At 69.7% G+C, this 54297-nt stretch carries 59 protein-coding genes and 1 tRNA gene (2 of these 60 only partly in view); 28 read left to right on the forward strand and 32 right to left on the reverse strand.

Annotation, left to right across the window (positions count from 1 at the left end; translation table 11 throughout):
- From H8F25_RS00710 to H8F25_RS00720, 3 genes are all read right to left on the reverse strand, one after another.
- A protein-coding gene (locus tag H8F25_RS00710; protein WP_197211622.1) for a Sua5/YciO/YrdC/YwlC family protein crosses the window boundary here: on the reverse strand, window positions 1-2313 show its 5' portion. It extends 450 nt beyond the left edge of the window; 2313 of the gene's 2763 nt are visible here — the first part of the coding sequence; its start codon is at window positions 2311-2313; its stop codon lies off the left edge, out of view.
- Window positions 2314-2339: 26 nt separating this feature from the next.
- A complete protein-coding gene (gene hypB / locus H8F25_RS00715) occupies window positions 2340-3029 on the reverse strand; it encodes a hydrogenase nickel incorporation protein HypB (RefSeq protein WP_231596963.1) in 690 nt (229 codons plus the stop codon).
- 281 nt (window positions 3030-3310) lie between these two features.
- Complete coding sequence (locus H8F25_RS00720) at window positions 3311-4369, reverse strand: fatty acid desaturase (protein WP_231596964.1); 1059 nt, start codon at window positions 4367-4369, stop codon at window positions 3311-3313.
- Window positions 4370-4604: 235 nt separating this feature from the next.
- On the opposite strand from H8F25_RS00720, the gene H8F25_RS00725 reads away from it, so the two are divergent.
- Entirely contained in the window at window positions 4605-5669 is a 1065-nt protein-coding gene (locus tag H8F25_RS00725) for an alkene reductase (RefSeq protein WP_197211625.1), read from the forward strand.
- A 56-nt stretch (window positions 5670-5725) separates the two neighbouring features.
- Window positions 5726-7405 carry a family 10 glycosylhydrolase gene (locus tag H8F25_RS00730; RefSeq protein ID WP_197211626.1) on the forward strand — a complete coding sequence of 560 codons (1680 nt, stop codon included), beginning with the start codon at window positions 5726-5728 and terminating at the stop codon, window positions 7403-7405.
- A gap of 61 nt (window positions 7406-7466) precedes the next feature.
- Here the strand turns inward: H8F25_RS00730 and H8F25_RS00735 are convergent, their stop codons facing one another.
- From H8F25_RS00735 to H8F25_RS00775, 9 genes are all read right to left on the reverse strand, one after another.
- Window positions 7467-8384 carry a hypothetical protein gene (locus tag H8F25_RS00735; protein ID WP_197211627.1) on the reverse strand — a complete coding sequence of 306 codons (918 nt, stop codon included), beginning with the start codon at window positions 8382-8384 and terminating at the stop codon, window positions 7467-7469.
- A 78-nt stretch (window positions 8385-8462) separates the two neighbouring features.
- Entirely contained in the window at window positions 8463-8804 is a 342-nt protein-coding gene (hypA, locus tag H8F25_RS00740; RefSeq protein ID WP_197211628.1) for a hydrogenase maturation nickel metallochaperone HypA, read from the reverse strand.
- A 6-nt stretch (window positions 8805-8810) separates the two neighbouring features.
- Window positions 8811-9428, reverse strand: a complete 618-nt coding sequence (locus H8F25_RS00745; protein WP_197211629.1) for a hypothetical protein — start codon at window positions 9426-9428, stop codon at window positions 8811-8813.
- Window positions 9421-10887, reverse strand: coding sequence for a Ni/Fe hydrogenase subunit alpha (locus H8F25_RS00750; protein ID WP_197211630.1), 1467 nt, complete (start codon window positions 10885-10887; stop codon window positions 9421-9423). Before H8F25_RS00750 ends, H8F25_RS00745 begins: the two co-directional genes overlap by 8 nt.
- Window positions 10888-10891: 4 nt before the next feature.
- A complete protein-coding gene (locus H8F25_RS00755) occupies window positions 10892-11401 on the reverse strand; it encodes an oxidoreductase (protein ID WP_197211631.1) in 510 nt (169 codons plus the stop codon).
- Between the two features lie 146 nt (window positions 11402-11547).
- Complete coding sequence (gene hoxU, locus H8F25_RS00760) at window positions 11548-12267, reverse strand: bidirectional hydrogenase complex protein HoxU (RefSeq protein ID WP_197211632.1); 720 nt, start codon at window positions 12265-12267, stop codon at window positions 11548-11550.
- Entirely contained in the window at window positions 12264-13994 is a 1731-nt protein-coding gene (locus H8F25_RS00765; RefSeq protein ID WP_304623264.1) for a NuoF family protein, read from the reverse strand. Before H8F25_RS00765 ends, hoxU begins: the two co-directional genes overlap by 4 nt.
- Window positions 13991-14545, reverse strand: coding sequence for an NAD(P)H-dependent oxidoreductase subunit E (locus H8F25_RS00770; protein ID WP_197211633.1), 555 nt, complete (start codon window positions 14543-14545; stop codon window positions 13991-13993). Before H8F25_RS00770 ends, H8F25_RS00765 begins: the two co-directional genes overlap by 4 nt.
- Window positions 14546-14803: 258 nt before the next feature.
- Window positions 14804-14887, reverse strand: a tRNA-Leu gene (locus tag H8F25_RS00775).
- Between the two features lie 45 nt (window positions 14888-14932).
- Here H8F25_RS00775 and ndhL point away from each other — a divergent pair.
- From ndhL to trpA, 3 genes are read left to right on the forward strand one after another with little or no spacing between them, the layout of a single operon-like run.
- Window positions 14933-15235 carry an NAD(P)H-quinone oxidoreductase subunit L gene (ndhL, locus tag H8F25_RS00780; protein ID WP_197211634.1) on the forward strand — a complete coding sequence of 101 codons (303 nt, stop codon included), beginning with the start codon at window positions 14933-14935 and terminating at the stop codon, window positions 15233-15235.
- On the forward strand, window positions 15232-15618 hold the full coding sequence (locus H8F25_RS00785) for a DUF3007 family protein (protein ID WP_197211635.1): 387 nt from the start codon (window positions 15232-15234) through the stop codon (window positions 15616-15618). The genes ndhL and H8F25_RS00785 overlap by 4 nt, the downstream gene beginning before the upstream one ends.
- A 30-nt stretch (window positions 15619-15648) precedes the next feature.
- Window positions 15649-16485: a tryptophan synthase subunit alpha gene (gene trpA / locus H8F25_RS00790; RefSeq protein ID WP_197211636.1), complete on the forward strand. Its 837-nt coding sequence runs from the start codon at window positions 15649-15651 to the stop codon at window positions 16483-16485.
- Window positions 16486-16640: 155 nt separating this feature from the next.
- On the opposite strand, the gene H8F25_RS00795 is transcribed toward trpA, so the two are convergent.
- Complete coding sequence (locus H8F25_RS00795; RefSeq protein WP_197211637.1) at window positions 16641-17408, reverse strand: hypothetical protein; 768 nt, start codon at window positions 17406-17408, stop codon at window positions 16641-16643.
- Between the two features lie 89 nt (window positions 17409-17497).
- Here H8F25_RS00795 and H8F25_RS00800 point away from each other — a divergent pair, with 89 nt between their 5' ends.
- Window positions 17498-17764 (forward strand): Nif11-like leader peptide family natural product precursor, encoded by a 267-nt coding sequence (locus H8F25_RS00800; RefSeq protein ID WP_197211638.1) that lies wholly within the window; start codon window positions 17498-17500, stop codon window positions 17762-17764.
- A 5-nt stretch (window positions 17765-17769) separates the two neighbouring features.
- Window positions 17770-18036: a YciI family protein gene (locus H8F25_RS00805; protein WP_197211639.1), complete on the forward strand. Its 267-nt coding sequence runs from the start codon at window positions 17770-17772 to the stop codon at window positions 18034-18036.
- A 129-nt stretch (window positions 18037-18165) separates the two neighbouring features.
- Here the strand turns inward: H8F25_RS00805 and H8F25_RS00810 are convergent, their stop codons facing one another.
- From H8F25_RS00810 to H8F25_RS00820, 3 genes are all read right to left on the reverse strand, one after another.
- The gene (locus H8F25_RS00810) at window positions 18166-18735 is read right to left on the reverse strand and encodes an outer membrane protein (protein WP_370525780.1); all 570 of its coding nucleotides are present in this window, start codon (window positions 18733-18735) and stop codon (window positions 18166-18168) included.
- Between the two features lie 189 nt (window positions 18736-18924).
- Entirely contained in the window at window positions 18925-19092 is a 168-nt protein-coding gene (locus tag H8F25_RS00815; RefSeq protein WP_197211640.1) for a hypothetical protein, read from the reverse strand.
- Between the two features lie 121 nt (window positions 19093-19213).
- Window positions 19214-19591: a c-type cytochrome gene (locus H8F25_RS00820; protein ID WP_197213288.1), complete on the reverse strand. Its 378-nt coding sequence runs from the start codon at window positions 19589-19591 to the stop codon at window positions 19214-19216.
- Between the two features lie 234 nt (window positions 19592-19825).
- On the opposite strand from H8F25_RS00820, the gene H8F25_RS00825 reads away from it, so the two are divergent.
- Both H8F25_RS00825 and H8F25_RS00830 read left to right on the forward strand, forming a co-directional pair.
- Complete coding sequence (locus H8F25_RS00825) at window positions 19826-20311, forward strand: GNAT family N-acetyltransferase (RefSeq protein WP_197211641.1); 486 nt, start codon at window positions 19826-19828, stop codon at window positions 20309-20311.
- Window positions 20312-20328: 17 nt separating this feature from the next.
- A complete protein-coding gene (locus H8F25_RS00830; protein ID WP_197211642.1) occupies window positions 20329-20955 on the forward strand; it encodes a Nif11 family protein in 627 nt (208 codons plus the stop codon).
- Here the strand turns inward: H8F25_RS00830 and H8F25_RS00835 are convergent.
- The 5 genes from H8F25_RS00835 to H8F25_RS00855 all read right to left on the reverse strand — a co-directional run bounded on the left by H8F25_RS00835 (window position 20870) and on the right by H8F25_RS00855 (window position 23694).
- Window positions 20870-21418 (reverse strand): phosphate-starvation-inducible PsiE family protein, encoded by a 549-nt coding sequence (locus tag H8F25_RS00835; RefSeq protein WP_197211643.1) that lies wholly within the window; start codon window positions 21416-21418, stop codon window positions 20870-20872. The genes H8F25_RS00830 and H8F25_RS00835 overlap by 86 nt on opposite strands.
- Complete coding sequence (locus tag H8F25_RS00840) at window positions 21418-21657, reverse strand: hypothetical protein (RefSeq protein WP_197214072.1); 240 nt, start codon at window positions 21655-21657, stop codon at window positions 21418-21420. Before H8F25_RS00840 ends, H8F25_RS00835 begins: the two co-directional genes overlap by 1 nt.
- A gap of 187 nt (window positions 21658-21844) precedes the next feature.
- Window positions 21845-22168, reverse strand: coding sequence for a hypothetical protein (locus H8F25_RS00845; protein WP_197211644.1), 324 nt, complete (start codon window positions 22166-22168; stop codon window positions 21845-21847).
- Between the two features lie 22 nt (window positions 22169-22190).
- The gene (locus tag H8F25_RS00850) at window positions 22191-22607 is read right to left on the reverse strand and encodes a DUF1232 domain-containing protein (protein ID WP_197211645.1); all 417 of its coding nucleotides are present in this window, start codon (window positions 22605-22607) and stop codon (window positions 22191-22193) included.
- A gap of 166 nt (window positions 22608-22773) precedes the next feature.
- The gene (locus tag H8F25_RS00855) at window positions 22774-23694 is read right to left on the reverse strand and encodes a sigma-70 family RNA polymerase sigma factor (protein WP_197211646.1); all 921 of its coding nucleotides are present in this window, start codon (window positions 23692-23694) and stop codon (window positions 22774-22776) included.
- A gap of 288 nt (window positions 23695-23982) precedes the next feature.
- On the opposite strand from H8F25_RS00855, the gene H8F25_RS00860 reads away from it, so the two are divergent.
- Both H8F25_RS00860 and H8F25_RS00865 read left to right on the forward strand, forming a co-directional pair.
- A complete protein-coding gene (locus H8F25_RS00860) occupies window positions 23983-24489 on the forward strand; it encodes a DUF2214 family protein (protein WP_197211647.1) in 507 nt (168 codons plus the stop codon).
- Between the two features lie 82 nt (window positions 24490-24571).
- The gene (locus tag H8F25_RS00865; protein ID WP_231596965.1) at window positions 24572-25366 is read left to right on the forward strand and encodes a peptidase; all 795 of its coding nucleotides are present in this window, start codon (window positions 24572-24574) and stop codon (window positions 25364-25366) included.
- 31 nt (window positions 25367-25397) lie between these two features.
- Here the strand turns inward: H8F25_RS00865 and H8F25_RS00870 are convergent, their stop codons facing one another.
- Window positions 25398-26234 carry a metal ABC transporter permease gene (locus H8F25_RS00870; RefSeq protein ID WP_197211648.1) on the reverse strand — a complete coding sequence of 279 codons (837 nt, stop codon included), beginning with the start codon at window positions 26232-26234 and terminating at the stop codon, window positions 25398-25400.
- Window positions 26234-27046: a metal ABC transporter ATP-binding protein gene (locus H8F25_RS00875; RefSeq protein WP_197211649.1), complete on the reverse strand. Its 813-nt coding sequence runs from the start codon at window positions 27044-27046 to the stop codon at window positions 26234-26236. Before H8F25_RS00875 ends, H8F25_RS00870 begins: the two co-directional genes overlap by 1 nt.
- 94 nt (window positions 27047-27140) lie before the next feature.
- Here H8F25_RS00875 and H8F25_RS00880 point away from each other — a divergent pair, with 94 nt between their 5' ends.
- Window positions 27141-28097 (forward strand): DUF1460 domain-containing protein, encoded by a 957-nt coding sequence (locus tag H8F25_RS00880; RefSeq protein WP_197211650.1) that lies wholly within the window; start codon window positions 27141-27143, stop codon window positions 28095-28097.
- Window positions 28098-28136: 39 nt separating this feature from the next.
- On the opposite strand, the gene H8F25_RS00885 is transcribed toward H8F25_RS00880, so the two are convergent.
- Together H8F25_RS00885 and hisIE are read right to left on the reverse strand one after the other, a co-directional pair.
- Entirely contained in the window at window positions 28137-28325 is a 189-nt protein-coding gene (locus tag H8F25_RS00885; protein WP_197211651.1) for a hypothetical protein, read from the reverse strand.
- Window positions 28326-28526: 201 nt separating this feature from the next.
- Window positions 28527-29195, reverse strand: a complete 669-nt coding sequence (gene hisIE, locus H8F25_RS00890) for a bifunctional phosphoribosyl-AMP cyclohydrolase/phosphoribosyl-ATP diphosphatase HisIE (protein WP_231596966.1) — start codon at window positions 29193-29195, stop codon at window positions 28527-28529.
- Window positions 29196-29484: 289 nt separating this feature from the next.
- Here hisIE and H8F25_RS00895 point away from each other — a divergent pair, with 289 nt between their 5' ends.
- Entirely contained in the window at window positions 29485-30033 is a 549-nt protein-coding gene (locus tag H8F25_RS00895; RefSeq protein ID WP_197211653.1) for a 6-carboxytetrahydropterin synthase, read from the forward strand.
- Between the two features lie 74 nt (window positions 30034-30107).
- On the opposite strand, the gene H8F25_RS00900 is transcribed toward H8F25_RS00895, so the two are convergent.
- Entirely contained in the window at window positions 30108-30320 is a 213-nt protein-coding gene (locus tag H8F25_RS00900; protein ID WP_197211654.1) for a hypothetical protein, read from the reverse strand.
- Between the two features lie 264 nt (window positions 30321-30584).
- On the opposite strand from H8F25_RS00900, the gene H8F25_RS00905 reads away from it, so the two are divergent.
- The 5 genes from H8F25_RS00905 to H8F25_RS00925 all read left to right on the forward strand — a co-directional run bounded on the left by H8F25_RS00905 (window position 30585) and on the right by H8F25_RS00925 (window position 35873).
- Window positions 30585-31796: a GTP-binding protein gene (locus H8F25_RS00905; RefSeq protein WP_197211655.1), complete on the forward strand. Its 1212-nt coding sequence runs from the start codon at window positions 30585-30587 to the stop codon at window positions 31794-31796.
- A gap of 156 nt (window positions 31797-31952) precedes the next feature.
- Entirely contained in the window at window positions 31953-32537 is a 585-nt protein-coding gene (locus H8F25_RS00910; protein WP_197211656.1) for a HupE/UreJ family protein, read from the forward strand.
- Between the two features lie 186 nt (window positions 32538-32723).
- Window positions 32724-32864 (forward strand): hypothetical protein, encoded by a 141-nt coding sequence (locus tag H8F25_RS00915; protein ID WP_197211657.1) that lies wholly within the window; start codon window positions 32724-32726, stop codon window positions 32862-32864.
- Window positions 32865-33251: 387 nt separating this feature from the next.
- Window positions 33252-34256, forward strand: coding sequence for an extracellular solute-binding protein (locus tag H8F25_RS00920; protein WP_231596967.1), 1005 nt, complete (start codon window positions 33252-33254; stop codon window positions 34254-34256).
- 36 nt (window positions 34257-34292) lie between these two features.
- Window positions 34293-35873: an iron ABC transporter permease gene (locus H8F25_RS00925; protein WP_231596968.1), complete on the forward strand. Its 1581-nt coding sequence runs from the start codon at window positions 34293-34295 to the stop codon at window positions 35871-35873.
- Here the strand turns inward: H8F25_RS00925 and H8F25_RS00930 are convergent.
- The 3 genes from H8F25_RS00930 to H8F25_RS00940 form a co-directional block, all read right to left on the reverse strand.
- A complete protein-coding gene (locus H8F25_RS00930) occupies window positions 35816-36409 on the reverse strand; it encodes a helix-turn-helix domain-containing protein (protein ID WP_197211659.1) in 594 nt (197 codons plus the stop codon). The genes H8F25_RS00925 and H8F25_RS00930 overlap by 58 nt on opposite strands.
- Before the next feature lie 340 nt (window positions 36410-36749).
- The gene (locus H8F25_RS00935) at window positions 36750-37163 is read right to left on the reverse strand and encodes a CrcB family protein (protein ID WP_231596969.1); all 414 of its coding nucleotides are present in this window, start codon (window positions 37161-37163) and stop codon (window positions 36750-36752) included.
- Window positions 37163-37567 carry a CrcB family protein gene (locus H8F25_RS00940; RefSeq protein WP_197211660.1) on the reverse strand — a complete coding sequence of 135 codons (405 nt, stop codon included), beginning with the start codon at window positions 37565-37567 and terminating at the stop codon, window positions 37163-37165. The genes H8F25_RS00935 and H8F25_RS00940 overlap by 1 nt, the downstream gene beginning before the upstream one ends.
- 96 nt (window positions 37568-37663) lie before the next feature.
- On the opposite strand from H8F25_RS00940, the gene H8F25_RS17475 reads away from it, so the two are divergent.
- The 6 genes from H8F25_RS17475 (at window position 37664) to H8F25_RS00980 (ending at window position 47361) form a co-directional block, all read left to right on the forward strand.
- Window positions 37664-39745 carry an ATP-dependent DNA ligase gene (locus H8F25_RS17475; protein ID WP_231596970.1) on the forward strand — a complete coding sequence of 694 codons (2082 nt, stop codon included), beginning with the start codon at window positions 37664-37666 and terminating at the stop codon, window positions 39743-39745.
- Window positions 39742-40632 (forward strand): LysR substrate-binding domain-containing protein, encoded by an 891-nt coding sequence (locus H8F25_RS00960; RefSeq protein ID WP_197211661.1) that lies wholly within the window; start codon window positions 39742-39744, stop codon window positions 40630-40632. The genes H8F25_RS17475 and H8F25_RS00960 overlap by 4 nt, the downstream gene beginning before the upstream one ends.
- Before the next feature lie 59 nt (window positions 40633-40691).
- Window positions 40692-43340: a ligase-associated DNA damage response DEXH box helicase gene (locus H8F25_RS00965; RefSeq protein WP_197213297.1), complete on the forward strand. Its 2649-nt coding sequence runs from the start codon at window positions 40692-40694 to the stop codon at window positions 43338-43340.
- Between the two features lie 192 nt (window positions 43341-43532).
- Entirely contained in the window at window positions 43533-44153 is a 621-nt protein-coding gene (locus H8F25_RS00970) for a response regulator transcription factor (RefSeq protein ID WP_197211662.1), read from the forward strand.
- A gap of 240 nt (window positions 44154-44393) precedes the next feature.
- Window positions 44394-46517, forward strand: a complete 2124-nt coding sequence (locus tag H8F25_RS00975) for a CHASE domain-containing protein (RefSeq protein ID WP_231596972.1) — start codon at window positions 44394-44396, stop codon at window positions 46515-46517.
- 208 nt (window positions 46518-46725) lie between these two features.
- Entirely contained in the window at window positions 46726-47361 is a 636-nt protein-coding gene (locus H8F25_RS00980; protein WP_197211663.1) for a gamma-glutamylcyclotransferase, read from the forward strand.
- An 88-nt stretch (window positions 47362-47449) separates the two neighbouring features.
- On the opposite strand, the gene H8F25_RS00985 is transcribed toward H8F25_RS00980, so the two are convergent.
- The gene (locus tag H8F25_RS00985) at window positions 47450-49594 is read right to left on the reverse strand and encodes a 4Fe-4S binding protein (protein ID WP_231596973.1); all 2145 of its coding nucleotides are present in this window, start codon (window positions 49592-49594) and stop codon (window positions 47450-47452) included.
- A gap of 95 nt (window positions 49595-49689) precedes the next feature.
- Here H8F25_RS00985 and H8F25_RS00990 point away from each other — a divergent pair, with 95 nt between their 5' ends.
- Together H8F25_RS00990 and pdeM are read left to right on the forward strand one after the other, a co-directional pair.
- The gene (locus H8F25_RS00990; RefSeq protein WP_197211665.1) at window positions 49690-50310 is read left to right on the forward strand and encodes a glutathione S-transferase family protein; all 621 of its coding nucleotides are present in this window, start codon (window positions 49690-49692) and stop codon (window positions 50308-50310) included.
- Between the two features lie 50 nt (window positions 50311-50360).
- The gene (gene pdeM, locus H8F25_RS00995) at window positions 50361-51032 is read left to right on the forward strand and encodes a ligase-associated DNA damage response endonuclease PdeM (RefSeq protein ID WP_197211666.1); all 672 of its coding nucleotides are present in this window, start codon (window positions 50361-50363) and stop codon (window positions 51030-51032) included.
- Here pdeM and H8F25_RS01000 read toward each other — a convergent pair.
- Entirely contained in the window at window positions 50989-51426 is a 438-nt protein-coding gene (locus tag H8F25_RS01000; RefSeq protein ID WP_197213300.1) for a CBS domain-containing protein, read from the reverse strand. The two genes, pdeM and H8F25_RS01000, sit on opposite strands and share 44 nt — an antisense overlap.
- A 262-nt stretch (window positions 51427-51688) precedes the next feature.
- Between H8F25_RS01000 and H8F25_RS01005 the strand changes: the two genes are divergently transcribed.
- Both H8F25_RS01005 and H8F25_RS01010 read left to right on the forward strand, forming a co-directional pair.
- Window positions 51689-52933, forward strand: a complete 1245-nt coding sequence (locus tag H8F25_RS01005; RefSeq protein WP_197211667.1) for a PucC family protein — start codon at window positions 51689-51691, stop codon at window positions 52931-52933.
- A gap of 67 nt (window positions 52934-53000) precedes the next feature.
- A complete protein-coding gene (locus tag H8F25_RS01010; protein WP_197211668.1) occupies window positions 53001-53576 on the forward strand; it encodes a CDP-alcohol phosphatidyltransferase family protein in 576 nt (191 codons plus the stop codon).
- 16 nt (window positions 53577-53592) lie between these two features.
- Here H8F25_RS01010 and H8F25_RS01015 read toward each other — a convergent pair whose 3' ends face one another.
- On the reverse strand, window positions 53593-54297 hold the 3' portion of the coding sequence (locus H8F25_RS01015; RefSeq protein WP_197211669.1) for an NAD-dependent epimerase/dehydratase family protein. Its footprint extends 213 nt past the window's final position; only the last 705 of its 918 coding nucleotides appear in the window; its start codon lies beyond the right edge, outside the window; it ends in the stop codon at window positions 53593-53595.

The following is a 54297-nucleotide window of genomic DNA, read 5'->3' on the forward strand; positions in this document are numbered from 1 at the left end:
CTCGGAGGTCAGGGGCGCCATCGGGGTGAGCCAGGCCATTGGGTAGGCGCCGGCCGTTGCGGGTGCCCGGGCGGCGCCGGCCTGCAGCAGCAGGCCCGCATGGGCGTCGTGGCTGGCGACCTGCACCAGATCCAGCAGTGAAGCCACCGCATCGAACAGGCGGCCGGCGCTCGAGCACCAGGGTGTGTTGCAGCGGCCGGCCATCGCCTGCAGCAGCAGAGGGATCTCCCCGGGCTGGAAGGCCGCGTGCACCGCCGCGGCGCCGGCGTGATCCACCACACCGGCGGCCCACAGCAGTCCCAGGGCGCTGCGGCGTGGTTCGCGCACGGCGCGCTCGCCCCCCGGCAGCGGGAACGGCCGCAGTGAGGCCAGTCGGCGACCGCCACGGCGGTCCAGCCACAGCAGCTCACAACCCCAGAGCGGCGCGGCCCCGCCGCCGTAGCCGAGTCCGTCGAGCACCAGGGCCGGCAGCGGCAGCGGCAGGCCGTGCTCGGCCGCCACCGCCAGGGCATGGGCCTGGTGATGCTGCACCTCCTGCAGGGGCGTGATCGCCCTCCCCGCCAGCAGCGGTGGCGCCAGCTGCCGGCTGAGGTACTGCGGATGGGCATCCATCGCCGCGGCGAGCCTGTGCGGAGACTGCCGCTCCAGAACGTCGGCAAGGCCGCTGCGCCAGCGCTCCAGGCAGCGGCTGTCGGCCAGATCACCGAGATGGGGCGCGAGCCAGAGCTGATCGCCGATCGCCAGGGCCGGCGCGCTCTTCAGATCGGAGCCCAGTGCCAGCAGAGTCGCCGGGCGATCGCCCCCCTTGGCCAGTCCCGGGGGGGTGCCGACGCCCTGGGCGCTTCCGGCTGTCGGGGCTCCGCTGCTCCGTGGCCGCGCCGGATCCCAGGGGGCGGTCGCACGCCCGAGGGCCGCCGCTCTCGGCGCGGCCCCTGGATCCGGCAGGGTCAGGGCCTGGGGGGCATGGCCGCGGGCCCGGCGCAGCAGGGCCGGACGCCCATCGATCAGCTGCAGCAGGGAATCATCCAGCGGCCGGGCGATCGGCCGGTCATGCACCAGAAAGGCATCGGCGATGCCGGCCAGACGCTCCATCGCCTCGGCCGGATCGGTGCACAGGGGCTCGCCGCTGCTGTTGCCGCTGGTGGCGACCAGCGGCCCGGCGAAGGCTTCGGCCAGCAGCAGATGCAGGGGCGAGGACGGCAGCATCACCCCCAGCCCCGGCGCGCCCGGCGCCACGCCGGCCAGCACCGTCTCGTGGGCGTCGTCAGGGCAGGGGAGCAGCACGATCGGCGCTGCCGGATCCTCCAGAGCAGCCCGTTCCTCCAGGGTGGGATGCACCAGCTCCGCCAGCCGCTCGAGGCGATCGACCAGCAGGGCGAAGGGTTTGTGCGGCCGCCGCTTGCGCTCTCTCAGGCGGGCGACTGCGCCTGCATCGCGCGCGTCCACCAGCAGCTGGAAGCCGCCCACCCCCTGCAGCGCCAGGATCCGCCCCGAACGCAGCAGGGCCACGGCGGCTTCCAGGGCGGCAGCTGAGCTCCCAGGATTCGCCCCGATCCCTGGCTTGGTTCGGGTCGGTGGATCAGCGGCTCCTGCAGCACTGGCTGGATGGCGTGCCGCGTCGGATCGGACCCGGCCGGCGCTCCCATGGCCAGGCAAGGCGCCGGCCAGAGGCCTGCCGCCGGCATCGAGCAGTCGCAGCGTCGGCCCGCAGGCCGGGCAGCCGATCGTTTCGGCGTGGAAGCGCCGATCGGCCCGATCCTCGAACTCGGCCTGGCAGGCGGGGCAGAGCGCAAAGGCCGCCAAGGTGGTGTGGGCGCGGGCGAAGGGCGCGGCGGTGGCGATCGAGTAGCGCGGCCCGCAGCTGCAGCAACTGATGAAGGGATAGCGGAAGCGGCGGTCGTGGGGATCGCGCAGCTCGCGGCGGCAGGCGGGGCACAGGGCCTGATCCGCCACCAGAGACGGTGCCACCAGGCCGATCCCCAGGGGCTGCGGTGCCTCTGCGCTGATGCGCAGTCCTGATCCCGCGGCCAGCCCGGGGGGCAGGGGCGGCTGGAGCCAGGCGATCTGCAGCGCCTCCAGCCGTGCCGCCGCCGGCAGGGCCTCCGGCAGCAGCGCGACAAAGCGCTTCAGGGCAGGGCGGGTGCCGGCCAGCTCCACCTGAACGGCGCCGGTGATGTTGCTCAACCGGCCATCGAGGCCGAGCGCGCCGGCCAGCCGGCCCACCGCGGGGCGGAACCCCACCCCCTGGACCACGCCCCGGCAGATCAGCCGCAGCCCCTGGCGAGCCTCCTTCTCCCCGGGAGTGGCCGCCATGGCGGGACTGCCGGGGAGAACGCCCGTCACCGCCCGGCGAGTGTGGTCACCGGAGCGGCGAGCAGCAGCGCCGCCAGCGCCGCCAGTCCCTCGCCCGTGCGGGCCGACACCTCCAGCAGCCGGGCCCGGGGCGCCACCCGGGCGATGGCGGCCCGGGCGGTGGTGCGATCGAAGTCCACCGCCGCCGCCAGGTCCATCTTGCTGATCAGCACCAGGTCGGCGCCATGGAACATCGGCGCATATTTGAGCGGCTTGTCCTCGCCCTCGGTGGTCGACACCAGCACCACCCGCAGGCTCTCGCCCAGGTCGTAGGCGGCGGGGCACACCAGGTTGCCGACGTTCTCGATCCACAGCAGATCCAGCTGCGCCAGCGGTGTCTGCTCCGCCTCGAGCCGATCGAGGGCGCGGCCCACCTGGGCGGCCTCCAGGTGGCAGCCCTGGCCGGTGTTGATCTGGAGTGCCGGCAGGCCGGCGGCCTGCAGGCGGCGGGCGTCGTTGTCGGTGGCCAGATCGCCCACCAGCGCCGCCTGGCGCAGGGGCCTTTCACCGCCGGGGCCCTGCAGCGCCGCAGCGGCCAGGGCCTCCAGCAGCGCCGTCTTGCCGGAGCCCGGAGAGGAGAGCAGGTTGACCACCCGCACGCCGGCCTCCTGAAAGCGCCTGCGGTTGGCGTCGGCGTGCTGGTCGTTGTGCGCCAGCAGCTGCTGCTCCAGCGTCACGCGCCGGGCCCTTGATCCCGCTGGTGGCGGCACCCTGGCGGGAGGGTCAAGGGGCGAGGTGTCCTGAGCGGCCTGAACCGGCGACGATCCGTCCTGTCGGGCCGTGCTGGTGTCATCCGATGGGGCCGGCGAGCAGCCGCAGGTGCCGCACATGTGCACATCTCCCGCCGGCTACGAAGCGGCGTCTGCTCGCAACGCTAGGCACGCCGTTCAGCGGCGGCCCCTCGCCCCCTCGTCGCGGTCTCGGGCCAGCTGGTGGCTGTTTCGCTCAGACCTCTCCCTCAGGCCTGTCCGCTCTGGGCCGCGATCGTCGTCAGCCGGGCGGCCTCGGGATCCCAGAGGATGAAGCTGAAGCAGCCGCGGATGTCCGCCAGGGAGAGCCGTGTCACCCCCTGCAGCAGGGCGGCATTGCGCTCCTGGCAGGCCCGCAGGCGGTAGTTGGGGATCGCCTCGCAGAGGTGGTGGATGGCATGGCAGCCGATGTCGGCGGTGAACCAGTTGAGCAGGGGGGGCAGCTCCAAATTGCTGGTGCCTTCGAGCACCCCGGCCATCGGGCTCCACCCCTCGCTGCGGTGGGCGTAGGCATCGGGGAAGTTGTGCTGGATGAAGAACACGCAGATGAACACCGCAGCCCCGCAGGTCATCAGCGGTGCATACAGGCTCCAGAAGCGGCCGTGGCCGAGCTGCGATCCCATCAGCAGCCAGAAGGAGAGGACCGCGACGTTGTTCCAGAACAGATCGATCCCTTCAGCCGGGCTGTGCCAGTGGCGACTCCTGTGGGATGCATACAGCGTGCCCAGGTCGGCCCGGGGCGTGCGCTGCAGCTGGCCGATCAACCAGGGCATCAGATCGCGCAGCCCGAGCAGCAGCGCCAGCCTCGGCTTGATCACCAGATAGAAGAAGCCCCCGGGAAACAGCATCAGCGGATGGCGCAGCCAGCGGTAGAACCGCTTGCCGCCCGGGCTGAGCTCGGCGAAGGCGTGGGTGCTGATCAGGGCTGAGGGGCCCTGATACTTCTGCCAGTCGCCATTGTGGCGGTGGTGGAAGGCGTGGCCCCGCGACCAGGGCAGCTGGGGAATGCCGGCCACCATCCCGAGCAGGAATCCCACCCAGCGGTTGGCCCGGCGGCTGCGGAACAGGCTCTCGTGACCGCAGTCGTGCATCAGCGAGAAACAGCGGGCCAGGAACAGCACCTGCAGGGCCAGCACCGGCAGCAGCAGCACCGGCTGATGCTCCAGGCACCACAAGGCCGCCGCCCACAACAGGCTGAAGGGCACCAGGGTGTTCAGCACCTGCCAGGTGCCGATCGCATCGGAGCGCTCCAGGTAGGGGCGAAGCACGAAATCAGCCCGGCGAACGGCTGCGGTCGCCTGCGTCACGTCCTCCGGGGAGGTCGCCTGCAGGGTTGGAGAGAGGGTCAGAACAGGGGTCGCGTGGGGGCCACTCAGAACGGGCGGGCCCGACCGGCGTGGCGTCAACCCTAGGAGCGAAAACGCTGCATGACGCGCCGTGGCCTGGCTGGCCATCGCGGTGGCGGCTGCGCTTCAGTGCATCGATCGGCACCGTTCACGCCCCATGCCCGATCTGTTCACCCCCCTGCGACTCGGCCCGCTGGAGCTGCCGAACCGGGTGCTCGACGCGCCGCTGACCCGCTGCCGGGCGGATGCGGAGCATGTGCCGACGCCGCTGATGGCCGAGTACTACGCCCAGCGGGCCACGGCCGGCCTGCTGATCGCCGAGGCGACGATCGTGGCCGAGGGCCATGTCGCCTTCGGTGGTCGTGAGCCGGGCATCTACAACCAGGCCCAGATCGAGGGCTGGCGGCCGGTCACCGAGGCAGTGCATCGGGCCGGTGGTCGCATCGTGCTGCAGATCTGGCATGGGGGGCGCGCCTGCCATTCGCTGCTGGGCGGCCGGCAGCCGGTGGAGCCCAGTCCGATCGCGATCCAGGGCGATGAGATCCATACCCCCGAGGGCAAGAAGCCCTATGAGGTGCCCCGTGAACTGCGTGATGACGAGCTGCCGGGGATCGTGCAGGCCTTCGCCACGGCGGCGCGCCACGCCATGGCCGCCGGCTTCGATGGTGTCGAGATCCATGCCGCCAATGGCTATCTGCTCGATCAGTTCCTGCGCGATGGCACCAACCGGCGCGGTGGGCCCTACGGGGGGCCGATCGAGAACCGTGCCCGCCTGCTGCTGGAGGTGATCGAGGCGGTGACGGCGGAGACACCGCTGACGGGCGTCTGCCTGTCTCCGCTGAACAGCTACAACGACATCGCCGACAGCGATCCGGTCGCTCTGATCAGCTGGCTGGCCGAGCATCTGAACCATCGCGGGCTGGCGTACCTGCACCTGATGCGCGCGGATCTGCTCGGCAGGCAGCAGGGCGATGTGCTGACGCCGGTGCGTCAACGTTTCTCGGGGGTTCTGATCGGCAACATGGGCTACAGCCCCGAGGAGGCAGCCGAGGCGGTGGCCGGTGGAGCCGTTGATGCGGTGGCCTTCGGGCGGGCCTTCCTCGCCAACCCCGACCTGCCCCGCCGCATCGCCCTGGGGGCGCCGCTGCAGGAGCCTGATCCGGCCACCTTCTACAGCCAGGGGGCCGAGGGCTACACCGACTATCCGGCGCTGCCGGCCTGAACCTGAAGTCGGCAGGGGCCTCTTAGGGTCTGGCCCACCCAACCGGCACGGGCGCGATGGCACGGGGACAGCGCGGAACGCGATGGCGCCTGCGTCGCTGGGGCTCGGCGCTGCTGGCCCTGCTCCTGACGGTGGCTCTGCCGCTCAGCCGGACAGTCCGCTCCCAGTCCGCGGTGCCGCCGGCCCCACGGCCCTCCAACCGCCTGGGCGAGGAGATCCGGGCCGTCTGGTTCACCGCCAACGACATGGATGTGCTGCGCGATCGCACGCGCATGCGGGAGGCGGTGCGGCAGCTGGCGGCGCTGCACTTCAACACCATCTATCCGGTGGTCTGGAACAGCGGCTTCGCCTACTACCCCAGCGCGGTCAGCGAGCGGCTGGGCCTGCAGGATTTCCAGTACCGGGGCCTGCAGGGACAAGACATCCTGGCGGAACTGATCAGTGAAGCCCATCGCCAGGGACTGCTGGTGGTGCCGTGGTTCGAGTTCGGCTTCATGGTGCCGCCCGGCTCGGTGCTCACCCGCCGCCAGCCCGCCTGGCTCAGCCGCCGCCGCGATGGCAGCGTCACCTCGATCAGCGCCGCCGGAGAGGTGTCCTGGCTCAACCCGATGCATCCCCAGGTGCAGGCGATGCTCACCGAGCTGATCCTGGAGATCGCCACCAACTACGACTCCGATGGCATTCAGTTCGACGATCACACCAGCCTGCCCAGTGATTTCGGCTATGACGCGTTCACGGCGGCGCTCTACAAACGCAGCACCGGCCGCGAACCACCGGCCAATGCGGCGGATGGCGTCTGGCTGAAGTGGCGTGCCGACCGCATCAGCGCGTTCATGCAGCAACTGGCCACGCAGCTGCGCCAGAAGCGACCGGGTTTCCTGGTGTCGCTGTCACCGAATTACCACGATTTCGCCTACAAGCGGCAGCTGCAGGACTGGCTCACCTGGGTCCGGCAGGGAAGCGTCGATGAGGTGGTGGTGCAGCTCTATCGCCCTGATCTCGCCAGTTTCGAAGCGGAGCTGACCCGACCGGAGTTCGCCGTCAGCCGTCAGCGGGTTCCAACGGCGGTGGGCATCTTCACCGGACAGCGCACCCAGCCGGAGCCGATCGAACGGGTGGTCGCTCAGGCTGAAGCCTCCCGCCGCCGGGGCCTGGGAGCGGGATTCTTTTATTACGAGACGCTCTGGGAGGAGGCGCAGGAGCCGGCAGCCCTGCGCAAGGAGGCCCTCGACGCCCTGTATCGCCAGCCGGCGCCGCGCCGTCCCGTCGCTGCCGCCGCGCCGCGGCCATCGCCGGCGCTCACTCCGGCCGCCCCGGCTGCGCCGCGGCCGCTGCCCACCCCCTCACCCGCACCCGTCACCACTCCGGCGCCCCTGGCGCCTGGCTCCCCATCACCCGCCCAGCCCGGGGCGTCGGTCCCCAACGGCATGCCTGCCGAGCGCCCTCCTGCCTCCGGAGCACCCGCGCCTGAGAGCCCTGCTCCTGCGCAGGCCGCCCCGGTGGATCCGGCCCCGGTCGCTCCCGGCACGGCCCCGGCATCGTCACCAGGGGCGTCGGCGACGCCGTCTGTTCCCGTGCAGCCCTCTGTTCCCGCACCGCCCGTCTCCATGCCTGCCCCGGTCTCCGTGCCGCCCCCACCTCCCTTGCTGCCAGGCCCGCCCGAGTCGCCCGGCGCCCTCGATCCGTCCTGGGGCCCTTTCAACGGTGCGCCACCGGAACCGGTCCCTCCGCTGTGACGGCTGGCCTCCGCCTCCAGCCCGCAGGTCCTGACGGGCTGCCGCCAGGCCGGCTGTCGGATCAGGCGGCCGGCAGCGGTGGGCGATCGCTGGGGAAGAACTGCCAGTCGGGGCCGAGCTGCTCCAGGAAGGCCAGCGGATAGGTGAGTTCGAAGACGATCAGAGGTAGCAGCAGCACCGAGCCCACATAGGGAATCAGGGCAAGACAGCAGCTGAACACGATGGTGAGCAGGGTCAGCAGGCCAACGGCCATGCCGAGCACAGCCCGCATCAGAAGGTAGAGCGCCAGGCTGCCGAGATGCTCCTGCCACAGAGGGCGCAGCACCTGCTTCCAGGCCTTGAGCACCGGCAGGCGATGGAGCCACATCACGGGGGCCACGACATCGAGAAGCAGCACGCGGATCACCTCCATCACCAGGATCCAGATCAGCAGCAGCAGGGCAGCACTGAGTGCGGCGGCAATGGCGTGGGTGGCGAACACACCGGAGCGCCAATCCGGCAGGCTGATCAGCACGGCGAGCCCCAGGATCAACCCCACCACCACCAGGCTGATCAGACCCAGGGCGACGCGAAAGCGAAACAGGGAGTTGCCTTCGCGGCGAAAGGCATGCCAGGGCTCGACGATGCTGCCGCGATTGCGGATGACGCCATCGAGCAGCATGAAACGCCCCCGGCTGCTCAGCCAGGTGAACAGCACGACGAGAAGCGCCAGCAGCACCAGAACGCTGAGGGTCACCGTCAGGATGATGGCTCCATGCTCCTGGAACCAGGACATGGCTTCCTCAAGGTTGAAGTCACTGCCTGGGCCGGAGCTGGTTCCGGGGCCCCCTCCGCCGAAGACCCCTCCCGGACCAGCTCCCATCAGAAAGGCGCAGAACCCGAGCCGCAGCCATTTGCGCAGGTCAAAGGGGGCGAACAGCAGCCGTCGCGTGTGCTGGATCGCCACCGCAATCGGCTCGATCACGGACAGGGAGCTCAAGGCCTCTCTCCTGCTGGTGGAAACCCCATGATGCGTCCGGCTCCCGCAATCAGCCATCCAGGCTGAAGACGCCTCCGGTCAGCGCACCTCCAGGGCCACCAGCCGCAGCTCGCGGCCGCTGATCAGACGGCGGCTGATCGTGTCGCAGCGGGGGCACTCGCAGCAGCCATCCCGCGCCAGGAAGCTGTCGTTGCAGGCCGCGCAGTCGCACAGGGCCGCTTCCCGTTCGATCCGCAGCTCCGCCCCCTGGGCGATCGAGCCCTCGATCACCACCGGAAAGGCAAAGCGCAGGGCGTCCTCTTCCACCCCGGCGAGATCACCCACCCGCAGGGTGATCGCCTCGATGCAGGTGGCCCCTTCTGCTGCTGCCGCCGTCAGCGCCTGCCGCAGCACCTCCTCCATCAGGCTCAGTTCATGCATTGCAGTTCATGCATCGGTGGCAGGGGCTGCTGCGAGCCAGTGCCGCAGCTGCGCTTCCGCCGCAGGCAGCAGCTGTCGCAGCGGCAGCGACAAGCCCTGGCCATGGGGCATCGCAAAGGCAGGCACCAGCAGCTGCCACCCCTGTGGTGCCGCCCCGTAGAGCAGCGCCGTGATCGCCAGCAGCCGGGCCGGATCGAGGTGATGGCTGAAGGCCCCTTCCTCGTGGATGGCCGGGCGGTGCTCCGGGGTCAGGACGTCCAGGCGCTGCAGGTGCGGGGAGGGCCGGGGAGCGTGCCTGCCGTTGCTTGCCGTCACTGCCAGCGCGGCAACGCTGCCGCCGTCGCCGCCTGCCTCCAGCGCCTGTGGCCGTTCCGGGGCCTGGTGAATGCCTGTGCTCGGCCCCGGCGGCCACCAGGCATCGATGAACAGCACCCGCCGGACGTCCGTCAGTTCGGCTGCCAGCTCCGGGGTGAGCTGCTGCACGGTTCGCACGAGCAGCGGGCCTCTGGTGGGCGTCCCCGGCGGCAGTTGTTCGGCACGTTCCGCCAGCCACCAGCCCACGCCGTCGTCACCGCGCAGGGGGTTGCCGATGCCGATCACCAGGTCGGCGCCGCCCTCAGCCACGGCTGCGCTCCGCCAGCAACCGCCCGTCGGCGGCCCGAAGCTCCAGCCGCAGCGGCATCTGCCCGGCGGCGTGGGTGGAGCACGACAGGCACGGATCAAAGCAGCGGATGCCCGCCTCGATGCGGTTGAGCAGCGGCTCGGGGATCTCGGCGTCCGCGGGCACCGGATCGGGGATGAACTCCCGGGCGATCTGGGTGACGGTGCTGTTCATCGCCAGGTTGTTCTGGCCGGTGGCGATGATCAGGTTGACGCGGGTGATCAGGCCGTGGTCATCCACCCGGTAGTGGTGGAAGAGGGTGCCGCGTGGGGCCTCGCTGACGCCAACGGCTTCGTTGCGGTTGAGGCTGGCGCGGGCGCGGATGCGGCCGTGCATCAGCTCCTCGTCGCAGACGAGACGCTCGATCGCCTCCAGGCAGGCGACGATCTCCACCAGGCGGGCGTGGTGATAGGCGAACGACGAGGTGATCATCCGACCAGGGCCGACTCCGGAGCGCTGCCGCAGCTCCTCCAGCTCGGCATCGGCCCAGGGAGTACCCACCCGATCGCACACGTTCAGCCGCGCCAGCGGCCCGACGCGGTAGATCCCCTGCGGATAACCCAGCGGCTTGTAATAGGGAAACTTCAGATAGCTCCAGGGTTCCACCGCCTCCCCCAGAAAGGAGGCATAGTCGTCCTCGCTCAGTCGATCGGCGACGATCGATCCATCGCTGGCCCTGATCCGCAGCCCCCCCTGCGGTCCGCCTTCGATGTGCTCCCACTGGCCCTCGCCGTTCACCAGGCCCAGGAACAGGCTCTCGAAGTCGCCGAAGGTGCGCTGCTCCCGCTGCAGCGGCCCATCCAGCAGCTGCTTGTACAGCTCCAGCGCCGTCGTCACGGTGGCCTTCGCCTCCGGCAGGCGCCCCAGGATCCACTCGCGCGCCTCGGGGCTGAGGGGTGAGCGCACCCCACCGGGTACGGCCCAGGCGGCGTGGATTTTCCTTCCCCCCAGCAGCTCCAGGATCTGCTGGCCGAACTGGCGCAGGCGGATGCCGGATCGCGCCAGCTCCGGATCGGCGGCCATCAGGCCGAACACGTTGCGCTTCGCCGGATCGCATTCCCAGCCCAGCAGGAAATCGGGGCTGCTGAGGTGAAAGAACGACAGCGCGTGGCTCTGGGTGAGCTGGGCGAGGTTCAACAGGCGTCTGAGTTTTTCGGCCGCCGGCGGGATCGTCACCGCCAGCAGCTTGTCGCCCGTCTTGGCGGCGGCCAGCAGGTGGCTCACCGGGCAGATGCCGCAGATCCGCGCCGTGATGCCGGCCATCTCGGTGAACGGATGGCCCTCGCAGAAGCGCTCAAAGCCGCGGTACTCCACCACATGGAAGCGCGCGCCCTCCAGCCGACCGTCGGCGTCGAGCTGCAGGGTGATGCGGGCGTGTCCCTCGATGCGGGTGACCGGATCGATCGTGATCGTGCGGCTCATGGCGTCATCCGAAGCGCAGCATCTCCGGGCCCTCCAGCCGGGGCCTCTCGCCCCGCAGCATCGGCTCCAGGCAGGCGCGGATGCGCGCGGCCGAAGGCGGGCAGCCGGGCAGGTACACGTCCACCGGGATCACCTCGTGGAGGGGAAGCACCCGCGGCAGGAGCTCCGGCACCACCCCCGGGGCCACCGGGATCTGGGCCTGGCTGTCGGCCAGCTCCAGGTAGGAGCGCTGCAGGGCCGCCATGGCGCTGTCCCTGCCGCCGGGGGTGATCAGGTTGCGCAGGCCCGGCACGTTGGCGGTCACGGCGCAGTCCCCGAACGAGACCACCACGGCCGTGCGCCGGCGCACCTGCAGCGCCAGCTCCAGGTTGTCGGCATTGGCCACTGCCCCCTCCACCAGGCACAGATCCACGCCCTCGGGATAGGTCTTGATGTCGCTGGCCACCGGCGAGAAGACGATCTCCACCTGCTCGGCCAGATCGAACAGGAACTCATCGAGATCGAGGAACGACATGTGGCAGCCCGAGCAGCCCGCCAGCCAGACCGTCGCCAGGCGCAGCTTTCGCGAGGGGGACGGCGCGGCTCTCCCCGGCTGATCGGTGCCCGGCACTGCGGCGGGGGATCTGCTCGCCGGATCAGGAGCCATCGCCATGGGGTCGCTCATCGGTGCTGCCACTCGTGCTGGTCGCGGGCCCGGCGCAGATGCTGGGCGCGCTCGCGATCGGGGTGCTTCTCTGCCGTGCCGTCGGCCTTGTGAAACAGCGCCCCGGTGGGACAGACATCGACGCACTTGCCGCAGTGGGTGCAGGCGTCCACCTCGCCCCACGGCTGATCCAGTCCGGCGATGATGCGGCAGTGGGCGCCCCGCTCCGCCACGTCCCAGACGTGGGCGGCCTCGATCTCGTCGCACACCCGCACGCAGCGGGTGCAGAGGATGCAGCGGTTGTGGTCGAGGCTGAACAGCGGGTGCGACGCATCCACCGATCGGTTCGGCCAGCGGTAGGGGAAGCGGCTGTGGTCCATGCCCACCGTCACCGCCACGTCCTGCAGTTCGCAGTCGCCGTTGGCGACGCAGTAGGCGCATTCGTGGTTGCCCTCGGCGAAGAACAGTTCCACCGCCATGCGCCGGTATTCCCGGAGCTCCGGTGTATCGGTCTGCACCTGCAGGCCCTCGCTGGCCTCGCTGGCGCAGGCCGGCAGCAGCCGAGACACACCCTCCACCTGCACCAGGCAGAGCCGGCAGGCCCCCACCGGGCTGAGGCCATCGAGATGGCAGAGGGTCGGCAGCCTGATGCCTGCCGCGCGCACCGCCTGAAGCAGGCTCGATCCCGCCGGCACCGCCACCGGCTGGCCATCGATGGAGAGGGTGATGACGCTCATGGGCCTGCGATCCCCGACTCGTACTCGGCCCGGAACCAGCGCAGGGTGCTGAGCACCGGGCTGGGGGCCGCCTGACCCAGACCGCAGAGGCTGGTGTCGCGCACCATGGCGCAGAGCTGTTCGAGCCGCTGCAGATCCGCCGGTTCGGCGCGGTGCTCCACGAAGCGATCGAGCAGCGCCGCCAGCTGCACGGTGCCGGCGCGGCAGGGCACGCACTTGCCGCAGCTCTCGCTGACGCTGAAGGCCATGAAATGGCGGGCCAGCAGTGGCATCGGCGTGCCGGTGTCGACCACCACCATGCCGCCGGAGCCCATCATGGCGCCAAGGGCCCGCAGGCTTTCGTAGTCCACGGGCGTGTCGAGATGGTCCGCCGGGATGCAGCCGCCGGAGGGGCCGCCGGTCTGCACCGCCTTGAGCGCGCCGCCGCCGGGGACCCCGGGCTGCTCGAGCGAGCCGCCACCGATCGTCTCGACGATGGTGCGCAGCGCGGTGCCCAGCGGCACCTCCACCAGGCCGGTGTGGCGCACGGCCCCCGACAGTGCGAACACCTTGGTTCCGGGGCTGGTGGGCGTGCCGATGGCGGCGTAGGCCTCGCTCCCCATCCGCAGGATCACGGGCACGGTTGCCAGCGTCTCGACGTTGTTGATCAGGGTGGGGGCACCCCACAGGCCCGACTGGGCCGGAAACGGCGGCCGCGGCCTCGGACAGCCGCGGCGGCCCTGGATCGAGGCCAGCAGGGCTGTCTCCTCACCGCAGACATAGGCGCCCGCCCCCACCCGCACCTCCAGGTCGAACTGGAAGGAGGCGGTGCCGGGAGCGCCGCCGAACAGGCCCCGCTGCCGTGCCTGCGCCAGAGCCCGGCGCATCCGTGCGATCGCCAGGGGATATTCAGCGCGCACGTAGATGTAGCCGCGCTCGGCACCGACGGCGTAGGCGGCGATGGCGATGCCCTCCAGCAGCCGGTGCGGGTCTCCTTCGAGCACGCTGCGGTTCATGAAGGCGCCGGGATCGCCCTCATCGGCGTTGCACACCACGTAGCGAGGCCCCTCGGGCTGCAGGGCGACCGTGTCCCACTTCAGGCCGGTGGGGTAGCCCGCCCCGCCGCGGCCCCGCAGGCCGCTCAGGCGGATCTCGGCGCGCACCTGCTCCGGGCTGAGCTCGCGCAGGCAGCGCTGCAGCTGGGCATAGGCGCCACGCTCCAACGCCTCGTCGAGCGAGTCCGGATCGATCAGGCCGCAGTGCTCCAGCACCAGCGGTCGCTGCAGGGCGAAGAAGGGTTGCTCCAGATCCAGCCGCTGCGAGGCCAGAGCCGCCATGGCTGCCTCCGGTTGGGCCTCAGCACCGCCTGGGGCGGCGGAGCCCGTGTCCTGGTCGGTCGATGGAACGATCGGGTCTGACCCTCGGGCTGGCTGGCTGCCTGCCTGGCTTCCCTGCCCGTCCCTCCGGCGCTCTTCGTGGTCCCCAGGGCTGGCCAGTCTCACCAGGTCACCGGCCTGAGCAGGTCGCAGATCACCGAAGAGAGCCGTGCCGCCGGGACCGTCCCAGGCCACCAGAGGACCGCGTCCGCAGAGGCGCAGGCAGCCCACGCCCTTCACCGTGAGCGTGCCGCCGGTGTCCCGGGCGGCCTCCTGCAGGGCCTGCAGCAGTGCTTCGCCGCCGGCGCTGCGGCAGCCGCTGGCATGGCAGCAGCGCAGCTGGGAGGCGCTCCCGGGAGGCAGGGCGATCACGGCTGCTCCTCCGGCCGGGGGGTCGGCCGCGCCGCTGACGCCCGGCCGTCGCCCTCCCCCGCCCGGGGCAGTCCGGCCTCGTCCAGTCGCTGCTCGAGCTGTGGACGGGCGTCCCCGGCGAGGGGCAGCCGCGTCAGCAGTCGTTCGTCCACCACCAGCACCGGCGCCTGGCCGCAGGCTCCCAGGCAGCCCACCCGCTGCAGACTCCAGCCGCCATCCCCCTCCGGATCGTCGAGCGCCACCCCCAGGCGTTCGGACAGGGTCTGGGCGAGCTGCAGGGCGCCGCGCACGAAGCAGGCGCTGCCCAGGCAGACGGCGCAGCGATGGGGCGTCGGCTGCTTCAGCAGGAACAGGTGGTAGAAGCTGGCCACGCCGACGACATGGCTGAGCGGCAGGCGCAGCTGCCTCGCGACCTGCCGCAGGGTGTCACGGTCGAGCCAGACCTGGCGCTCCTGCAGCCTGTGCAGCACTTCGATCAGGGCATCGGCCGGAGCACCGCCGGTGGCCTCGACGGGGAGCTGGGCTGCGGTGTTCAGAGGAGGACGGACCATGACGCGATTCCGGCAGGTCGGGCCACCGTCCGGATCGGAGGCTCCAGTCCCTTGCTAGCTGCGGCGGGCATCCGTGGCTGCAGCGCCGCATCCCCTGCACGCTCAGGCGCAGCAGGCACCAGGACAGGCATCAGGACAGGCATCAGGACAACACAGGGGCCTGGAGGCGCTGCTGGGCCTGCCTCCAGCGTTCAGAGACCGCCTGCATCCACGCGCTTGCCGGACGGTCACATGGCCGGAGGACTGTCCCGGGTGAGATGGGGGCAGGGGGACTTGAACCCCCACAACGATCCCGTCTGCGCATTTTAAGTGCGCTGCGTCTACCGATTCCGCCATGCCCCCGCTGCCGCACTCTAAATTCTGCGCACCGCCCCGGGGTCATCCCTGATGCTGCCGCTGTACGCCCCCTTCGCCATCCGGCTCCCGTTCGCGCTCGATCCGGCTGCCCTGCTTCAGAGCATCCCCACGGAGACCCTGCTAGTGCTTGGGCTGTATGGGGTGCTCGCAGGCGCCTATCTGGTGGCGGTGCCGCTGCTTCTCTACGCCTGGATGCAACGCCGCTGGACGGTGATGGGCAAGATCGAGCGCACGTTTGTCTACGGCCTGGTCTTCCTGTTCTTCCCTGGCCTGCTGCTGTTCGCCCCCTTCCTGAACTTCCGCATGGCCGGCCAGGGAGCCGCCCGTTCGTGACCCGGGGCGCGGTTCTGCTCGCCGGCCTGGCCGTCTTCGGTCTGGGTGGCGGTGGCTATCTCCTCTTCCAGTGGGGAGGGTTTCACGGGTTCACGCCGGGCATCGCCGCCTCGGCGCTGCTCATGGTGATCGTGCTCGTCTGGACGGGCAGTTATCTGTTTCGCGTCGTCAGCGGTCGGATGACCTACATGGAGCAGCGGCGCCGGTATCGGGCTGCCTACGACGCGGCCACCGACGCCGAGCTGCAGGCGCGCTTCGAGGCCCTCAGCCCCGAGGAGCAGAGGCGCCTCCTGGCTGAGGTGGGGCAGCTGGAGGCTGAGGACGGGGCAGCGGAGGACCCGCTCCCGGCGCCGCCACCCGGCCCGGAGGCCCCGACCCCATAGGCTCGGTGCCTTCGCCCGCCCGCCGCAGCGATGAGCGTCGCTTCACCCGGCCTTTCCACCGGTCTCACCCCGATCCAGCGCCGCTTCGCCGGGCTGGCCAGCCAGGGACGCTGCGCCCTGATGCCCTTCGTGATGGCGGGTGATCCCGATCTGGAGGCCACCGCCGCCACCCTGCTGGCCCTGCAGGAGGCCGGTGCCGATCTGATCGAGCTGGGGATCCCCTACAGCGACCCTCTGGCCGATGGGCCGGTGATTCAGGCCGCGGCCTCCCGGGCTCTGGCGGCGGGGACCACCCCGGCCGCAGTCCTGAGCCTGCTGGTGAGCCTGCGCGACCGGCTCACCATCCCGGTGGTGCTGTTCACCTACAGCAACCCGCTGCTCAATCGCGGCATGGAGGCCTTCTGCGATGCCGCGTCGGCGGCCGGTGCCGCCGGTCTGGTGGTGCCAGATCTGCCGCTGGAGGAGGCCGAGAAACTGTCGGCCCTGGCGGCCGCCCGCGGTCTCGATCTGGTGCTGCTGGTGGCTCCCACCACGCCGCCGGAGCGTATGGCGCGCATCCACGCCGCCAGCCGCGGCTTCACCTACCTCGTCAGCGTCACCGGCGTCACCGGTGTGCGCAGTGCCCTGCAGGAGCGGGTCGGTGGGCTGGTGCGACAGCTCAAGGATCAGGGAGGGACGCCCGTGGCGGTGGGCTTCGGCATCTCCGCCCCTGAGCAGGCGCGCCAGGTGCGCGACTGGGGCGCCGATGGCGCCATCGTCGGCAGCGCCCTCGTCAAGCGCATGGCGGAGGCCCACAGCCAGGGCCGCTCCGTGAGCGATGAGGCCGGTCGTTACTGCGCCGAGCTGCGACACGCCCTGGATCACTGAGCGCCTCACCTGTTGCTCAGCGCTGCGAACCGGGAGGCGCCCATGACGGGCTGTCCGGTGCAGCCAAGTCGCGGAGATCGGGTGCCCGCTCGTCCAGGATCCGGCCTGCTCAGAGCCGTTCGCCGCTGCGTCCGGCACTGGCAGGTCCCTGCCGGTCACGTCCCCGGGGCCCAGTGCAGGACCTCAAAACGGCTGCCAGCCGCCGGAGCTGAGGACCGCTCGAACGTCGTGCGCCAGCCGCTGGCCCAGTCGATCACCAGACGGTTGCTCTCCTGCCGCCACGATCCCGCCGCGATCGTGTCGATGGTGTTGAAGGCCCTGCCGCTGGAGAGCAGCGTGGCCAGGTAGGGCGGCAGCTGCGGCTGGGTGGGCGTCAGGCGATAGACGCCCACCCACGCCATCTCCGGCGCGGTCAGCCGCACGGCCTTGCCGGTGTTGGTGGGTGGGCCGTTGCGATCGCTGCCCGGCTGCCAGGACCACTGGATCGGGCCACCGGGTGACACCAGGATCGTGTCCGTCCAGCCGTCGCTGTAGTCGACGCGCAGGCCGTTGCCCCAGCCGCGCCAGCGGCCCACCTCCACCAGATCCTGTTCGGTGAGTCGGCCGGTGGACTCCTTGCCCGGGCCCCGGCTCCCCGCGGCGGTCAGGGCGCTGCCATCGGGCCGCAGCAGCAGGTTGAACAGCAGATTGTCATTGTCGGTCATTGCCCAGGTGCCGAGCAGACGTCGCGGATCGGCATCGGCAGCCGCTGAAGGTGGGATGGCGGGCTGCGGGGCCCCCATGGCCGCTGCAGCCACGCCCGGATCGGCTTTCGCCCGATAGACGGGGCCGCAGGCGGACAGCGCCGCCACAGGCAGGAGCGCCAGAGCGAGCAGACGGTGGGAGCGCTGTGGGCCGAGGCAGGAGCAGGACGGAACGGGCATCGCCAAGCCTTGACTGCCTCCATGATGCGCCGCTCCGCTTGCCCCCGGAGAAGCGGGGCCGCTATGACGGAGCTGACCGACCCGGCTGCATGAGCGACACCCTCGATCGCGGTGAACTGGACCAGCTGTTCACCTTCCTGGCCCGCATCCAGCAGGAGCCCACGCTGCGGGAGCAGCTCAATCAGGTGCAGACGGCCCCGGAGGTCAGCGAGATCGCACGCCTGGGTGGCCAGAGCTTCCGCCCCGAAACGCTGATCGCCGTGTTCGCGCGTTGCAATGAGCAGCCCTATGCCCGCGAGGGGCTGATGGACGAGAAGCTGATCCGCGTTTACCTCCGCCGCGAATCGATCGCCTGACTGCTATGCGTTTCGTTGTCTGGGGCACGTACTGCGACGACGTGCTTGAAAAGCGGGCCCCGTTCCGCCAGGAGCATCTCGACGGGCTTCAGCGTCAGAAGGATGCCGGCCTGCTGATCACACTGGGGCCCACCGCCGATACCCGTCTCGTGTTCGGCATCTATGAGGCGGAGAGCCGCGAGCAGGTGGAAGAGGCGTTGCACGCCGATGTCTACTGGCGCGAGGGCATCTGGACCGAGCTGCAGGTGCATCCCTGGATCCAGGCCTTCTGAGCAGAGTCCCCGTTCCCGGCGGCGCAGCCGATCGACCTGCTGGTTGAGATCCCGGACCCACAAAAAAGAGCGGGCCGTGGCCCGCTCCTGCATGGGGTTGATGCCGATGGAGGGCTGGCGGGCCAGTCCTCACCAGAGGCCGCGCACCGGTGGAGCGGGCTCGTAGGACGGGGCGGGCTCGGGAGCGGGAGCGGGCTCGGGAGCCTGTGCCGGCGCCGGCTGCTCCACCACGACGGTGGGTCGCTGGCCGAAGCGGTAGCGGAAGCCGAGTTTGCCGCCCCAGTTGTTGAAGGAGTTGATGTCCAGATTGCCGCTGTCGAAGCCACTCGCTCCCTGGTAGGCACCTTCGGCGTAGACGTCCCAGTTGTAATCGAGGGCATAGGCGAGACCGGCCTTCGCCTGCCAGCCGAACAGCCCCTCGTTGGCGCTGCCCGTGCGCTGGTTGGCGAGGGTGAAGCTCGGGGTGCTCAGATTGGTGTAACCGATGCCAGCACCGACATATGGCACCCAGCGTCCGAAGGGGAAGTCAACATAGGCGCTGGCAAAAATATCATTCTTGTTGATGACGCCGGAGACATCACTGCTCTGGTAATTGTTATTGCCGATCGTGCCGTTCAGACGATTCAGGCTGGCTCGGTTGTAGGAGTAGGTGAGCTCGGTGCGGATTGCCCCGAAGTCGTAACCCACACCGGCGTCCACGGCGAAGCCACCGCCGTAGCGGGCACCGAATCGGCCGCTGTCAGCCCCGACACCGTTGAGATCGTTCAGCGTCCAGGTGTTGTTGGCGGGCTTGGACGCGCCGGCACCGACGGTCAGGTACCAGCCTTCCGCCTGTTCGAAGCCGTCGCTGCCGACATTGCCGATGCCGGGAACGTAGGTCTGAGCGATCTACTGGGGCTGAATGGCGGTCTGGGCGGCGCTGCCTTCCAGGCGCAGCTGCTCGGCGCCGGACTGGGGAGCGGCGATTGCAGCGGGGACGCACAGGGAGCAGGCCAGTGATCCGACGGTCACCAGACCGCCGCTGCCCTTCAGCGTCCGTTGCAGGGAAAGGGACATGGGAAAACTCTCACACCATCTGCTGTGTAGTCACCGATACCGACACCTGGATCGGTCGGTGGACGGGGACCCCCGTGGCACAGGTGAGCGGCGCGCAGTTGTGAGCAAACCGTGCCGGATTTCAGGGGAGCGGCTCCATCTGTGCGGGCCTCGGCCAGCCGGAACGCGCCTGCAGCCAGACCCATTCGCCAACCTGAGCTGCGCCCTCCTCCCCCAGGACCGCTCCATAGCCGGACATCTGCCCGATGCCGGCAGCGGCAATGCGAGCGATGGCCTCCGGATCCGCCAGTCCGGCTTTCTCGAGGGCGGCCTGCTTCAGGGTCCGGCCCCGGCGAATCACATTGCCGCCATTCACGTGACAGCCCACGCAGTGGGCCTCGAACAGCCGAGCGCCGGACTCGAGACGTGCGCGTTCCACAGGCAGGCCATCGACGGCTGCCGCAGGAGAGACGGCCGTGAGCAGGACCAGCAGGAGCGCTGTGCCCGTAAGGCGCCCCATCGCCCACCGATGCCATCCGCCTCCCCGCAGCGGCAACCCAAGCTGTCGCAGGAACCTCTGAAGCCAGGCCATCGTCTGCGCACGGCAATCGGCGTGATTCTTGCGGTTGGCCGGCTCGCTCGCAGCGCGGCAGCGCCCGCGCCTCCCCTGGGCCGAGTCCCACATCGCTGGGAATCGGCTCCCGCTCGCAGCCGTGACCCTGCCCAGCCAGTCTGGAGTCCCGACGCAGCGCCCATGGCGGTCGATCCTTCGCTCCGGCCTCTGGTCGCTGCCGATCTTCCCGAACTGGTTGAGCTCTACCGCGACGCCGTGCTCAGCCAGACCCATGGCCTCTACAGCGATCGGCAGATCCAGGCCTGGGCGCACCACGCCGGCCGCGACGGGGGGCTGGTGGAGGCCCTGGCTCGAGGGGTGGGCCTGGCCAGCTGTGCGGCCCCCCCGGGTCGGACGATCGAGGCCTTCGCGCTGCTCGACCCGATCGATCGTCTGTCGCTGCTCTACTGCCGCGGTCGTTCCAGCCGCCAGGGCCGCGCCACGGCCCTGCTCGCTGCCCTGGAAGGCATTGCCCTGGGGCATGGGAGCCGGCGACTGCGCACGGAGGCCAGCCAGCTCTCCCGGCCGCTGCTGGAGCGTCTTGGCTGGCAGGTGGAGGGCGAGGAGGAGGTGCTGTTCGCCGGCGTGCTGTTCAGGCGCTGGCGCATGATCAAGGATCTGGTCTGAACAGAGCGCAGGCGCCCATGGCCGAAGCCCAGTTGCGGCAGTTCCTCGACAAGGTGCGCCAGCTCAATGCCTTCGTGGCTCTGAGCGAGGCGGACCCCATCCTGCGTCAGGAACTCCGGGACTGCGCGCACCATGACGAGGTGGTGGCCCTCGCCCGCCGCTGTGGATTCGAGATCGGTCGCCGCTGGGGAGAGCCTCCGCCCACGGACTCCGCCGGGAGCGTCGTCGCGCCTGGGCCCCAGGACGATCAACAGCTCTTCACCCCGGGCCCGGGAGCTTCGACTGCCGTCGTCAGCGGTCTGCTGAGCGGTTGCGATTCGCCGTGCTCCCTGCTCAGGGGTTCCTGCCCGCCGCCGGGGGAGGAGCACACCGAGGTGCTCCTCCAGAGCGAGCTGTGGCGTCTGGAGCGGATTCATTCCTGTGCCTTCCGAAGCCCGTCCGGGTTCTGGTACGAGCAGAGGGAGGAGGAGTGGGTGATGCTGCTGCAGGGGCGGGCAGGGCTGCAGTTCTCCGATGAACCCACCGAGCGTCAGCTTCAGCCTGGGGACAGTGTCTTCATCAGGGCCGGTCGGCGGCATCGGGTGACGGCGACGGATCCTCCCCCTGGGACGATCTGGCTGGCCCTCTTCTGGCCGACGGCCTGAATGGCGGCCTTGATGGGCGCGCAGCGCGCACCAGCCAGTAGGCGGCCGCCAGACAGGCCACGGCGAGCCCCAGCCCCATCAGCAGCTGCGGCTTGTTCTCCGCGCCCGGCGGCAGCACGATCACCTTCCGCCCCACGGCGGTGATCGCCGTGAGCAGGACCAGATCGATCTGCACCACCCCGCGGCGCAGGTAGGCGGTGATGTTCTGAAGGACCTCCAGGCCGATCAGGAGGTTGAGCAGATCGCCCAGCAGAAGGATCAGAGAATCCCCCAGCCAGGTGTGGTTGGGGTTCATCAGATCCAGAACCAGTTGCCAGAGCAACTGGAACGCCGCAACGGCCAGCACCAGCAGCAGCATCAGGCTCAGCAGCCGGGCGAGGAGCCGTTCGCCCCGATCGACGGTCTGCAGAACCGCACGATCTCCAAGGATCCGCTGCAAGCGACCCAATCGCGGTGCCCGCATCAGTTCTTGAAGGGCTGGTACTGAGGTTTGGCGGGGGTGTCGCTGGGAGAGTTCTCCAGCTTGGTGTCACAGGTCACCGATCCGTCAGGACCCGTGACGCAGTTGGTGGGGGTGACCTTGGTCTCAGGGCCGACGCTGCTGCCGGGTTGCAGCATGAAGCTCTCGACCTGGGCAAGGGCCGGGGACGCCGATCCCACCAGCGACAGGCAGGTCAGCAGAGCGAGGGATGGGCGGCTCACGATGCCAATGGGTCTTGGATTCCCCCACTCTGACGGGAGACCGGTCGTTTCGGGGCTTCCCCCCCAGCGACCGCGGGCATCACAACGGTCTCCGCCGTGGGCATGGGATGGCGCGGCTCGGTGATGCCCGCATCCGAGCTGTTCATGGGTCTTGCGTGGGTCGTCGAGCGTCGGACCCGTCCGATGTTCAGCTCCCCTGCCGGATCTCCTCCAGCAGCAGATCCAGCTGACCGAGCGAGTCGGAGAGATCGTCGGCCCCTTCCCCGATGTCGTCCAGGGAACCGCGCTCCTCGCCCTGCCAGAGCTGTTCGATCCCGCACAGGCGCTCCGCCAGCCCGAGCAGGCCCTGGCGGGCGTGCAGCTGGCGCAGCTCCTCGATCAGCACCGGCATGCGGATCGAGGAGGCGCGCAGGGCCCGACGCAGGTCGGCCTGGGTCCGGCCGGCATGGCGAAGCCAGTCCTTCAGGAAATTCTGAAGGTCATCGAGCTGTTCGGCACTGAGGCTGGACATCGCCGGCGGCTGGATGGCGGGATCAGCGGTTCACGGGGAACCAGTGATCCAGTCTGCGCTGCGCCCGCTCGCGGATTTCCGGCGAGATGTGGCGGGTGCACAGCCCCAGCAGGGCCGTCAGGGCCACCAGATCGTCACTGAAGCCTGCCGCCGGGATGAAATCCGGGATCAGATCCAGGGGCAGAAGCAGGTAGGTGAGGGCTGCCAGCACCGTCACCCGAACCTGATGGGGAGTGGAGGCATCGACCAGGAGTTCAAAACATTCCAGAGCCGGTCGGGCGATGGTGCGTCCGGCCCGGCGCAGCAGGCGCAGCAGCAGCGCTTCATCAACGGGAGGATGGGCCTGCGTTCCCCGTTGGCTGCCGCCGAGCACTTCGACGTCGATGGCGGGGGACTCGAACGGGGACTCGCCAGAGCCCTGGGAGGGGGCTGCGGCCATGGGCATGCTCCGGTGTGAGCCACGAAAGGCGTGGCAGACGGCAAGTCTGAGGCGTTTCCCGGGGCAGGGAACAGGGACGGTTCTCCCCCCGATCCGGTCGGTTGGCCGCCGGGAGGTGGACCGGGTCCAGGCCCTGCTGGTGGGGGTGGTGGGCGGAGAGCCGGATTCACTCCTCCACCAGACCGCTCTCCTGACCGGCCTTGCGCAGTTTGCGCAGGGCCCGCTGCACCACCTGGCGGCAGTACTCGCGGCTGCAGGCCAGCTGGCGCGCCACCTCGGCGAGGGTGCGCCACTCATGGGTGCCATCCAGCCCGAAACGCAGCATCACCACCGTGCGCTCCTTCGGCGTCAGGTTCGCGCGCTCCAGCAGCGTCCAGACCGAGGCGCTGCGCTCGGCCAGCTCGGCGCGCTCCATCGGTGCCATCTCGTCGCTCGGCAGCAGATCCACCAGCTCGGAGGGATCGCTCTTGGAGCGCACGGCTCCCTGCAGGCTGACCGTGACACTGCGGAGCTCACAGGCCAGCAGTTCCTCCACCTCGGCCAGCGGCAGCTCCATCGCCCGCGCCAGCTCCAGTGGGCTGGGGTTCTGGCCGTTGGCCTGAAGATGGCGGGCCTTGGCCGCACGCAGACGCGTCAGTTTTTCATTGACGTTGACGGGAATGCGGATCGTGCGGCTCTGGGTGGAGAGGGCCCGGTTGAGCCCCTGGCGGATCCACCAATAGGCATAAGTACTGAAGCGATGGCCGCGGGTGGGATCGAATTTCTCCACCGCACGGGTGAGACCGATCGTGCCCTCCTGGATCAGGTCGAGCAGATCCAGCCCCTTGCCCTGATAGCGCTTGGCCAGGTTGACCACCAGGCGCAGATTGGCGGTGATCATCTGCTGTTTGGCCCGCTCCCCCAGGCGCAGCACCCGGCGCTCGACATCGCTGTAGACGCAGGCTTCGCCCTGTCCTCCAGCCAGGCTGCAGCGCTCCTGCAGCGCCACCATGGCCTGAACCTTGCGGCCCAGGGTGAGTTCCTGCTCGGGAGTCAGAAGCTGATGGCGGCCGATCTCGCCGAGAAAGGCACTGAGGGAACTTGCCATGTCTGGACTGAAGATCCGCGTTGTTCTGAAACCTAGGGTTGATTAAGCGGTTGTCTGCAGGTCGCGGAAAGGCTTCAGAGTTCGCATTCGATCCGGATTTGCTCTGCAGCCATCCGTGTCCTCTGCGGCGTTGTCCTGAGCTCTGCAGCCGTTCCCGCACACCAGCGGGCGTCTCCAGGGTTTCCGTGCTGGGAGCCCCGCAAGGCGGCAGTGGGGGGAACGCCGGCGCGCAACAGCGCCGGAGCCGCCCAGCCGCTACCTTGGCCGGCCATCGCACCGGCTGCCTCCATGCTTGATCCCCTCGTTCTCCCAGCGGCTCTGCCTCTGCCGACCGGGGTGATCCCCAGTGCACTGGTGGCGTACGTGCACTACCTCAGCTTCATGCTCTGCTTCGGCGCGCTGGTGCTGGAGCGACGTCTGATCCGCGCCAACCCCGATCGCTCGACGGCGACGCTGATGGTGATCACCGATGTCGTCTATGGCATCGCTGCGCTGGCAGTGCTGCTCAGCGGCATCGCGCGGGTGCTGTACTACGGCCAGGGCAGCGAGTTCTACACCGAAAACCCCCTGTTCTGGTGGAAGGTCGGGCTCTACCTGAGTGTGGGTGCACTGTCGCTCTACCCGACCGTCACCTACATCCTCTGGGCGTTGCCGCTGCGCAAGGGTGAGCTGCCTCAGGTCAGTGAGGCCCTGGCCCAACGGCTCCGCTGGATTCTCAACATCGAGCTCGTCGGCTTTGCGGCCATTCCCCTGCTCGCTGCCCTGATGGCGCGTGGTGTCGGCCTCCCCTCATGAACCTCCGGCCCCTGACGGCACGGGCCCGTCGGGAGAGCGGCGCCGAGCGCTCCGGCCGGTAACCCTGCTAATGCTCCTGCTGGTGGCGACGCTTCCACTTGGGGGGGGTGGCAGTGCCGCTGTCGAGCCGGGCCGCGGAGAGCAGCGCATCCCATCCCCGGACCTGCCGGAACCGGAGGCGCTCCAGGCATCGGGCTGTTCTGCCGCCCTCAGCAGCGAGCCGATTCCGAGCGAGGGCCCGTTGCTGCGGTTCGCCACGCCGGCCTCTGCCGCCCCCGGATCCACCGCGCCGGAGACGCTTCCACAGTTGCCCTCCGCCCCCGACTATCGCCACCGGCTGGCGACCACAGCGCTGGGTCTTCCCCGTCTGGATCGCTGGTGCGTCTGGATCGAACCGCCCAGCGGCAGCCCCGGCGCCGCTCTCTGGGAGAACCGCTGGCGCGCAGCTGTGGACCGAGCCCTGGCCCAGTGGCAGGGTCTGGTGGCGATTCAGGTTGTGGACAATCCGGCCGCCGCCCAGGTGCGGCTGTGGCGGCGGCGCCCTCCCCTGGCGGAAGGGCCGGATGGTCGCCGGAGGGCCAGCCATGGCCGCGCCACGCTGTCGCTGCTGCGTGTGCGGCGTGGGGAGGTCACCCGCCTGGAGCCGACCGTGGAGGTGCTGCTCAGCCCGGCGCAGCGGGAGCCGGCGATGGAGGCCACCGCCCTGCATGAACTCGGCCATGCCTTCGGGTTGTGGGGCCACAGTGATGACCCGGCCGACGCCATGGCCGCCGTTCCCGGTGCGGAGCCGGTGCTCGTGCTCAGTCCCCGTGACCGGGCCACCCTGGAGTGGCTCTATCGACAGCCGACGGTGTTCGGCAGGCCCCTTACTCCCTGAATCGAGGCGCTCTGAGTCGAGGTGTTGTCATTCACTCCGTCGCTCGCCGGCGGGTCATGCCGGCGAGACCCACGGCAGCGAGGAAGGCAATCAGCTGGGTCACCACCACCGCAGGACCGGAGGGGAGATCGAAGGCCCCGGAAGCCAGGAGCCCCACCACGGCGGTGCCGGCTCCGAGCAGGGAAGCCAGCAGCACGTAGCGGCTGAAATGACCGCTCACCAGTCTTGCGGTGCAGGCTGGGATCACCAGGAAGGCGCTGATCAGCAGCACCCCCATCGCTTTGATCGAGATCGCCACCACCACGGCCAGAACCACCAGCAGCGTCAGGCGATGACGCTCGGCGGCGATCCCCCGCGACAGGGCCAGACCCTCGTCGAGGCTGAGCAGAATCTGAGTGCGGGAGGTGAGCAGCAGATAGCTGAGCACGGCCAGAGCCAGCACCAGGATCAGCCCGAGATCCAGCCAGGACACGCCCAGGATGTCTCCGAACAGCAGCTGCTCGATGCCGCCCCGGTAGCTGCGGATGCGGCTGAGCACCAGCACCGCCAGGGCTAGGGATGAGGAATAGAGAATGTTCAGGAGGGCGTCGGTGGGCAGCCGGCTGCCGCGGGTGAGGTGATGCACGCCCACCGCGAACACAATGGCGAAGGGAAGCAGCACCAGGGTGGGATCCACGCCGAGCAGGATTCCGCCGGTGAGCCCGAGCAGGGCGGCGTGGCCCAGGGCATCTCCGAAGAAGGCCAGTTGCCTGAGCACCGCGAAGCTGCCGAGCACACCCCCGAGGGCCCCGGTGAGCAGCCCCGCCAGCAATGCCCGCTGCAGGGAGGGCAGGGCCAGCAGATCCAGCCAGGCCGACGGGTCGACCATCAGCTCAGGCGCTCGGGTGGGGGCGTCGAGCCCTGGGATGGAGTGTGGCCGTGGTGGTGGTGATACGGCACCCAGGCGGTGCCGTAGAGGCGCTTCAGCTGGGTGGGGCTGAGGGCGTGATCCGGATGGCCCGAGCAGCGCAGGGAACGGTTGAGGCAGAGCACCGCATCACAGGTGCGTCGCACCATCTCCAGGTCGTGGGAGACCTGCAGGATCGTCCAGCCCTCACTGCGGCGCAGGGAGAAGAGCAGCGCGTGGAACTGTTCGGCGGCGCGGGCGTCGAGGCCTGCCTGGGCCTCATCCAGCAACAGGAGGCGGCGCGGCCGCACCACACAGAAGGCCAGCAACACCCGCTTGCGCTCGCCGATCGACAGATCGCTGAGCAGTCGGCCGGCCAGGGCTGTGCTGCATGTCTTCTCCAGGGCCAGGCTGACGGCCCGGCGGCAGGCCCGGCGTCCGCGCCAGGGCAGTGAGGGGCCGACGCGATGCCACCCCAGGGAGACGAATTCCTCCACCCGCAGGGGGAATCGGCCCGGTGGCGTCAGGGTCTGGGGCAGGTAGGCCACCTGTTCACGTACCGATGCCGGCAGTTCGCCATGGGGTCCCAGCCGCTGACCAAGCAGTCGCACCTCGCCGCCGGCGTGGGGAACGATGCCGAGGATCGCCTGGACCAGCGAGCTCTTGCCCGCCCCGTTCGGTCCGACCAGGGCTGTGTCGGTCTCAGCCTCGAGGCGGAAGCTGACCCGGTCGACCACCGTCGCGCCGTGACGGCGCACGCTCAGCTCGCTGACTTCGAGAACGCGTTCCGCCATGAAGGCACCATAGGCAAAGCCCCCAGGGCCCACTGTTCGTGTCGGTAATGTGCGATGCGAGGCGTTGGAGGCCATGGGACGGAGAGGCCTGCTGGTGGCTGCTCTGCTTTGCCCCCTGGCTCTGGCCCTCGCCTGGCCGCGTCTCAGGGGGCTCGCCCGTCCTGATCCCGCGACGGCGATGGCCCCCTCCCGGGCGCAGCCCAGGGGAGCCACGGCCGCCAGGCCCCCGGCAGGAGCGACGACCCGTGGCGTGGATCCGAATCTGCCGCTGGTGGTGGGCGACAGCCGTCGGCTGATCGCCCGCGCGATCGATGACACGGCTGCAGCGGCTCATGAGGAGGCCCTGGTGGCCCTGGCACGCCGGTTCCAGGGCACGCCGTCCCGAGCGGTTCCGGTGGGTACCGCACCGGTCGAACGGCTGGTTCTGGATCTCACCGCCGTGGATTCGCTCCGGTTCATCGAGCAGCTGCTGGCCCTGGTCAACAGCCGCCAGGTGCGTAGCCGCACCGAGGCGGTCGACCGCTTCAGCGACCATGTGCGGCGCCTGCGCTACGGCCGCGGCCGGGTGGATCCCTGTGCCCGCCTCGTGGATCCGAGGCTGTGGGCGCTTGCGGCGGCGCGGCGCGGCTACCTGGTGGATCTGAGTCCTTTTCTGCAGGGAGCAAGGCAGCGACGGGTGCCACTCACGGAGTTGCTCCAGCCCGGCTCTGCCCGCTCCACCACCACCGCCGCCCCAGCGCCGACCTGTCCCGAGCCGAGGGAGGGGTGGGTGACCATGGCCGAGGTTCCCCTGGACGCGGTGCCGGCTGCCACGGTCAGCCTGCGCAGCGGTGATCTGTTTGTGTTGCAGGGGAATGTCCCAGATGGTCAGACGGCTGACATCGGCCTGCTGGAGCTGGAGCGGGGGCGACTGGGAGCCGTGCTGGTGCGGCCCGGTCAGGGCGTGGTGCGGGTGCCAGATCTGCTCGCGATGGCGCGACAACAGCCCGGCACGACCGGTCTCTCCTTCCTGCGGTCTCTTCCCAATGCCGATGGCCGCGCCGATCCCTGAGTCTTCGGCAGGGTCATTCCTGCGAGGCCAGGGTCTCGATCAACAGATCGTGTGCTGGATCACCTGTTGCACCGGGCAGCCGTCGATGCGGCAGGGCCTGGCCCCGGGCCCGTCCTCGGCCATCGCCTGCAGGAACCGCACCTTCTTCACCGGAACGGCGATCAACGGGGGCAGGTTCGCCTCCTTGCTCATCACTGGTGGCAGATCGATCACCGCGGCTGGGGTCACGACGGGCTCCGGAACATGGGAACGACGCTAGAAAGCCGTCTCGCCCTGCAACAGTGGCGATTGCTACGTAATCGCCACGTCCCTGCGCCTTGACCGTTGTCTGTCCTGGGCTGAGGCGCTCCGCGTGGAGAGCGCAACGGCTGCCGAATCCGTTGAGGGAAAGCGATCCCGTTGCCATGAGCAGCCTCACGAGGCTGGGAGTCAGCCGTTGGCTTCCGCCCGCCGAGGCGCGCCCCGACGGGCGGCGAGCACTTCCTGCACGCGACGCCAGGGCACGCCGTGGTGCGCCAGTGCCACCTGGAGGTGGAACACAAGGTCGGCCGCCTCGCCGGCGATGTCCTTCGGATCGTCATCCTTGCAGGCCATCACGAATTCGGCCGCCTCTTCTCCGATCTTCTTGAGGATGCGGTTATCGCCGCCCTCCAGCAGACGGTTGGTGTAGCTGCCGGGTTCCGGCTGCTGTCGTCGCCCTTCGATCACCCGCATCAGTTCGGTGCAGACGTCGGCCGGGGGAGGCGGCGCTTCGGGGCCGCCGGCGGTGGCTTGCGGACCCTGCTCGTAGAAGCAGCTGCGGGCTCCGGTGTGACAGGCCACATCGCCGCTCTGCTCGATGCTGAGAAGCACCACATCGGCGTCGCAGTCGTAGCGCAGGCCCCTGAGCTTCTGGATGTGACCGCTGGTGGCGCCCTTGTGCCACAGCTCCTGACGCGAGCGGCTCCAGTAGTGCACCTCGCCGCTCTCCAGGGTGCGCGTCAGCGCCTCAGCATTCATCCACGCCACCATCAGCACGGCTCCATCGAGCCAGTCCTGGGCCACGGCGGGAATCAGCCCGGCCTCGTTCCAGCGCAGCTGGGCGAGGAGCGAAGGCAAGCCATCAGCGGCGGCGGTCACAGCGGTCAACCCAGAGCTGGTGCCCAAGTCTGCCTGCTGGCAACCGCGTGTCCCGCTTGTGGCGGCGCGGAGCCGGGCTGTCCGACCAGGCTGCGCCCTGGCCATGGGCGGGGGATCGACGCTCGAGGCGGGTGGATCAGCGGTTGCCCTTGTGGGCCGCACCGCCCTGATCCTGGGGCGGTGTCCCGGAGCGCGATGGCAGCCTGAGGACGTCTGGCCCAGGGCAGAGACCGGCCGGTCGCCTTCCTTGCGCCTCAGCATCTCCACCATGACTGCCGCCTTCACCTGCTCGAAGACCTTCAGCGGGTTTCCCTGCACGCATCGCCAGTGGCGCCACCAGGGGCACTGCCGCTTCGTGCACGGCTACAGCCGCAGCTTCACCGTCTGGTTTCAGGCCCATCAGCTCGATCAGCACGGTTTCGTGGTGGATTTCTCCAGCCTCGGTGAGCTGCGCGAGCGCCTGCGGCGCCAGTTCGATCACACCTTTCTGGTCAATGCCGATGATCCGCTCCTGCCCACCTGGCAGGAGCTGCATGACCAGGGGGCCTTGGATCTGCGCGTGATGGAGAACGTGGGCATGGAGGCCAGTGCCCGGTTGGTGTGGGAGTGGGCCAATGCGCTCCTTCACCAGCGGGAGGGTGGGCGCAGCTGCTGTTTCCGGGTGGAAGCCCGAGAGAACGAGGCCAATGCCGCCTGCTACGAGGCCCTGCCGGGCTGGTTCCACGTCGGGCCCGTCTCGTCGGATGCCGGCATCGCGTCCATGCTGCCCGCCGGATCCGATGATCGCGATGCCGATGGGATCTGGGAGGCCCCATGAGGCCGCCGTCTCGGACCCCGCCGGAGGGTATCCGCTTCAGTCCCGGGATCCCCTGGGGCCTCGCCACGGAACCCTCAGTCCCAGTCGAAGCTCAACAGACTCTGGCCCGGCATCAGGGCGCCGGCTTCCTCGCGCATGATGCGGATCACCTCGGCGCTCGCCTCGGGATGGCGATGCATCGCCTTGAGCAGCTGTCGAACGTCATCCACGGTGAGTCCCACGCTGCTCACCCGCTCATGCAGGCGACGGCGGAAGGTGTCGAGCAGAGCCAGCTCGGTGTCGTTCAACGGACGGGATCCGGGATGGTCGACCTGCACGGTGCCGGCGCGTCGGACCGTTCCATGTTGATGCCCCGTTGCAGACCCGGCCACCCCAGCGGCCGGAGGCCGTGACCGTGCGTCGGTCGTGGTCCGTCGCTCGGCCCCGCTCGCTGGCTGGGCCGCGCGACCCGGAGGCCTGCGGCGGCGAGGACAGCCGGGCGCGACGGGAATCTCCACTGCCGCGACAACGGGCACGACAGGCGAGAATCGTGTTCTGAACGCCTTTGCTCCATGGCCTCCAGCACCGCCGCGAATCCCAGTCAGGCCGTGGACCAGGCCAGCAACGCTGCCGCTCTGCCGGTCACGATCCTCACCGGCTTCCTGGGGGCGGGCAAGACGACGCTGCTGAACCACATCCTCGCCAACCAGGAGGGCCTCAAGACAGCGGTTCTCGTCAACGAATTCGGCGAGATCGGTATCGACAACGAGCTGATCATCGCCACCGGCGATGACATGGTGGAGCTCAGCAACGGCTGCATCTGCTGCTCGATCAACGGCGAGCTGCTGGAAGCTGTCTATCGCATCCTCGATCGGCCTGAGCCGGTGGATTATCTGGTGGTGGAGACCACCGGCCTGGCTGATCCGCTGCCGGTGGCGATGACCTTCCTGGGCAGCGACCTGCGCGATCTGACCCGCCTGGATTCGATCATCACCCTGATCGATGCCGAGAACTTCAGCGATGAGCTGCTGGAAGGAGAGGTGGCCCGCTCCCAGATCGTCTATGGCGACATGCTGCTGCTCAACAAATGCGATCTCGTCGCGGAGGAACGGCTGCAGCAGCTCGAGCAACGCCTTCGCCAGATCAAGGGGGAAGCCCGGATTCTGAGGTCGGTGAAAGGTGCGGTGCCGCTGCCCCTGCTGCTGAGCGTGGGCCTGTTCGAAAGCGATCGGGTGGCCGCGGTTCAGGACCATGGGGACTGCGACCACGATCATGGGGTCTGCGTGCATGAGGAGGGCCATGGCCATGGCCATGCCCACAGCCATGCTCACGCTCACGATCATGAGGATCACAGCGGCTGTGATCATGACCACGGGCACTGCGAGCACGACCATTCTCATGGAGACAGCCAAGCTCATGGGCACAGCCATGATCATGGCCACAACCATTCCCATGGCGGCAGCAGCGATCATCTGGCGATTGAAGGGTTCACGTCGCTTTCCTTCCGCAGTGAGGCCCCTTTCTCGCTGCGCAAGTTTCAGAATTTCCTCGACAACCAGATCCCGGAAGGTGTGTTCCGCGCCAAGGGAATCCTCTGGTTCAATGAGAGTGAACGGCGCCACATCTTTCATCTCGCCGGCAAGCGGTTCTCGATCGATGACAGCGACTGGCCGGGCGAGCGCAGCAATCAGCTGGTGCTGATCGGCCGACAGCTCGACCACGACACCTTGCGGCGGCAGCTGCAGGCCTGTGTCGCCCGCGACGCCGGCAAGGGTTTCGGCTGACAAGGCCGCTTCGGCGGGAGTCTCCCGGCCCCGGGGCATGGAATCGGACCGGTCGTGGCCACCGCTCCTGTCGCCCTTGGATGGCCGGCTGGTGCGGGGCGGAATCATCCGCAGACCCCGTCGATAGGGTGGAGATCACGCCGTACCTGCCCCTCCATGCCCTCCTCCGCCCGTTCCCTGGCCGTGGCCGGTGCAGCAGGCTTTCTTTTCAGTCTCCTGTCGGCCCTTCCCGCCAGTGCCCATGGTCCGGCTGACGCGGGCCTGCTGACGGGTGCCCTGCACCCCCTCACCGGTCTGGACCATCTGCTGCTTCTGGTGGGTGTGGGTGCCCTCGCGGGCCGGGTGGAGCGTCGCCTGCTCTGGCCGGCGCTGACCGGAGCGGTCGTTGGGGCGCTCTTCGGTGCCGCCGGTGGCTGGATTCCGGCCGGTGAACTGCTGGCAGCCCTGTCGGTGTCAGCCCTGGGACTGTTGCTGCTGGCTTCCCATCGGTCCGGCAAGGGGGGTGGCCCTCTGGCGCTGAGTGGAGCCGTGGTGGGTTCCGCTGTGGCCATCCATGCCCTGCTCCACGGCCGTGAGGCCACTGGAGATCCCACCTGGTGGCTCGGTGCATCGCTCGCGGCCGCGGGGGTGGTGGCCGTCAGCGCCCTGGCCTTCGCCCACTGCAGCATCCGCGCCACCCGCGTCCTGGCCGTGATGCTCGGAATCAGTGGCCTCGTTCTGGCATTCGCCCCCCTGGGCTGAGGCCCTCAGCCTGAGGTCTGATGGGGTCATCGCCATGGCCACACGGCTGCCTGCTGCCCGCGTCGCTGAGGACAAGCTGGCTTCAAAGGTCTGAGGCCGCGACCGCTGAGAGGCGGAGATCCGGCGTCAACGACAACAGATTCACCGGACAACGCCGCTACATTGCGGGAAGTTCCTGCGCCCCCCATGACCGAATTCGTTCTTCTGGCGGGCGTGATCGGCCTGCTCGCCCTGATCTGGATGGGGCTCGACTCCGACGACGACAACGGCGGCGGCGGTCTGATGCAGCCCGCCCTGGTTCCGGTGCGCACCCGCCAGCGCCGCTGATCCTTCCCGGGGTTTCGCTCCTGGTTCAGGGTTGTCGCGTCGAAGCACAACCCCTCGCCGCTCAGGGGAGCGCATGCCCTGAGTCAGGCCTGGTGTCGGTGTTGTTTGATCCTGCCTGACAGCAACTTCGCTTCCCTGCACCGGCTCATGCGCGTGACGGAACGGCACCCTCACCACGCCTTGGGGCCAATCGGGTGCGCCAGCAGGACACCTCCGGCTAAGGCGTGACATTTGATACGGCGGTTCGCTTCATCGGTCGCGCCGATGTCTCGTCATCGCTGTCTACGTTCGCGGCAACAGCGACAGATGCCGTTCATGGTGTTTTCCGGTTTCCGCCGTCAGGCCTCACGGCCTCTGCCCAGGGTTCTTGCCGTGGCCTCGGCAGCCATGGCGCTGGTTGCCGGTGTCTCGGTGCTTGGCCCCGGCAGACCCACGGCCGTCGGTGCTGCACCCGCCGAGATCGGTGTCTACTCGGGCCGTCATTACAACACGGATAAGGCGCTTTATCAGGAGTTCACGCGACGCACCGGCATCCGGGTGAAGCTCCTGGAGGCCAAGGACGACGCCCTGATCGAGCGCCTGCGCAATGAAGGCGCCAATTCCCCTGCGGATGTGCTGGTTCTTGTTGATGCCGCCCGCCTCGACAAGGCTTCCGACCTGGGTCTGTTTCAGCCCACCCGTTCCGCCAGCCTCAGCCGCGATGTGCCTGTGAATCTGCGCGATTCGAAGAACCGCTGGTTCGGCCTCACCCGGCGGGTGCGCGTGGTGATCGTCAATCCTCGCCTGGTGAATCCCGCCTCGATCCGCACCTACGCCGACCTGGCCAGCCCGGCCCTGAGGGGCAAGCTCTGCCTGCGTGACAGCAAGAGTGTCTACAACCAGTCTCTGGTGGCCGAGCAGTTGATCCTGCGTGGGGAGCCCGCCACCCGCGCCTGGCTGAAGGGCATGGTGGCCAATGTGCGCCAGCCCTTCTTCACCTCCGACACCCCTCTGGCCCGGGCCGTCGCCAAGGGAGACTGCGGCGTGGGCGTGGTCAACACCTACTACTTGGCCCGGATGCTCGCCGGTGACAACGGCGCTGCCGACAAGGCCCTGGCGGCACGCCTGAAGGTGGTGTTCCCAAGGCCTGCCCACGTCAACATCACCGGCGCCGGTGTCACCAGGGCCTCGAAGAATCGCGAAGCCGCCACCCGTCTGATCGAGTTCCTGGCCTCACCCAGCGGTGGCCGCGGCTATGCCGAAGCCAACAATGAATATCCGCTCCGGGGCTACGGCAACAACCCGATCCTCAGGCGCTTCGGCACCTTCACAGCCGCCACGGTCTCGGCTGAGCAGATGGGTGCCCGCACCCGTCAGGCGGTGAATCTCATGCAGGCCAACGGCTGGAACTGAGCACTTCTCCCTGTCAGCGGCCCCGATTCCGATCTCTTGACTTCCTTTTCCCTTCGTGCTCGCCCAGGCCATTCGGGGCGGTCCCTGCTCACCGCCGCCGTCCTTGGCCTGGTCCTTCTGGCCCTGTTGCCCGTGCTGGCCCTCGTCGCCTTCGCCTGGCTCGGCCAGGAGGGGGGAGACCTGTCCCTGGGTGTGGCGGGCAGCCTGCAGATCGCCAACACGATGCTGTTGCTGCTGGCGGTCGGTGCCCTTGGGGCAGTCCTGGGCACCGCCAATGGCTGGATCACCACCAACTGCACGTTCCCGGGCCAGCGCTGGCTGCGCATCGCCCAGGTGCTGCCTCTGGCCACACCTGCCTATCTGCTGGCCGCCACGCTGATCGATCTGGGCAGCCGTGGCAGCTGGCGCATCCACGGGCCGCTCTGGGCGATCGCGGTGCTGACGCTCACCACCTATCCGTATGTGTTCCTGCTCAGCAGCGAGAGTTTCGCGGTGAGCGGCCGCCGTCAGCTCGAGGCCTGCCGCAGCCTCGGCGTCGGTCCGTGGGGCAGCTTCCGTCGGGTCGCTCTGCCGATGGCGTTGCCCTCGATCGGAGCCGGCATCGCCCTCAGCGGCATGGAGGTGGTCAATGAGCTCGGGGCGGTGGAGCTGCTGGGTGTGCCGACCCTTTCGGTGGGCATCCTGCAGCGTTGGCAGAACGATGGCGATCCCCGCGGTGCTGTGGGTCTGGCCCTGGTGGCGCTGGTGATGGTCAGCCTTCTGGTGGCGGCCGAACGGGGGCTGCGGCGGCGCAGCCGTCGCTGGCTGATCGGGGGTGGCGGTGAGGCCCTGCCCCGCTGGCCCCTGTCGGGGTGGCGGGCCGTGTTGTCGGTGCTGCTCACCACCTTGCCTCCTCTCTGCGGCCTGGGGGTGCCCTTGCTGTGGGCGGCCAGGAGTCTCGATCAGCTCCAGGCCGAGCCCCCCGCCGAACTGGTGCTGCTGGGCGGCCGCAGTTTCCTCCTGGCCCTGCTGGCTGCCCTGCTCACGGTGGTGGTGGGGTTGCTGCTGTCCCTCGCCCGTCGTTGGATCGATCTTCCCCTGATTCGCCAGTTCAGTTTTCTGGCGGGCATGGGTTACGCCATTCCCGGCACCGTGCTGGCCCTGGGTCTGATGCTGCTCGGCGGACCCTGGCAGCTGAGTCCGCTGCTTCTGCTGGTCTGGGGGTATGGCGATCGCTTTCTGGCTGTGGCCAAGAACGGTCTGGATGCGGCCCTCGAGCACATTCCGCCCAGTCTTGATGAGGCGGCCACCGGGCTCGGCTGTCGCTGGCCCCAGGTGATCCGCCGCGTGCATCTCCCACTGCTGCGGGGCCCGCTGCTGGCCGGGGGGCTGCTGGTGTTCGTCGATGTGGTGAAGGAACTGCCGCTCACCTTCGCGCTGCGCCCCTTCGACTTCGACACCCTTTCCGTGCGCGTCTATCAGTACGCCAGCGATGAACGGCTCGGCGCTGCGCTGCTGCCGGCCCTGCTGATCCTGCTGCTGGGCCTGGCGGCCTCGCTGGCGCTGATCCCGGGCCTGGCTCAGGCCGCCAGGGGGGCCGATTCCACCAGGGCCGGAGCCAGCCTCAGTCCGGACTGACCGCTCGGCACATCGAGCAGCTCCTGCTGGCGGATGCGCGACAGCAGCCGGGTGGTGGTGACACGGGTGGTGCCGATCAGCTCACCGATGCGTTCGTGGGTGAGTCGGAAGGGCAGATCGCACCAGGCGCCGCAGCGGCGGCCCAGGCGCCGCACCAGAAGCGACAGCAGCGCATGCAGACGCTGCTCGGCGCTGCCCAGATGGCGGATGCGCAGCAGCTGGAGTGTCCACTCGTTGACGGCGTCGAAGCCCGCCTCATCGCTGGCATGTTCGCTGCGTCGGAAGCTCAGGGGAGTGAGAGCCTCAACGCAGACCCCGTCGCTGCAGAGGCGGTCGCAGCGGAGCTGATCCCCCGCCTGCAGGAAGGCGAGCGTCATGCCGCCGGTCTCTTCGCAGGGGCAGAAGACGCGTGCCACGCCCTCCAGCACCTCCAGGGAGGTGGCCGAGGCTCCGGGATGGGGATCGATCAGCAGGCTCTGCCCGGTGGCCAGGCGCAGGGGTGCGGCGCAGGGCAGGGGCGGAACGTGGAAGCTCATGGCGGAACAGAGCGGCGGCGAGGCGGTTGCGCACCCGGACCGAAGCGGCCTGGACGAGCAGCTCGCCTTGTTGCGAACTGCTCGCAACATACAGGGTGTCAGGGGCCTTCTGCAAGCGATTCTCAATAGCAGTGGCATGGGGGCTCGACGGGGCTCTGCGGCGGACGGGAAGCTCTGTGGTCGCCCCGCGGGGTGGCCGTCGCCATGGGGCCATCCCTGCCTGTTGTCGGCATCGTTCGGCCCGCCCGCAGGGCCATACAGGCCGCTGGAGAGCGGCATGGTCAGGTATGGGGATGCCCCGCAGCCGCCCTGTCGCCACCCGTCCAGCGCCTGCCGGAGGTCAGGCGTCGGTGCGTCGGGAGAGCCGCTGGCCCAGGCCGTACCCCAGGCTGGTCAGGAGCAGGCCTCCCGTCAGGGACAGCATCACCGTCGCCAGCGCGTCCGTCAGCCTGCCGGCCTGCAGCGCCCGGGTGAGCTCCAGCATCCAGGTGGAGAAGGTGGTGAGCGAGCCGCTGAAGCCGATGCCAGCCCAGAGATACAGCCGGGCCCGCCTCGGCGGCTGGGCCACCAGCCCCCCGATCAAGAGACAGCCCAGCAGGTTGGCCAGCAGCGTGCCGTTCAGCCAGGGGGGCAGGGCGCCGAGTCCCTGCGGCATCTCCATCCCCAGTCGCCAGCGCAGCAGGGCCCCCGGGATCGCGCCGCCGGCCACCAGGGCCAGGTCGCTCAGCTCACGGCGCAGCAGCTCGGCGCGCATCAGCCGGCTCCGATGGCCAGCCCGGCGCCCAGGGCTGCCAGCCCCAGCAGCAGCGAGCCTCCCACCAGCAGGGCACTCTCGCGGCGCAGGCCCTGCCGAAGCGCCGCATGCACCTCGCCCATGAAGCTCGAGAAGGTGCTGAAGCTCCCCAGGAACCCCGTGACCAGCAGCAGCAGCAGCCGCTGCGAGGCGGATCCGCAGCTCTGCTCCAGGCTCACCAGCAGACCGAGCACGAAGCAGGCCAGCCCGTTCACCGTGAGCGTGCCCCAGTGGCGCCGCGGCAGCATCGGCTCCAGGTGATTCACCATCCGGAAACGCAGCCAGGCCCCCGGAATGGCGCCCAGGGCCACCAGCAGAGCGCTGTCGGAGGGCAGCGGCACCGTCGTGGTTACGAATGGCGGCATCGGGTGACTCTGCCAGCAGAAGGATGCGGCAGCAGGAGGATGAGGCGCCGCCGCGGCAGGCCGCTTGCCGGGCCCGCTGGCGGGCAGGATCGGCCGATGCAGGCCTTCGCCGATCTGATCGAGCGGCTCGACCGCAGCGCCGGCACCAGCGAGCGGGTGGAGGCCCTGGTGGCCTACTTCGCCGCCGCCGAGCCGCTCGATGCCGCCTGGGCCCTGCAGGTGCTGCTGGCCAAGCGCCGCAGGCGGCTGATCACCGGCCGGCGCCTGCGCCAGATCTGCCTGGAGGGCTGCGGCCTGCCGGAGTGGCTGTTCGACGCCTGCCATGCCCAGGTGGGCGATTCGGCCGAGACGATCGCCCTGCTCTGGCCGGGGGAGGCGGGGATGGCGGCGATGCCCACCAGCGTCACCGATCTCCCCCTGCACCACTGGATGGAGCAGCTGCTTCCAGCGGCTGCGGCCCTCGAAGGCGAGGAGCAGGCAGTGGCGGTGCGGCGGCTGTGGCAGGGGCTCGACGGGCAGCAACTGCTGGTGTCCTGCAAGCTGCTGACCGGTGGCCTGCGGGTGGGGGTGGCCCAGGGGCTCGTGGTGCGGGCCCTGGCACGGCTGAGCGGTCTGGATGAGGCCCTCCTGCAGCACCGCCTGATGGGGGCGTTCACCCCGTCGGCCGCCGTCTGGAACGCCCTGCTGGCGCCCACCGAGGACGGTGATGCCGTGCCGAGCCGCCCCTATCCCTTCTGTCTGGCCTCACCGCTGGAGCCTGATCCCGAGAGCCCCGCCCCCCTGGAGGGAGCGCCTGGGGACTGGCTGGTGGAGTGGAAGTGGGATGGCATCCGCGGCCAGCTGATTCATCGCCAGGGAGGCAGCTTCCTGTGGAGCCGGGGCGAGGAGCTGATCCACGAGGCCTTCCCGGAGCTGCTGGAGGCCGCCGCCTGCCTGCCACCCGGCACCGTGCTCGATGGCGAGGTCCTGGTCTGGCCGCCCGGGAGACCGCATCCGGCCCCCTTCGCCCAGCTGCAGCGTCGTCTCGGCCGCCGGCGTCCCGGCCGCGCCCTGCTGGCGGAGTGCCCCGTGGTGCTCGTGGCCTACGACCTGCTCGAGTGGCACGGGGAAGACATCCGCGCCTGGCCCCTGAGCCGGCGCCGCTCCGCCCTGGAGGTGCTGCTCCAGCCACCGCTGCAGGCGACACCCGGCCCCGCAGCCGAGGTTTCGGGTCCCGGTGGTGAGCCTGGCGAAGCGCCCCCGGGCGGGGCTGATGCCGGAACAGACGCGGAACCCCAGGGCCCGGCTGCCGTTGCTTCAGACCCGCAACCTGAGCCTGGGGCCAATCCTGAGGGTGCAGATCGGCGCACTGCGCCCGCCCTCACGCCATTCGTCACAGGCGGGGGGGAGCAGCCTGAACGGGACGAACACCTGCGTGATGGTGTCCTGGTCGCGCGGCTGCAGCCGCTGCTGCCCGCCGCCGGCAGCGACGCGCCCGCCACCCGGCTGCGCCTCTCGCCGGCCCGGCCGCTCACGAGCTGGGAGGACGTCGAAGCCCTGCGTCAATCGGCCGATGCGGTCAATGCCGAGGGGCTGATGCTCAAGGCCCTCGCCTCGCCTTATCGGGCCGGTCGTCGCCGCGGCGCCTGGTGGAAGCACAAGCGCGAGCCCTTTCGCCTTGATGCCGTGCTGCTCTACGCCCAGGCCGGCAGCGGCCGCCGCGCCAACCTGTTCACCGATTACACCTTCGGATTGTGGGAGCGCCCCCTCGAACCCCAGGACGCCGCCGCTGAGGGAATCGGCCGGGACGATCCAGCGGCGGCGAGCGGTGCGCAAGGCGAGACGGTCAGCGAACCGATGGACGGTGAGCAGCCGCTGCAGGCCCCGCCGCGGCGGCTGGTGAGCTTCGCCAAGGCCTACTCCGGCCTCGATAACCGCGAGATCCTCGAACTCGATCGCTGGATCCGCAGCCACACCACCGAGCGCTTCGGGCCGGTGCGGGCGGTGGAGCCCGTGCAGGTGTTCGAGCTGGCGTTCGAAGGTCTGCAGCGCTCCGGGCGCCACAGGAGCGGCATCGCCGTGCGCTTCCCGCGCATCAGCCGCTGGCGGCGTGACAAACCCGCCGCCGAAGCCGACTCGCTGGAGGCTGCCCTGGCTCTGCTGGAACGCACCGGAGGCACCATGGACGGGTCGCGATGATCAGCCTCGACAAACTGGCCGCTCTGGATCTCTGCGTCTGGTTGCGCAGCGGCGAGGAGGCTGCCGGGCGCCTGGCCATCACCCAGCCGAACGTCAGCCGCAGGGTGCGCCAGGTGCTGAGCTGTTTTGGGCTGAGGCTCCAGAATCCCGAGCGCGAATGGGAGGTGGTCGGGCCGGCATCGCATCTCGCGATGCTGTCCATGGAGCGGCATGTGCATCAGACCGCCCGCTGGCGCGGCCTGGCGCCGCTGCGGATCGAGGGCACCTACTGGAGCGGTCCGCTGCTGCTCAGTCCGGAGCCGGAGGGCTGGATCGGCGGCCGTCACGACATCGTCGGGGTGCAGCGGCCTCTGCAATGGCTGCGGGAGGGTGTCCTCGATGCCTGGCTGGCCGGGGGGCCCGACTGGCCTGATCCGGATGATCCCGATCTGGCGGTCGTTCAGCTCTGCCGCATGCCCGTGCATCTCGTCGTGGCGCCTGGCCACCCGCTGCTGCAGCTGCTCGAAAGCCAGGGAACGCTGCGCTGGGATGACGTGGCCGCCTTCCCCAGTCTGGCCCTGCCGCCGGGCACCTACCCGAAGGTGGAAGCCAGTCTGCGGACCCTGGGCCTCTGGAGCAGTCCCTCGCGCATGGGCCGCTATCGGCGCGAGCTCTGGGAAGGAAAAGGGGAGCAGGAACTGATGGTGGCCTATGCGACGGTGCTGTCGGAGCAGATCGCCGGTGCCCTGATCCGCCTGCCCCTGACCCTGCCGGTGTGGAGCGGCGAAGCCCTGGTGGTGCCGCGCCGGTGGGCGGAGCACCCGCGCCTGCAGGCGCGGGCGGCCCTGCTGCGGCAGCGGCTGCAACCCTGGGCCGATCGTCATCCTGAGCTGGAGATCCTGTCGTGACCGCGCTGGCGGAGCTGGCACCGATCGAGGCCTGGTTCAGCCGCCGCGGCTGGACGCCGATGGACTTTCAGCGCCAGTGCTGGCAGGCCTTCCTCAGGGGTGAGAGCGGCCTGCTGCAGGTGCCCACCGGCTCCGGCAAGACCTACGCGGCGGTGATGGGCCCGATCGCCACGATGCTGGCCGAGGCCGGTGTCGCCGCCAACGCCTCACCGCCGGCGCCACTCCCCTCGCCACTCCGGTCGACAGAGCCTGCAGGTGCGCAGGCCCAGCCGAAGCCCCCCGCGGCAACCTCCAGCCGTCGAGGGCGATCGACGTCGCCTGCCTCCGCCGAGCCCGACGGGCTGCGCCTGCTGGTGATCACCCCGTTGCGCGCCCTCAGCCGCGATCTGGCCCTGGCGATCGAGGAGCCGATCCGCGAGATGGGCTGGCCGCTGCGGGTGGCGATCCGCAACGGCGACACCGCCAGCCATGAGCGCAGCAAGCAGCTGCGCCGGCCGCCCCAGATCCTGATCACCACCCCCGAATCGCTGTCGGTGCTGCTCAGCAACGACGCCGCGCCTGCGTTGTTCGCCCGTCTGCAGGCGGTGGTGCTCGATGAATGGCACGAGCTGATGGGCAGCAAGCGGGGCAGTCAGTGCGAGCTCTGCCTCAGCTGGCTGCGGCGACAGCGGCCCGCGCTGCGCACCTGGGCGATCAGTGCCACGATCGGCAACCTCGCGGAGGCGGCCCGGGCCGCGCTGGGCCTGCCGGAGCAGGCGGCGCTGGTGATGACGGACGATCCGGCGGAAGTCCCAGCGATTCCAGTCGCCGGCAGCGCCAGGCTGATCACGGCTCGCCTCCGCCGCGACACCGCCATCCGCAGCCTGCTCCCGGAGACCATCGACGGCTTCCCCTGGGGCGGACACCTTGGCCTGCGCATGTACGAGGAGCTGGTGGCGGGCCTCGATCCCGCCATCTCCACCCTGCTGTTCACCAACACCCGCAACCAGGCCGAGCGCTGGCACCAGTGCCTGCGATTCGCCTGCCCGGAGATGGAAGACGCTCTCGCCCTGCACCACAGCGCCATCGACCGCACCGAACGTGAGGCGATCGAGGCGCGCGTCAAGAGCGGCGAACTGCGTTGGGTGGTCTGCACCAGCTCCCTCGATCTGGGGGTGGATTTCCAGCCGGTGGAGCGGGTGGTGCAGATCGGCAGCGCCAAGAACCTGGCGCGGCTGCTGCAGCGGGCCGGCCGCAGCGCCCATTGCCCCGGCGGCACCTCGCAGGTGCTGTTCATGCCCACGAACGCCCTCGAGATCCTGGAGGTGAGCGCCATGCGTCGCGGCCTGGGGGAGGGGCTGGTGGAACACCGCCGGCCGCCGCGGCTGCCGCTCGATGTGCTGCTGCAGCACCTGGTGACCCTGGCCTGCGGAGCAGGGTTCGAGCCGCAGCAGGAGCTGGAGACGGTGCGCCGCTGCTGGAGTTACCGCCAGCTCACGGACGACCAGTGGCAATGGTGCCTCGACTTCCTCGAGCACGGCGGCCGCTGCCTCGGGGCCTATCCCCGCTACCGCAAGCTGGTGCGATGCCGGATCGGGGCCGACGGCGCGGTCAGCGAGGAGGAGGCTGCTCCTGGCGAACCCTTCCGCTATCGGGTGCTCGAGAAGACGATCGCCCGGCTGCATCGCTTCAACATCGGCACGATCACCGCCGACCGCTCCGTGACCGTGCGCTTCGTGCGCGGAGCCGTGATCGGCCATGTGGAGGAAGCCTTCATCGGGCGGCTCAAACCCGGGGATGTGTTCTTCTTCGCCGGCCGCCAGCTGGAGTTCGTCCGCCTGCGCGAGATGACGGCCCAGGTGAAGGCCAGCACGAAGAAGAGCACCACGGTGCCGGCCTGGGCCGGGGGGCAGATGGCCCTCTCCGATCTGCTCAGTGCGCATCTGCGCCAGGAGGTGGATCGCTGCGCCCGCGCGCTGGCCGGTGAGGCGGAGCTCGATACGCCCGAACTGGTGGCCCTGGAGCCGCTGCTGCGCCGCCAGGCGGATCTGTCCCGCCTGCCGCGTCGGCATCAGCTGCTGCTGGAGCTGTGCCACAGCCGTGAGGGCAGCCACCTGTTCGCCTTCCCGTTCGAGGGGCGCTTCGTGCACGAAGGACTCGGCTTCCTCTGGGCCTGGCGCCTCGCCCGCCATCGCGCCAGCACGATCACGGTGTCGGTGAACGACTACGGCTTCGAGCTGCTGGCGCCGAAGGGCTACCCGTTCGAGGAGCTGCTGGAGCTCCATGGTGAGGAGCTGCTGGATGCATCGACCCTGGAGGCGGATCTGGAGCAGGCGGTCAACCTTTCGGAGCTCTGCCGCCGCCGCTTCCGTGCCATCGCCCAGGTGAGCGGCCTGATCACCCAGGCGATGCCCGGCCAGAACAGGACGGGCGGCCAGCTGCAGATCAGCGCCGCCCTGCTCTTCGATGTGTTTCAGAAGCACGAACCCGATCACCTGCTGTTGGAGCAGGCCCGCCGGGAGGTGCTGGACGAACAGCTGGAGCGCCCGCGGCTGCAGGCCTCGCTCGACCGGATGGCCGGTTGCGCGTGGCTGCTGGAGCACACGCCCCGCCCCGGGCCCCTGGCCTTTCCCCTGCTCGTGGAGCGGCTCAACAATCGCCTCAGCAACGAGTCCCTGCTGGATCGGGTGCAGCGGCTGATCGCAGAGGCGCAGCGTGCGGAAGGCTGATGCAGCCTGTCTGCGGCAGGAGTGCCCTGTGAGCCCCGATTCGCTGGGGATCCTGCCAGCTTGTTTCATGAATATTTCTGTTTTTCTGCGCTGATTCTTGCCGCTTGTCTGCTGATCCTGCATGGTCGATAGGCTGAGTTGCGTCTGTGTCAGGCTGACGCGCCACATCGGCATTCGTTGCTCTGTCCTGCCTTGAGCAGCTCACCCCTGCGCTGCCTGGTCGTCGAAGACCAGTTGATGATGCAGCAGCTGCTGATGGCGATGCTGGGTCAGCATCCGGCTCTGCAGGTGGTGGGCAGTGCCTGTAGCGTTGCTGAGGGGATTGCGGCCTGTAGCGCACTGATCCCGGATCTGCTGATTCTCGACATCGCGCTGCCCGACGGCGATGGACTGACCGTGGCCCGCGCCCTCGCCAGGCTCGATCCCTCCGCTCGGGTGATCGTGCTCTCCAGTTTTGCCGGCACGGTGGAGCGTCCCCCGGAGCTCCGCTCCCAGATCGTCGCCATCCTTGACAAGAGCCGTGCTTATCAGGATCTGATCCGTGAGGTGGAGGCCCTGCTCCCGGAGGGACTGCCCCTCCGCCCGGCGCCGTCCCTGGATCTGACCCTGCTCACCCCCCGGGAACGGGAAATCCTCGAGCTTGTGGGCAGGGGCTGGTCGTCGCGCTCCATCGCCGAGCGGCTGATCATCTCCCCGCACACCGTCGAGACCCACCGCCGCAACATCTGCAGCAAGCTCGGCCTCAGCGGCGCTGCCCTCGTGCGGCAGGCGTCCCTGCTGGTGCAGTCGTTCCAGGCTCCCGGCGGCGCATGAGGCTGCTCACCCCTGCGGTGACCGCATCGACTGTCGTGAGGTCCGTCCCGATCGGATAGAAACCCCGACCCTCTCTTCACAGACACCCGTCACCAGGCATGGCCCATTCCCAGGTGAATGGGGTTTCGGCCTGTGGCGGCAGTGGCAGGAGTGTGACCTTCCGGCAGAGCGGACCGCTGCCGATTCGGTCGGCCGGCAGGTGACAATCCGGCTAGAAGATGTGGTTGACGCGCCCCGCCCGTGGTCTCCCCCTCCCTGAGGCTGAAACGGCTCTGGCAGAGGTGCCTCCCGGCGCCTCGCCTGCTGCCCTGGGTGGTGCTGATCGCCGGGTTCCTGATCACGTCTCTGGCTGTTGTCAACCAGCAGCGCTACACCCGGATCGAGCGCGAGCGGCTGCAGCGGGTTCTGGCCGATGACATCTCGGCGGCGCTCCGGGCTCGCCTCGCCACCAATCAGGCGATCCTGGCGGCCGTGGTCGGCCTGTTCGGCGCCAGCGAGGATGTCACGGAAGCGGAGTTCGCCCGCTTCTATCGGTCGTTCACCGTCAACAACGCCAATCTGGCCGGCATCCAGGGGGTGGGCTACACCGCCCGGATTCCCCCTGGCGAGGTGGAGGTCTTCGAGCAGCGGATCCAACGTCAGGGCCAGCCTGACTTCCGCATCCAGCCCCCCGGCCGGCGGCGGCTGATGAGCGCGATCGTCTACCTGGAGCCGGCCGACTGGCGCAATGAGCGGGCCATGGGCTTCGACATGGCCTCCGAGCCCACCCGGCGCCGGGCGATGGAGCAGGCCGCCTTCAGCGGCGATGCCGTTCTGTCCGGCCCGCTCCGTTTGCGGCAGGAAACCGATGATTATCCCCAGGTGGGCGCGCTTCTCTACGCACCGATCTACGCCGGTGACCAGGAATTCCGCTCTCCCGATGAACGCTGGCAGCGTCTACGGGGTTGGGCGTACATCACCATGCGCATGGGTGATCTGGTCGCCAGCGTGCTCGACACGGTGACCAATCCCGACCGGAGCGACGCGGCGGTGTTGCTGTTCGATGGCGACCGCCCGCTGCCGCAGAAGCTTCTCTTCGAGAGCCATGGCCTCGTCAGCCGCAGCGACGACCCGGTCTCCGCTGAGACGCCTGCTCCAGTCTCCAACGATCGGCTGCAGGCAACCACCTGGGTGCCGCTGCGACTGGCCAACCACTCCTGGTTGCTGGGAGTGCGGTTCGAACAGAGCGGTCCCGACCTGGGTGGGGCGGGTCGCGACCTGCTGCTCTCCGCTCTGCTGGGTGTCTGTCTCAGCGCTCTGGCGGCGTTGCTCACCGCCCGGTTGGTGGCCAACCATCTCGCCCTGCGTCACGGTCTGGAGCGGGAGGCACAGGCGGCACGGGAACGGGCCCTTGCCGCGGCCGTGTTCGAGACCACGCCCGTCGGCATCGTGGTGACCGATCCCAACGGCATGATCCTGCGGGTCAACCAGGCCTTCACGGGGATCAGCGGCTATTCGCAGCTCGAGGCCCGTGGGCACAAGGCCAACCTGCTGCGCTCCGGCCGTCACGACAACGCCTTCTACGAGGACATGTGGACCTCGATCGTGCAGCGAGGCCATTGGAGTGGCGAGATCTGGAACCGTCATCGCAATGGCACGATCCGGCGCCATGAGCTCAACATCACCGCGGTGCTTGATGGGCAGGAACAGATCGTCTACTTCGTCGGTCTGCTTTGGGATGTGAGCGAGCGTTATGCGCAGGAGCGCCGGATGCGCCACCTGGCCACGCACGATCCCCTCACCGGTCTGGCCAATCGCACCCTGCTGATGGAGGAGCTGCAGCGGGCCCTGGCCCTGGCCCGGCGCAGGCGGGAGGGGGTGGCTGTGCTGTTCGTGGACCTCAACGGCTTCAAGGCCGTCAACGACCGTCACGGCCACAGCATCGGCGACGCCCTGCTCAAGGGAGTGGCTCAGCGCCTGCAGCGGCAGGTGCGGGCCAGTGATCTGGTCTGCCGTCAGGGTGGCGATGAATTCGTCCTGATGATCAGCGAGGCCCCGGATGACGGATGTCTGCGCGACCTTGCCATCAAGCTGATCAACTGTCTGGAGCCCCCGTATCCGGACCTGCCCGGGGATGTGCGGATCAGCGCCAGCGTGGGGGTGGCTCGCTGGCCTGACCATGCCGAGGATGCCGACGGGTTGTTGAACGCGGCCGACAACGCCATGTATGCCGCCAAGCAGCGCAGCGGAGAACCGCCGGCGATTGCGGTCGCACAACCTTCGAATCACCCTGCGGTGGCGGTTCGTGGGACCGGCATTCAGGTTGATGCCGACCCGTCACCCGAGCGGTTGGACGGGCCCCCGTTGGACGAGTCCGGACCCTGAGCCGCGACGCCTGACCCGTGGCACGGCACCAGCCCCGAGGCGCTCCTCGCCGTGGGGCCGCCCGGTCAGGAGGCCTTTTCGAGCCGTCGCACGATCCAGGCCATCAGGCCGAGGGAGCCCGCCAGGGCGATCAACAGGGCAACGGTCATGACGGGGCTCGAAGTCCGGCGGATTCTGGCCGATCATGGCCACTGACCGTCCGCAGCCCATGGAGCCGTCGTGCGATCTGCTGTTCGTCTACGGCACCCTCAAGCGCGGTCTCGCCAACCATCACCAGCTCGGCGGAGCCTGTTTCGTGGCGGATGCGCGGATGGAGGGTGTGGATCTGCATGATCTGGGCCCCTTCCCGATGGCGATCGCCGGCGAGGGCTTTGCCGACGGTGAGCTGTACCGGGTGGATGGCGAGCAGCTGGCCTGGCTGGATCGCTTCGAGGGAGTCCCGCGGCTCTACACGCGCCACCGAATGCCCCTGAGGGATGGCCGGACGGCCTGGATCTATCTCGGCCGGCCGCGGCAGGTGCGCCATTCCCCCCGACTCGCGGAGGGCCGTTGGCCTGCCACCGACGGGTGTCGCTCACGGCAGGGAGGGCCGCAGGGCCTGTTGCCTGTCGTTCTTCTGTTCGCGGCCCTTCTGTCCGTCCAGGGGCTGCGGGCCGAGCCCAGCCTCGCTCTCTGCCGGCGCTGGCAGCGCAGCGATGGCAGTGACGCCATCCAGCTTGGCAATGCCATCGGCGCCGCCGCCTATCTCACCAAGGTGCAGGCGTTCGCTGAGAGCGACCCCGATCACCCCCGGCTCCTCTACGCCCCGGGCGATCTGAAGCGGGCCTGCGGCGCCTGGCGCTGAGGCGTTCACCCGGGGGCACGCCCTCGCCTTGTGATCGGGGCCGCACTTCGGGATGGCTGTGTGGGGGTGTGAGCCGGCTCCTGCGGGATCAGGCGGCCACGAGCCAGCGGCCCAGCACCGCCAGGCCAGCGGCCACCCCCGTCAGCAGCAGCGAGCCGCGCCAGGCCAGGGGGAGCAGGCGCCGCTGCAGCACGAGCGCCGCCAGCGGCAGGGGCAGGATCAGCAGGCTCTGGCAGAAACCGATCACCGCAGGATCGGCGCTCCAGGCCGGCAATCGCTCGAGCAGGCCGCCGTTGAGGTCTGATGCGAGCAGAGGTGTCAGTGGCGCCAGGCTCACCGGCAGGAACCGCCCCGCCTCCGCCATCCCCAGCGGCAGGTGATCGGCCAGCATCAGACCCCACAGCAGCGGCAGCAGCCCATACAGCCCCAGCCAGGCCCGGCGGCGGTCACCGGCGAGCGCCATCCCCAGGCGTGTGGCGAGCCACAGCACTGATGGCAGGGCGAGAGCGATGGCGGCGAAGGTCAGCCGGGGCAGCAGCGCTCCCTCCTGCAGGCTCTCCGGCGCCAGTGGCATCCACCCCAGCAGCCGCTGCCAGTGATGCAGGCAGACCCCCCCCGCCAGCACCAGGATCAGCCCCGCTTCACCCGCCGGAGGATCCATGCCGCGCTGCAGATCGGCGGCCGGGGGCCGCAGGCGCAGCTGCACCGAGCGGTGCGGGCAGGCGGCGGCGCAGGTGAGGCAGAGCACGCAGTTGCGGTTGTCGCTCAGGTGAACCGGGTGGGTGCCGAGCGGGCAGCCCGCGGTGGCCAGCCCCTCGCCGTCAGCCGGGCCGCCCTTGAAGCAGGCATAAGTGCTGCAGCTGCCGGCGCAGGTCCCCACCTCGGCCCGCAGCTCTGAGATGGCGAGCTTCGCGAACAGGCCGTTCATGCCGCCGATCGGGCAGAGAAAGCGGCACCAGAAGCGCTTCTCGAACAGCAGCGACCCGACCACAGCCCCGGCGGTGATCAGCAGCAGCAGGCAGCTGCTGAGCCAGGCGGTGTTCTGCAGGTTCCACACCTCCTCCCACAGCAGGATTGCGGCGAAGCCGGCCGCCAGCAGCGGGGCCGCCCAGCGGTCCGGCTCACCGCGGGGCCAGCGCCGTGGCTGAAGCCCCAGGGCCCTGGCCAGTCGCTGGCTGATCTCCCCCCACACCATGAACGGACAGAACGAGCACCACAGCCGCCTGAGCAGTGGATAGGCCAGCAGGATCAGGGGCCACCACCAGGCCCAGAACAGGTTGAGGGCGCCGTTGTGAGCCCGGTCCTGGGGGCCGAGCCAGAGCCACAGGTTGACCAGCACGAAGATCCAGCTCACCAGGCCGAACAGCAGCCCGTTCCAGAGCCGGGGCGATCGCATCAGACCGCGCAGCTGCGGCTTCCAGCGCCACAGATCGAAGCGGGACGCGACGGAGCGCTTCTGTGTCCAGAAGACATCGTCCGGCAGGGTGGCGGGATGGCTGGCGCTGCACTGGCGCAGGGCGCGCTCGATCAGCCCCTGGAGCTCGCGCACATTGCCGGGGAAGTCGTAGGTCTGCAGGCGCCGCACCGCCTCCACTCCGACGTCCGGGGGCTGGCTCCAGCCAAGGCTGCGCGCTTTCTGGCGCACGCCGTAGCGGATCCACTCGCCCAGATCGGCGCGGCGCACCCGCAGGGCCGGGACGCGGATCTGGCGGCAGACCGGGTCAAACACGCTGAGGCTCTTCTCGGCAGTGAAGAACAGACGCCCCGCGAAACGGTGGAGCTGCGTGGGGTCGTGGGGGTCGTGCCAGTGGCCCTCCCGGGCCAGCTCCAGCAGCTGCCGCTGCAGCGGCTCGGGAGCCAGGTCGAGCTGATCGATCAGCAGGGAGCCCCCGCCCAGGCAGGACAGCAGCGGGATCTCCTCGCCGGAGCCCCGGCCGAACAGATCGGCGCCGTCGGGTCGCAGCAGGGCGCCGTTGAGACGGATCAGCAGCTGCTGGCGGTCCGCCGAGCCGAAATGGATCAGGGCGGCGATGTTGTCCTTCTCCAGGCCCGGTTCGCCGCTGATCAGCACGGGCCTGCGCTCGGCATCCAGGGAGGCGTCGCGGATCTCCTCCCGCAGCCGACGGGCGTAGCGGCTGCTGCCGACGATGCCGCGTCGCGTTCGCGGCAGCAGCAGGGGGGCCAGGCGCAGCAGGCAGCCGGCGTCGGCTTCCGGCGCGGAGGGGGTCTCCACCCCAGTCCCACTGCCCTCAGCTGGAACGCCCATTGCCCGTCCGCCGTTGCATCGATTCTGGTGGGGATGATGGTCCGGCCAAGCCGATCGCTCCGATGACCCTCACCCTCTACGGCGGTGCCCGCAGCCGGGCCTCGATGGTGCGCTGGTACCTCGCCGAGCGGCAGATCCCCTGCACCTGGCAGCTGCTGGATATGGCTGCCGCCGCCCACAGGCAGCCGGAGTTCCTGGCGATCAATCCCTTCGGCAAGGTGCCGGCCCTGGTGGATGACAGCCTCTGCGGTCCTGATGGTCAGGCCCTCCGCCTGAGCGAAAGCGGTGCGATCCTGCTGCACCTGGCAGAGCGGCATGGTCATGAATTCGAGGGGGAGGGTGGCGCTGCCCGGCGTGCCCTCACGGCCCAGTGGGTGCTGTTCGCCAACGCGACGCTTGGCCCGGCCCTGATGGCCGCCGCCACCGGCAAGCCCGAACAGCTGCAGGGCCTGCTGACGGTGCTTGATGGCCTGCTGGCCGGCGTCGGCAGCCTGCTTGACCCCCCGGGCGGTGCCAGCTCCGGGGCCTGGGGCGCCGCCGACTGCGCTGTGGAGGCCTATCTGGCCTACATCCCGCTGTTCTGCCCCCAGGTGGATCTGGCCCCCTACCCGCAGGTTCAGGCCCGCATCGCTGCCGTGCAGCAGCGGCCCGCTTACCAGCAGGCGATGAACCCCGCCGCGTGAACCACAGCGCACTCCGAAGGGGCGAGCCCCCGGGATCGCCTCCTCCGGGCTTGCGCTCCTGCCCCTTCGCCTGGGGAGAGGAGCGGCTGGAGCTGCTGGCGGAGGGTGCGGCCCTGGTGCCTTCCCGGGGATTGCTGCTGCTGGCCGATCTGCATCTGGGCAAGGCCGAGAGCTTCCAGGTCCAGGGGATTCCCCTGCCCAGCGATGGCGACGCCTCCACGCTCAATGCCCTTCTTGACCTGGTGCATCAGGTGCGGCCGGCCGAGGTGGCGGTGCTCGGGGATCTGATCCACAGCCGCCTGGGGCTCACGCCCGAGCTGCGCGCCAAGCTGCGGGCCCTGCCGGAGCTGCTCGGCTGCCCGCTGCGGCTGATCGGCGGCAATCACGAACGGGGCAGCTGGATCGAGGGCCTGCCCCAGGAGCCCTCCCGGGCCTGTGGCAGCCTCTGGCTGAGCCATGAGCCGGAGCCCCGGGCGGAACTCCTCAACGTCTGCGGCCATCGCCATCCGGTGGCTCTGGTTGGGCAGGGCAGCGACCGGCTGCGCCTGCCCTGCTTCGCCTACGACCCACGCCGGCACACCCTGGTGCTGCCGGCCTTCGGGCAACTCACCGGCGGCCACCCCTGCCCGGAGCACGAACAGCTGTGGCTGCTGGCGGAAGGCCGGGTGCTGCCCTGGCTCAGCCGGCGGCCGCCAGCGCCCGCACGACGTCGCCGCGGGTGAGGACGCCCACCGGATGGCGCCCGGCATCGACCACGAACAGCCGCTGCGTGTTGCCTTCATGCAGCTGCCGGGCGGCGGCGGGCAGGGGCAGATCGCCGCTGCAGGTGTGGGGGTGCTGGCCCATCACCTCGCCGACGGTGCTGCCGAGCACCTGATGCACCTCCTTGTCCCAGTTGAGCGGGTTGCGCAGATAGATCACGGCGTCCAGCAGCATCACGTAGGGGCCCGGCTGGAAGCCGCTCTCGCGCACCATCAGGTCCTGCTCGGTCAGCTCACCCACCAGGGCGCCTTCCGCATCCAGTACCGCCAGGCCGGAGATGTGGTGCTCGCTCATCAGCTTCACCGCCTCCTGCAGGGGGCTGTCGCGGCGCACGCTCAGCACCGGGGTGCTCATGGCGGCGGAGACGGGCTGTTGCACCACAGGATCGAAATGGCGGGTGCCGGCATTCTGGGCTGAGAGGGCGCCGGAGCGTCTTCTCCCCCTCGCCTGGGGCGATCCGTGAGGGTGCGGCTGTTCCGCCGAGGGTTGCCGTGGCCTCAAGGTGGTCGCGAATCGGCCGCTCACTGCGGGCAGAACTGCGGATTGACAGGGCCCGGCGTCCTGAAAGACCGTGCAGCCCCTTGCGCGGCCTGCGGCGGAACCGACTTCCGAGTTCATGAACAGGTTGCTGCTGGTCTCGATCAGTCCTGCCGCGCTGCTGGTGATCCTGGTCGGCCCCTTCGTGCAGATCGGCGTGGCCCAGCTCGGTCTGCCGGCCTCCCTGGTGGGTGGGCTGGTGGCGCTGCAGATGCTGGTCTCCGCCACGCGCCCCTGGCTGGGCCGGCTGGGGGACCGCCACCCCCGCGGTGCCGCCGGCCGCCTGGCGTTGCTCCGGTGGGGACTGCTGGCGACCTGGAGCGCCCTGCCGCTGGTGCTTCTGGGGTTGCTGCAGGTCGGCAGGCTCTGGCCGGCGTCCTCAGCCAGCCAGCGGGCCCTCATCGTCGCGGCGGTCGCGGCGTTGATGCTGATCGTGGCCCTGGGCAATCACCTGTCGCAGACGATGCAGGCCGCCCTGCTGATGGAACCGCTGCCCGCCGGTTCGCGCAGCCGGATCGTGCGGCGCCTGTGGCTGTGCCTGAATCTGTTCACCGTGCTGGCCTCCCTGCTCAGCGCCGTCGTGCTCCAGCGCCTGAAACCGCAGCCACTGGGCGGACAGCTGATCGGCCTCTGGGTGTTCTGGGCTCTGGTGGTGTTTCTCCTGGTGGGCATTGCCCTGCATGGCGCCCGTCTGCCCAGCGCGTCGACGGCGATGGTCGCTCCCCGCAGCCGTGGGCCCGGGATGCGCACCCTGCTCAGCGGTGGCTTCCTGCCCCTGCTGTTTCTGGTCCATGCTCCGCTCTACGCCCAGGAGGTGTTGCTGGATCCATGGGCCACCAGGCTGTTCGGCTGGCCTCTGGCCGCCACCGCCACCCTGATCGGCTGCTGGGCCCTGGGCACGCTGCTCGGTCAGGGCTGGGCGCTGCTGCGGCCGGTGAGGCCGTCGATCGCCTGCCTGAGCGTGGCGCTGATCTACGCCCTCCTGGCGCTGCGTGCTCCTGTGGCCGTGCTGCAGCTGCTGCCGATCCCCCTGCTGGTGGGAGGTCTGGGGCTGACCAGCGGCTGGCTGCAGCTGTGGGTGGCGGGCCAGGTGGGTGAGCGCTGCGGCGGCCACCTGGTGGGCGAGATGGTGGGCTGGCTGAGTGCGGCGGTCGTGTTCAGCCGCAGCCTGGGCGTCGCGCTTGGAGGGCCCTTGCTCGATGGCGCCGGCTGGCTGTTCGGGACCCGTTCGGCCGCGGCCTTCGCGCTGGCCTTCGGCTGCCTGGCGCTGCTGATGCTGGTCGGGGCGTTCTGCTATCTGCGGGTCGAGCGCCGTGCCGCCTGAGGCATCGCACGGCCTGCCCGGCAGCCGGCGAGCCCTACGGTCTCGATGCTCAGCCGGAATCCCTGCCATGACCGTCTCCGCCGGCGTCCTGCGGCGCCTCGCTGATGGCCTCACGGTCGGGCGCGCCGTGCTGGGTCTGCCCCTGATCCTGGCCCTGGCGGGCGGACAGGCCACTCTCGCCTGGCTGCTGCTGCTGCTCGGTGGCCTGAGCGACGCGGCCGATGGCTGGCTCGCCCGTCGTGCCGGCGGCGGGTCGGTCTGGGGGGCGCGGCTCGATCCCCTCACCGACAAGATCCTGATCAGTGCACCGCTGCTGTGGCTGGCCTCCCAGCCCACGTCCGGGCCCCACCTGCCGCTCTGGGCCGTGTGGCTGCTGCTGGCCCGCGAGCTGCTGATCTCGGGCTGGCGGGCCGCTCAGGGCAGCGGTGGCCCGGCTTCCCTGAGCGGCAAGGCCAAGACGATCCTGCAGTTCGCCAGCCTGCTGCTGCTGCTCTGGCCGCAGGGGTGGACCCTGGGCACCGCCGCCTGGACCAGCGGTGACCCGGCCCTGCCGGCTGTGCTCCAGGGGATCGGCTGGTGGCTGTTCTGGCCGTCGCTGCTGCTGGCGCTCAGCTCCGCCTGGGGCTACCTGCGCCGGGGCTGAACGGCGCGATGCCCTCTCAGCCGATCAGGGCCTCGTCGGCGCTGAAGTCCGGGCTGCTGGGCTGCTGCAGCGCATAGTCGTTGGCATAGCTGTCGGCCAGGGTGCTCTCCAGGGCGAAGGCCGGTTCCCAGGCCAGTTCGCGGCGCACCCGCGTGATGTCGGTGAGGAAATGGGCCAGGCGCAGCGGAAAGGCCTTGCGGGCCTTCTTGTCGAGCCCGGCGGGATCGAAACTGCGGATCTCGACACTGGCCGGATCCCGGCCGGCGGCGCGGGCGGCGGCGTGCACCAGGCCGCGGAAGGTGACGCCCTGGCGGCCGCTGCAGTTGTAGATGCGGTTGGTGGCGGTCTCCACCTCGATGCAGCGGGCCATCGCCGCCGCCAGATCCTTCACGTGGCCCAGCTGGGTGATCGTGCTGCCGTCTCCGGGAAGCGGCACGGGTCGGCCATGCACGATGCGATCGAAGAACCAGCTCTCCACCGGGTTGTAGTTGCCGGGGCCGACGATGTAGGTGGGCCGGAAGCTGGTGAACGGGATGCCCTCCGCCTGCAGCCAGGCTTCGGTGTCGGCCTTGCCGGCATGGCGGCTGGCCGGGTCGGTGGGGGAGTCCTCATCGAGGGGCCAGAGCTCACTGTCGGCGTAGACGCCAGCGGAGCTGACATAGACGAAGCGATGCGACGGAGCGCCGGTGCGCGCGATCACCCGGCGGCTGTCTTCGAGAGT

The sequence above is a fragment of the Synechococcus sp. CBW1004 genome, assembly GCF_015840715.1.
Taxonomy (GTDB): domain Bacteria; phylum Cyanobacteriota; class Cyanobacteriia; order PCC-6307; family Cyanobiaceae; genus Cyanobium.

Coding starts and splice junctions, on each gene's coding strand:
- H8F25_RS00725 (WP_197211625.1), top strand. CDS start 4,605: ATGCCCGATCTGTTCACCCCCCTGCGACTCGGCCCGCTGGAGCTGCCG.
- H8F25_RS00730 (WP_197211626.1), top strand. CDS start 5,726: ATGGCACGGGGACAGCGCGGAACGCGATGGCGCCTGCGTCGCTGGGGC.
- hypA (WP_197211628.1), bottom strand. CDS start 8,804: ATGCATGAACTGAGCCTGATGGAGGAGGTGCTGCGGCAGGCGCTGACG.
- H8F25_RS00750 (WP_197211630.1), bottom strand. CDS start 10,887: ATGAGCCGCACGATCACGATCGATCCGGTCACCCGCATCGAGGGACAC.
- H8F25_RS00755 (WP_197211631.1), bottom strand. CDS start 11,401: ATGTCGTTCCTCGATCTCGATGAGTTCCTGTTCGATCTGGCCGAGCAG.
- hoxU (WP_197211632.1), bottom strand. CDS start 12,267: ATGAGCGTCATCACCCTCTCCATCGATGGCCAGCCGGTGGCGGTGCCG.
- H8F25_RS00770 (WP_197211633.1), bottom strand. CDS start 14,545: ATGGTCCGTCCTCCTCTGAACACCGCAGCCCAGCTCCCCGTCGAGGCC.
- ndhL (WP_197211634.1), top strand. CDS start 14,933: ATGCTGCCGCTGTACGCCCCCTTCGCCATCCGGCTCCCGTTCGCGCTC.
- trpA (WP_197211636.1), top strand. CDS start 15,649: ATGAGCGTCGCTTCACCCGGCCTTTCCACCGGTCTCACCCCGATCCAG.
- H8F25_RS00795 (WP_197211637.1), bottom strand. CDS start 17,408: ATGCCCGTTCCGTCCTGCTCCTGCCTCGGCCCACAGCGCTCCCACCGT.
- H8F25_RS00800 (WP_197211638.1), top strand. CDS start 17,498: ATGAGCGACACCCTCGATCGCGGTGAACTGGACCAGCTGTTCACCTTC.
- H8F25_RS00805 (WP_197211639.1), top strand. CDS start 17,770: ATGCGTTTCGTTGTCTGGGGCACGTACTGCGACGACGTGCTTGAAAAG.
- H8F25_RS00815 (WP_197211640.1), bottom strand. CDS start 19,092: ATGTCCCTTTCCCTGCAACGGACGCTGAAGGGCAGCGGCGGTCTGGTG.
- H8F25_RS00820 (WP_197213288.1), bottom strand. CDS start 19,591: ATGGGGCGCCTTACGGGCACAGCGCTCCTGCTGGTCCTGCTCACGGCC.
- H8F25_RS00825 (WP_197211641.1), top strand. CDS start 19,826: ATGGCGGTCGATCCTTCGCTCCGGCCTCTGGTCGCTGCCGATCTTCCC.
- H8F25_RS00830 (WP_197211642.1), top strand. CDS start 20,329: ATGGCCGAAGCCCAGTTGCGGCAGTTCCTCGACAAGGTGCGCCAGCTC.
- H8F25_RS00835 (WP_197211643.1), bottom strand. CDS start 21,418: ATGCGGGCACCGCGATTGGGTCGCTTGCAGCGGATCCTTGGAGATCGT.
- H8F25_RS00845 (WP_197211644.1), bottom strand. CDS start 22,168: ATGTCCAGCCTCAGTGCCGAACAGCTCGATGACCTTCAGAATTTCCTG.
- H8F25_RS00850 (WP_197211645.1), bottom strand. CDS start 22,607: ATGGCCGCAGCCCCCTCCCAGGGCTCTGGCGAGTCCCCGTTCGAGTCC.
- H8F25_RS00855 (WP_197211646.1), bottom strand. CDS start 23,694: ATGGCAAGTTCCCTCAGTGCCTTTCTCGGCGAGATCGGCCGCCATCAG.
- H8F25_RS00860 (WP_197211647.1), top strand. CDS start 23,983: ATGCTTGATCCCCTCGTTCTCCCAGCGGCTCTGCCTCTGCCGACCGGG.
- H8F25_RS00870 (WP_197211648.1), bottom strand. CDS start 26,234: ATGGTCGACCCGTCGGCCTGGCTGGATCTGCTGGCCCTGCCCTCCCTG.
- H8F25_RS00875 (WP_197211649.1), bottom strand. CDS start 27,046: ATGGCGGAACGCGTTCTCGAAGTCAGCGAGCTGAGCGTGCGCCGTCAC.
- H8F25_RS00895 (WP_197211653.1), top strand. CDS start 29,485: ATGACTGCCGCCTTCACCTGCTCGAAGACCTTCAGCGGGTTTCCCTGC.
- H8F25_RS00905 (WP_197211655.1), top strand. CDS start 30,585: ATGGCCTCCAGCACCGCCGCGAATCCCAGTCAGGCCGTGGACCAGGCC.
- H8F25_RS00910 (WP_197211656.1), top strand. CDS start 31,953: ATGCCCTCCTCCGCCCGTTCCCTGGCCGTGGCCGGTGCAGCAGGCTTT.
- H8F25_RS00915 (WP_197211657.1), top strand. CDS start 32,724: ATGACCGAATTCGTTCTTCTGGCGGGCGTGATCGGCCTGCTCGCCCTG.
- H8F25_RS00920 (WP_231596967.1), top strand. CDS start 33,252: ATGGCGCTGGTTGCCGGTGTCTCGGTGCTTGGCCCCGGCAGACCCACG.
- H8F25_RS00930 (WP_197211659.1), bottom strand. CDS start 36,409: ATGAGCTTCCACGTTCCGCCCCTGCCCTGCGCCGCACCCCTGCGCCTG.
- H8F25_RS00935 (WP_231596969.1), bottom strand. CDS start 37,163: ATGCGCGCCGAGCTGCTGCGCCGTGAGCTGAGCGACCTGGCCCTGGTG.
- H8F25_RS00940 (WP_197211660.1), bottom strand. CDS start 37,567: ATGCCGCCATTCGTAACCACGACGGTGCCGCTGCCCTCCGACAGCGCT.
- H8F25_RS17475 (WP_231596970.1), top strand. CDS start 37,664: ATGCAGGCCTTCGCCGATCTGATCGAGCGGCTCGACCGCAGCGCCGGC.
- H8F25_RS00960 (WP_197211661.1), top strand. CDS start 39,742: ATGATCAGCCTCGACAAACTGGCCGCTCTGGATCTCTGCGTCTGGTTG.
- H8F25_RS00965 (WP_197213297.1), top strand. CDS start 40,692: ATGGACTTTCAGCGCCAGTGCTGGCAGGCCTTCCTCAGGGGTGAGAGC.
- H8F25_RS00980 (WP_197211663.1), top strand. CDS start 46,726: ATGGAGCCGTCGTGCGATCTGCTGTTCGTCTACGGCACCCTCAAGCGC.
- H8F25_RS00990 (WP_197211665.1), top strand. CDS start 49,690: ATGACCCTCACCCTCTACGGCGGTGCCCGCAGCCGGGCCTCGATGGTG.
- H8F25_RS01000 (WP_197213300.1), bottom strand. CDS start 51,426: ATGAGCACCCCGGTGCTGAGCGTGCGCCGCGACAGCCCCCTGCAGGAG.
- H8F25_RS01005 (WP_197211667.1), top strand. CDS start 51,689: ATGAACAGGTTGCTGCTGGTCTCGATCAGTCCTGCCGCGCTGCTGGTG.
- H8F25_RS01010 (WP_197211668.1), top strand. CDS start 53,001: ATGACCGTCTCCGCCGGCGTCCTGCGGCGCCTCGCTGATGGCCTCACG.